This window comes from Polaribacter sp. M10, from assembly GCF_054968445.1.
On sequence record NZ_JBSSBG010000022.1, the window covers coordinates 1 to 48,874 of the forward strand.

Annotated in this window: 34 protein-coding genes; 9 read left to right on the forward strand and 25 right to left on the reverse strand. The window is 31.5% G+C overall.

Going from position 1 to position 48,874, the window contains the following annotated elements; genetic code table 11:
* Positions 1-805: 805 nt before the first annotated feature.
* From ACWYN7_RS15170 to ACWYN7_RS15220, 11 genes are all read right to left on the reverse strand, one after another.
* Complete coding sequence (locus ACWYN7_RS15170) at positions 806-1,369, reverse strand: transposase (RefSeq protein ID WP_462860817.1); 564 nt, start codon at positions 1,367-1,369, stop codon at positions 806-808.
* Positions 1,370-1,421: 52 nt separating this feature from the next.
* Positions 1,422-2,240, reverse strand: a complete 819-nt coding sequence (locus ACWYN7_RS15175; protein ID WP_462860818.1) for a purine-nucleoside phosphorylase — start codon at positions 2,238-2,240, stop codon at positions 1,422-1,424.
* 139 nt (positions 2,241-2,379) lie between these two features.
* Positions 2,380-3,024, reverse strand: coding sequence for a DM13 domain-containing protein (locus ACWYN7_RS15180; protein WP_462860819.1), 645 nt, complete (start codon positions 3,022-3,024; stop codon positions 2,380-2,382).
* A gap of 6 nt (positions 3,025-3,030) precedes the next feature.
* Positions 3,031-3,645 (reverse strand): TIGR04282 family arsenosugar biosynthesis glycosyltransferase, encoded by a 615-nt coding sequence (locus ACWYN7_RS15185; RefSeq protein WP_462860820.1) that lies wholly within the window; start codon positions 3,643-3,645, stop codon positions 3,031-3,033.
* Positions 3,646-3,751: 106 nt separating this feature from the next.
* A complete protein-coding gene (locus ACWYN7_RS15190) occupies positions 3,752-4,243 on the reverse strand; it encodes a rhodanese-like domain-containing protein (protein ID WP_462860821.1) in 492 nt (163 codons plus the stop codon).
* A gap of 178 nt (positions 4,244-4,421) precedes the next feature.
* Positions 4,422-5,390, reverse strand: a complete 969-nt coding sequence (arsM, locus tag ACWYN7_RS15195) for an arsenosugar biosynthesis arsenite methyltransferase ArsM (protein ID WP_462860822.1) — start codon at positions 5,388-5,390, stop codon at positions 4,422-4,424.
* 111 nt (positions 5,391-5,501) lie between these two features.
* Positions 5,502-6,554 (reverse strand): arsenosugar biosynthesis radical SAM (seleno)protein ArsS, encoded by a 1,053-nt coding sequence (arsS, locus tag ACWYN7_RS15200; protein WP_462860824.1) that lies wholly within the window; start codon positions 6,552-6,554, stop codon positions 5,502-5,504.
* A gap of 145 nt (positions 6,555-6,699) precedes the next feature.
* Positions 6,700-7,035 (reverse strand): arsenosugar biosynthesis-associated peroxidase-like protein, encoded by a 336-nt coding sequence (locus tag ACWYN7_RS15205; protein WP_462860825.1) that lies wholly within the window; start codon positions 7,033-7,035, stop codon positions 6,700-6,702.
* 67 nt (positions 7,036-7,102) lie between these two features.
* Complete coding sequence (locus ACWYN7_RS15210; RefSeq protein ID WP_462860826.1) at positions 7,103-7,813, reverse strand: DUF547 domain-containing protein; 711 nt, start codon at positions 7,811-7,813, stop codon at positions 7,103-7,105.
* Positions 7,814-7,875: 62 nt separating this feature from the next.
* On the reverse strand, positions 7,876-8,625 hold the full coding sequence (locus ACWYN7_RS15215; RefSeq protein ID WP_462860827.1) for a queuosine precursor transporter: 750 nt from the start codon (positions 8,623-8,625) through the stop codon (positions 7,876-7,878).
* A gap of 57 nt (positions 8,626-8,682) precedes the next feature.
* The gene (locus ACWYN7_RS15220) at positions 8,683-9,396 is read right to left on the reverse strand and encodes a pyridoxine 5'-phosphate synthase (protein WP_462860828.1); all 714 of its coding nucleotides are present in this window, start codon (positions 9,394-9,396) and stop codon (positions 8,683-8,685) included.
* Positions 9,397-9,456: 60 nt separating this feature from the next.
* Here ACWYN7_RS15220 and ACWYN7_RS15225 point away from each other — a divergent pair, with 60 nt between their 5' ends.
* The 8 genes from ACWYN7_RS15225 (at position 9,457) to murI (ending at position 17,399) form a co-directional block, all read left to right on the forward strand.
* Positions 9,457-10,116 (forward strand): CBS domain-containing protein, encoded by a 660-nt coding sequence (locus tag ACWYN7_RS15225; protein ID WP_462860829.1) that lies wholly within the window; start codon positions 9,457-9,459, stop codon positions 10,114-10,116.
* A gap of 59 nt (positions 10,117-10,175) precedes the next feature.
* On the forward strand, positions 10,176-11,075 hold the full coding sequence (locus ACWYN7_RS15230) for an NAD kinase (RefSeq protein ID WP_462860830.1): 900 nt from the start codon (positions 10,176-10,178) through the stop codon (positions 11,073-11,075).
* Between the two features lie 106 nt (positions 11,076-11,181).
* Positions 11,182-11,859, forward strand: a complete 678-nt coding sequence (gene porG / locus ACWYN7_RS15235) for a type IX secretion system protein PorG (RefSeq protein ID WP_462860831.1) — start codon at positions 11,182-11,184, stop codon at positions 11,857-11,859.
* A gap of 2 nt (positions 11,860-11,861) precedes the next feature.
* On the forward strand, positions 11,862-12,605 hold the full coding sequence (locus ACWYN7_RS15240; RefSeq protein ID WP_462860832.1) for an isoprenyl transferase: 744 nt from the start codon (positions 11,862-11,864) through the stop codon (positions 12,603-12,605).
* Entirely contained in the window at positions 12,574-15,111 is a 2,538-nt protein-coding gene (gene bamA, locus ACWYN7_RS15245) for an outer membrane protein assembly factor BamA (protein WP_462860833.1), read from the forward strand. Before ACWYN7_RS15240 ends, bamA begins: the two co-directional genes overlap by 32 nt.
* 65 nt (positions 15,112-15,176) lie before the next feature.
* On the forward strand, positions 15,177-15,986 hold the full coding sequence (locus ACWYN7_RS15250; protein WP_462860834.1) for an OmpH/Skp family outer membrane protein: 810 nt from the start codon (positions 15,177-15,179) through the stop codon (positions 15,984-15,986).
* Positions 15,987-16,024: 38 nt separating this feature from the next.
* Complete coding sequence (locus ACWYN7_RS15255) at positions 16,025-16,531, forward strand: OmpH/Skp family outer membrane protein (protein ID WP_462860835.1); 507 nt, start codon at positions 16,025-16,027, stop codon at positions 16,529-16,531.
* A gap of 70 nt (positions 16,532-16,601) precedes the next feature.
* The gene (murI, locus tag ACWYN7_RS15260) at positions 16,602-17,399 is read left to right on the forward strand and encodes a glutamate racemase (protein ID WP_462860836.1); all 798 of its coding nucleotides are present in this window, start codon (positions 16,602-16,604) and stop codon (positions 17,397-17,399) included.
* On the opposite strand, the gene ACWYN7_RS15265 is transcribed toward murI, so the two are convergent.
* The 14 genes from ACWYN7_RS15265 to ACWYN7_RS15330 all read right to left on the reverse strand — a co-directional run bounded on the left by ACWYN7_RS15265 (position 17,396) and on the right by ACWYN7_RS15330 (position 44,906).
* Complete coding sequence (locus tag ACWYN7_RS15265) at positions 17,396-18,379, reverse strand: PorP/SprF family type IX secretion system membrane protein (protein ID WP_462860837.1); 984 nt, start codon at positions 18,377-18,379, stop codon at positions 17,396-17,398. The two genes, murI and ACWYN7_RS15265, sit on opposite strands and share 4 nt — an antisense overlap.
* Before the next feature lie 254 nt (positions 18,380-18,633).
* Positions 18,634-21,423: a T9SS type A sorting domain-containing protein gene (locus ACWYN7_RS15270; protein WP_462860838.1), complete on the reverse strand. Its 2,790-nt coding sequence runs from the start codon at positions 21,421-21,423 to the stop codon at positions 18,634-18,636.
* Between the two features lie 339 nt (positions 21,424-21,762).
* Positions 21,763-22,671 (reverse strand): glycoside hydrolase family 17 protein, encoded by a 909-nt coding sequence (locus ACWYN7_RS15275; protein ID WP_462860839.1) that lies wholly within the window; start codon positions 22,669-22,671, stop codon positions 21,763-21,765.
* Between the two features lie 20 nt (positions 22,672-22,691).
* Complete coding sequence (locus tag ACWYN7_RS15280) at positions 22,692-24,122, reverse strand: MFS transporter (RefSeq protein ID WP_462860840.1); 1,431 nt, start codon at positions 24,120-24,122, stop codon at positions 22,692-22,694.
* A 23-nt stretch (positions 24,123-24,145) separates the two neighbouring features.
* Positions 24,146-25,642 (reverse strand): glycoside hydrolase family 30 protein, encoded by a 1,497-nt coding sequence (locus ACWYN7_RS15285; protein ID WP_462860841.1) that lies wholly within the window; start codon positions 25,640-25,642, stop codon positions 24,146-24,148.
* Between the two features lie 6 nt (positions 25,643-25,648).
* Complete coding sequence (locus ACWYN7_RS15290) at positions 25,649-26,938, reverse strand: glycosyl hydrolase family 17 protein (protein ID WP_462860842.1); 1,290 nt, start codon at positions 26,936-26,938, stop codon at positions 25,649-25,651.
* Positions 26,935-28,713, reverse strand: coding sequence for a glycoside hydrolase family 3 protein (locus ACWYN7_RS15295; protein ID WP_462860843.1), 1,779 nt, complete (start codon positions 28,711-28,713; stop codon positions 26,935-26,937). The genes ACWYN7_RS15290 and ACWYN7_RS15295 overlap by 4 nt, the downstream gene beginning before the upstream one ends.
* A 44-nt stretch (positions 28,714-28,757) precedes the next feature.
* Positions 28,758-32,213, reverse strand: a complete 3,456-nt coding sequence (locus ACWYN7_RS15300; protein ID WP_462860844.1) for a hypothetical protein — start codon at positions 32,211-32,213, stop codon at positions 28,758-28,760.
* A gap of 60 nt (positions 32,214-32,273) precedes the next feature.
* On the reverse strand, positions 32,274-33,554 hold the full coding sequence (locus ACWYN7_RS15305) for a glycoside hydrolase family 2 TIM barrel-domain containing protein (RefSeq protein WP_462860845.1): 1,281 nt from the start codon (positions 33,552-33,554) through the stop codon (positions 32,274-32,276).
* Between the two features lie 98 nt (positions 33,555-33,652).
* Entirely contained in the window at positions 33,653-35,323 is a 1,671-nt protein-coding gene (locus ACWYN7_RS15310; protein ID WP_462860846.1) for a family 16 glycosylhydrolase, read from the reverse strand.
* A gap of 10 nt (positions 35,324-35,333) precedes the next feature.
* Positions 35,334-37,382, reverse strand: a complete 2,049-nt coding sequence (locus tag ACWYN7_RS15315; protein ID WP_462860847.1) for a hypothetical protein — start codon at positions 37,380-37,382, stop codon at positions 35,334-35,336.
* A gap of 11 nt (positions 37,383-37,393) precedes the next feature.
* Positions 37,394-38,878, reverse strand: a complete 1,485-nt coding sequence (locus tag ACWYN7_RS15320; protein ID WP_462860848.1) for a RagB/SusD family nutrient uptake outer membrane protein — start codon at positions 38,876-38,878, stop codon at positions 37,394-37,396.
* A 10-nt stretch (positions 38,879-38,888) separates the two neighbouring features.
* Positions 38,889-41,891: a SusC/RagA family TonB-linked outer membrane protein gene (locus tag ACWYN7_RS15325; protein WP_462860849.1), complete on the reverse strand. Its 3,003-nt coding sequence runs from the start codon at positions 41,889-41,891 to the stop codon at positions 38,889-38,891.
* A 219-nt stretch (positions 41,892-42,110) separates the two neighbouring features.
* Positions 42,111-44,906, reverse strand: coding sequence for a triple tyrosine motif-containing protein (locus ACWYN7_RS15330; protein WP_462860850.1), 2,796 nt, complete (start codon positions 44,904-44,906; stop codon positions 42,111-42,113).
* 492 nt (positions 44,907-45,398) lie between these two features.
* On the opposite strand from ACWYN7_RS15330, the gene ACWYN7_RS15335 reads away from it, so the two are divergent.
* A partial coding sequence (locus ACWYN7_RS15335; RefSeq protein WP_462860851.1) for a PKD domain-containing protein occupies positions 45,399-48,874 on the forward strand: 3,476 nt, incomplete at its 3' end.

Below are 48,874 nucleotides of genomic sequence, written 5' to 3' on the forward strand. Positions count from 1 at the left end.
AACAGTTTAACTACAACTGACCCTAAGTGACTGAAAGAATTCTTTTTATTGTAATGAAATTACACCTGTTTGCTTTAGAATAAGTCTATAAAATAGTCATTCATATTTTATGTAATGCAGACCCTTCAGGTTTTCAAAACCTGAAGGGTCTTAAGATAATTCATGCTAAAAGTGATTATTTTTGAAAGTAAATTCTGCAGATTTCCAAACCTTAACAATTTAAGTAAAACTACTCCTAAGAGATTGAAAGACTTCTTTTTATTGTTAAGAAACTACGACTATTTACTTTAGAATAAGTCTTTTATTATAGTCATTCATATTTTTATATTATGCAGACCCTTCAGGTTTTCAAAACCTGAAGGGTCTTAATCTAATTGATACTATATGCAATACTTTTTGAAAAGTAGATTCTTCAGATTTCTAAACCTGAACAGTTTAACTAAAACTACTGCTAAGTGACTGAAAGAATTCTTTTTCTTGTTAAGAAACTACGCCTGTTGCTTTACAATAAGTCTTTTATAATAGTCATTCATATTTTTATATTATGCAGACCCTTCAGGTTTTGAAAACCTGAAGGGTCTTAAGATAATTCATGCTAAAAGTGATTATTTTTGGAAGTAAATTCTGCAGATTTCTAGACCTTAACAATTTAACTACAACAACTCATAAGTGACTGAAAGACTTCTTTTTATTGTAATGAAATTACACCTGTTTGCTTTACGATAAGTCTTTTAAAATAGTCAATTATATTTTATATTATGCAGACCCTTCAGGTTTTTCAAAACCTGAAGGGTCTTATATCGGTTCATTCTAAAAATAATTGTTTATTCCTTTCATTAACCAATATTTTTCTATCGAAATGAGTTTCTATAAAATTTTTAACTCCATCAAATAACGCTAGTACTTCATCTCTTTTAATATTTGTCTTTTTTTGAGATATGATTAATTTATATGATGAATGTTTATACTTACTAAAGTCATTAGAAATTTGATGATGTTCTGGGTTAAGATGGATATAAAGAATAAGAGTCTTTAAATAGTTTTCATCTGTAATTTTGATTCTTTTAAAAGGTTTTTCAAATAAGCTTCCTGTTCTTCCGTATTTTTTATTCATTGCTTTGGTATAGGCGTTAAATAAATTTGAAAAATAACGAGAAGGGTTTTCGCAATTGTGATGAATTTTTAAAAGAATATGAAAATGATTTTTAAGAAGACAAAACGCATAAATATCTGAAATTGGTAAGAGATATTTTTTAACCAAACTTAAGAAATAGCTGTAATTATCTTCATCAAAAAAAATATTATCACCATTATTACCTCTATTATAGATATGGTAATAGTAATCTGATTCTACTTTTTCAATTTTCATAAACCTTATTTACAGACCCTTCAGGTTTTGAAAACCTGAAGGGTCTAATTTATTATAAAACCTGAATAACTCCCTTAAACAAAGCTATCATTTTTGGTTCAGCTTCACCAGCAACAGCAATGATTTCTGCAATATCTACAGGTTGTAAGTTTTTCGGATCGCATTCGTCTGTTAATACCGAAATTGCTGCACATGGTACATTCAGTTGTTTGGCAACAATTACTTCTGGCACTGTACTCATACCCACAGCATCCGTTTCTAAAATTTGCAACATTCTATATTCTGCTCTAGTTTCTAATTGAGGACCTAAAACACTTGCATAGACACCATTATGCAAAACTATATTTTGTTCTTTGGCTATTGTTTTAATTTTAGTGTTGATTTTATCATCATAAGGCATTAACATATCAGCAAAAATATTACCAAAAGTATTTGCGCCTTTAAATGCTAATGGAGATTGACCTTGTAAGTTTATATGATCTTCTATCAACATTAAATCGCCTTTTTTGTAAGATAAATTAATGGCTCCTGCTGCATTAGAAATTAACAGATTTTTGATTCCTAAACCGTGCATTGTTCTAATTCCGTAAGTAACTTCCCAAGGTGTATACCCTTCGTATAAATGAAAACGACCAGCCATAACAATTACTTTTTTCCCAGACAACTCACCATAAATTAATTTACCTGAATGAAACTCTACAGTTGCCATAGGAAAATTAGGAATATCTTTATATGCAACTTCTATTTCTATAGAAATTTCATCAACTAATTTGCCTAATCCTGTGCCTAAAACAATCCCTATTTCTGGATTAGCTACCCCTTTTTGAGTTAAAAAATGGATGGTTTCTTTTAATTGATTTTGTTTGGTCATATTATATTAATTTTTCATTGCGAGTTTACAAAGCAATCTCTTTTTAAATAACAGATTGCTTCATCCGTTTCTCTTTCGCAATGACGTTTTTATTGTATTACTAATTTTTGTGTTTTCGTTTTACCATCAACATTAATCTTTACCAAATAAATTTAAAAGAAGAAACATCTATGGTATTCTTTGTGATTTTAGATTGATAAAAAACTTGTTTTCCTAAAACATTAAAAATACGAATTCCGACAGAAACAGCATCAATATTTGAAAGTTTAATCTGATTTTTTGCAGGATTAGGAAAGATAGATATGTTATCAACTTGAACCTCGTTAATGTTTAAAACTGAGCAATTAGTTGATGAAAAAGGGGTAAATGTGCCTAAATCCCAAAAATGATCGAACTCTAAGCAATAGAAAAACACTTTATCAAAGTTGGTGATATTTTTATTTTCTGGAATGGCTACAGTAAACGTTTGCCTGCCAGAAGCTTGTGTTAAACCAATTTCGAAATGGTTTAAATTTGCTATTAAAGTAGTTGCCAAAACCTCATCAGAAATTCCATTAGAATCTACCAAAAAAGCTCTAACATCTGGCCCAGGAGCTGTACTATAATTACTTCCTAGATTTAGTGTAATTGTATTATTGGTGTTTAAAATAAGAGTAACATCACCCACAATATTATAAGAATCTTGGTCTGGATTGTTACCAAAACCCGTTAATGTTTCTGCACATTGTGCATTAATTTGCAGGTAAGAAATGCTTAAAAAAGCAAAAAGTAAAAGTGTTTTCATATAAAATTAGTTAGAATTGATGAACGTTTCCATAATCTCTGGAATATCGATGATATCTTCATATACATCTATGTCGTTCTTCTCTTCTAATAATTTCACTTGTTGATGAATTAAATCTTGTAAAGTATCTTTTCGAACAGTTTCTGTTCCCCAATTTTTATTTAGAAATACTTGTGGATGCAACTTTTTCATCCCCAATAAATAATAACCACCATCTAAAGCAGGCCCAATAACAACATCATTTTTATCTAATTGACGGAATGCATTGTCGATATTTGTTGATGTTAAATCATACAAATCGCTACCAATAATAATGATTTTTTCATAGCCAGCCTCAAATCCGTTTTTAAAAGCATTGTGCATTCGAATGCCTAAATCATCACCTTTTTGTTGGTGTTTTTGATAGCTGTTATTATCCCAAATATCATTTTCTCTAATTTTCACAGAATAATAAACGGCTTTATCTGCATTTACTTTTGATGAAATATCTCTGGTTTTTTGTAATAAAAATTTATAGATTTCTAAGGCAGTTTCATCGCCAACAGTTTTTGCCAAACGTGTTTTTGCTTTCCCTAATTCTGGGTTTCTGGTAAATATTAATAGGAGGTTTTTATTCTTCATAATTTTTGTCATTTCAAAATTAGTTGTGATTTGGCAATCTTTTGACTAAAATGAGATTTCTCCATAAAGTCGAAATGACATTTGATTTATAATTTTCGACAAACAACTAATACACTTTCTTTCCTTTTTTTAGCCATTTGCTCCATTCCTTATTAAAAGTATGTATGTTTTCAGTGGGTTTACCTAAGGTATCTATTACTTTAAAATTGGTGTTTTTCCATTCAAAAATACCTCCATATAAATTATAGACGTTGGTGTAACCCGCTTTTATGAGTTTGTAAGCAACAGTTTCTGAACGGATTCCTAATGAGCAATAGACTACTATTTTTGCATTTTTATCTTTGGGTAATTTGTTTATTGTTTTTTTTAGATTAAAATTATCATAGCCCACGCAAATAGCATCTTTAAAGTGGCTAACTTGGTATTCTTTTTCTTCTCTAGCATCTAATAAAATAGCGTTGGTTTTTGGTAAAGCTAAAGTTTCCACAGACATATATGGAACGTTTCTTTTGTTCCATTTATGGAGTAGTTTGTCTAACTTTTTTTGTCCAAAAGTTGTTGAACTGATTATTAAAAAAAGGATGAGTATTTTTTTCATTTTTAAATATTTCAAAGTGTCATTTCAATCTTGTAGAGAAATCTTAAATATTAGATATTATTTTTCAACTTCACTTATTTGCTTTGCAAGCTACTTTCAATCAAAATATATTTTGATTTCAGTAATTCTTAAAATGACACTTAACCAAAAGCTAATGCCTAAAAGACTAACAAGAACATCAGCAACATCCACCACCATCATAATGATAGGTACTTTCTGAAATAAAAATATCGTCTCTACCCAAAGCAGCTAAAGCTCCTGCAGTTTTATCGCAAATGGCTAAGGGTTGATTTTTTAGTAAAACATGACCAGCATTGTCATCAAAATAATCTTCATCACCAAAATAAATAGCCGCTTTTCCTGTAAAAATACAAGGGCCGTCTGCTGGCATTGGGTCTTTTATGGCAGCAACTTCTATAGACTCTATATAAATCAATTCGTCTGTTGGATAGTTCTTAGGGTCTAAGATTCTATATGGTTTTCTTGCTCTAATTTCAATTGTTCCAAAACCAGCATCTGTAAGGGCTTTTACATAATCTGCTATTGACAAACTACCGCTTAAACACAAAGCACGCAATCGTTCGTCATTACGCAATTCATCATTCATTTCTTGCTCGCAAGTTGGGTCGCTCATTACCAATTTACCATGAGGTTTTAACACTCTGTACATTTCTGCAATGGCTTTCTTTAAATCGTCTGACTTAAAAATATTGAACAAACAATTTTGAGCAGCAACATCTATGGAATTGTCTTCAACAGGTAAATCCATAGCATCGCCTTTGCGTAAATCTACAAACTCACTTTTAAACCAATCGTTTTGTTCTTCTGCAATTGTAAAGTTTTTTCGAGAAGCCTCTAACATTTCATCAACAACATCTAGCCCGATAACGCCACCTTTATTTCTGTTAAAATAGGCAAATTGTAATAACTCCATTCCACCACCAACACCCACGTATAGCATTTTTGGATTGTTCGCTAAATCTCTTGCATGCACAGTAGAACCACAACCGTAATTCATTTCTTGCATTATTCTAGGAATCTTAAGACCTGGTAATTCCCAAATAGGATTTGTAGTACAGCACAACCCAACATCTGGTGTTAATGCTGCCTCTTTGTATACATCTTTTGTAGTTTCTAAATAACTCATTTGTTGTTTGTTTTTTTACTATCCTGCAAGGTTTCATAAACCTTTAAGGTATATTTTATTTAAAACTTGACAAGGAATCCTCATTCTTCGGAAACACCTTGCAAGAGATTGTTAGGCTACAGTTCCTTGACAGCTGCTACCTGCACCTGCTGTGCAACCATAACAATGTTGATTGATAATGATATTTCTATCCTGAAGAGTTTCTTCATTATAATCTTTAATGTGTTTTACTTTACTTGCAACTTTTAAATTTAGCATTTGGTTAAAATCGCAATCATACAACCATCCATCCCAACTTACAGAAAGGGTATTTGTACACATTACATTGGCTACAGCAGCAGGATTGTAAGCATCAACCAAAGCAAACATATAATCTTCGTAATTTTCTGATGCAATTAAATAATCTAAAAAACGACTGATAGGTAAATTTGTGATGGCAAACAAACTATTAAAATTGATATTAAAATCCGCCTTTAGCGCTTTTTTAAAATCACGTTCCAAGCCCATTTGATCTCCAGGTAAAAAGGCTCCTGAAGGATTATACACCAAATCTAATTTTAAATCAGAATTTGGCATTCCATAACCAACCGCATTTAGTTCTTGTAAGGCTTTAATTGATTTATCAAAAACTCCATCACCTCTTTGTTTGTCGGTTTTTCCACGTGTCCAATGAGGCATAGAAGAAACAACATGAACGTTGTGTTTTTTAAAGAACTCTGGTAAATCGTAGTATTTTTTATTGGCTCTGATAATGGTTAAATTAGAACGTACAATAAAATCTTTAATTCCTGCTTTTGAAGCTTCTTCTACAAACCATCTAAAATTAGGATTCATTTCTGGAGCGCCACCAGTTAAATCTAACGTATGTGCACCCGTATTTTTAATTACATCCAAACATTGCTGCATGGTTTCAATAGTCATAATTTCTTTTCTGTCTGGACCTGCATCTACATGACAATGTTCGCAAACTTGATTGCACATATAGCCCAAATTAATTTGAAGAATTTCTAATTTTTTAGGACGTAATGGAAACTGATTGGTTTCTTTTATTTTAGTGGCAAATGTGGGCAATTCTCCATCAGCAAAAATTCCGTTTGAAAGAATTTCTAATTGACGAGAAGTGTTTGCAATGTCGTTATTTCTTGCTTTTAAAGATTTCTTCATTTAATTACGAATGTAGAATTATGAATTACGAATTGAGTTTTTCAACTCATAATTCGTAATTAAAAATTTATTTAATAAGATCCTTCGTAAACTCAGGATAAGCGATTCACACAATTTTTGCAGACAGCAAAAAATGGTTCTCTGCTTACATCTCCAACTTATTCACCTTGTTCATCATTTGTACGCCATGCACCAAAGTTGCACCACTTTTTATGGCAGCACCCACGTGAATGGCTTCCATCATTTCTTCTTTGGTGATACCTCTTTGCAAACCATCTTTTGTATATGCATCTATACAATATGGGCATTGTTCTGTATGCGCTACAGCCAAAGCAATTAAAGATTTTTCGCGAGCAGAAAGTGCTCCTTCTTCAAAAACTTTTCCATAATAATCGAAAAACTTGTTACCAAGTTCTTCACTCCATTCTGTTATTTTACCGAATTTTCTTAAATCGGCTGCATCATAATATGATTTTGACATATAATATTTTTTAAAAAGGATGAAAGATACAAATTGTTTCAAAAACTTATCCGCAAAAATAGCAAGTCTACTTTTCGTTTAAAGCCCAATTGTATGTTAAATAATTAATCTTAGCATTGGCTTTAATTTCTACCTCAGAATATTGATTTAAATAATCGATTAACGATCCGTTTTTGGTAAAATCTTCTTTAAACCAATCGAAAATAGATGATATTTGAATTTTCTTTTTTGATAATTTATTTCTAGAAACATCATTTACAAAATCTTTCATTAATTGTGTTAATTCTGTTTCTACATTTTCTTCTGTAAATGCCTTATTTCCTAATTTAGGACAAGAACCCGAAGCACAATTTACACCCACATGAATTTTAGGATCGAAGATTTTTTTACGTAAAATTTGATGCTCTATAAAATCTAACGTATAGGTTTTACCCCCTACTTTAGCAAAAGGAATTTTCCAAGCAGTTTTGCCATCTTTTTTAATATCCATAATAGATTTTAAAGGATAATGCTCTAAAATTAATTTGATTGTATAGGCATTATACGCATTAATCCAAAAGGCTTTTTGCTTATTTTCTGACCAAGAATTTTTGGGTGTAGTTTTTTCTAAATAAGAAAGATAACTATCTAATTTTAATTCATCTGCTTTAAAAGATTTGTAGTCTACAATTCCATTTTCAGAAACGTGTTTTTGCAATAAATCATTAAAAATTGATGTCTGTGCTTTTGCCTGAATTATAGCAAAAAATACAAGTGATAAAATTAGTGCTTTTTTCATTTTTGTAATTTCTGATTTTTTAGACGCATACATTTATCAATAATTACAGAAATTCATCAAAATTATTCCAAACCAATTTTATCAACTTCATTATCAATATTTAACAAAACTCCATCATCAATTTCTTGATTTATTTTTAACTTAAATCGATATCGAAAAGCATAAACAACAAGGTATAAAATTGGGGTATCTAAAAACGCAATCATCATTTTAAAAATTACACCACTTATAAAAAGACCTAGAAAATTGGCCCAATCTATAATTCCGAAAGAACATAACAGCAATAACACTGTGAGTGTATCTATAATTTGTGATGAAAATGTAGAAAAATTATTACGCAACCAAAGATGTTTACCTTGGGTTAATTGTTTCCAGAAGTGATAGACTTTTATATCGATAAACTGCGCAAATAAATACGCCAACATAGATGCCAAAACTGCCAAAGGTGCTGCTCCAAAAACGTTTACAAATATTCCATCGTTTATAGGAGACCAGCTTGTTGCAGGCGCTTCTTTAGAAATATAAATGATTAACAACGAGAAAAAAGATGCAAAAATACCAGCAATAACTACATCATTCGCTTTTCTTTTGCCATAAATTTCTGATAAAATATCTGTAATTAAAAAAGTAATCGGGTAAGGTAATAAGCCCACAGAAACCTCAAATAATTTTGTATCAAAAATTTCGATATCAAAAGGATACCAATAAAAGAATTTTTGAAAAATTAAATTAGATGTTACTAATGATGCTATAAATAATGCAGCAAGAATTAGATAAATTTTATTGGCAAGTTGCTTGTCTTTCGCTGTCATTTAGCGAATTTACAAATTTTTGACAAGTAAGAGATTTATCTAATTTTAAAACTGTTTTTATTTTAAACGATGTAAATACATACTCACCACATTTTCTAAACCTAAATACAAACTTTCTGCAATTAAAGCGTGGCCAATAGAAACTTCTGCTAAATTAGGAATGTTCTCTTTAAAAAACTGAACATTGTCTAAACTTAAATCGTGCCCAGCATTTATACCCAACCCTAATTGATGCGCTAAAACAGCAGCTTCTGTATAGGGTTTTACAGCCTCTTTATTTCCTTTTTCGAACTCACTTGCAAAATGCTCTGTATACAATTCAATTCTATCTGTACCTGTTTTTGCAGCTGCTTCTATCAATTTTAAATCGGTGTCTATAAAAATAGAAGTTCGAATTCCATTTTGTTGAAATTCTGCAATCACTTCTTGTAAAAAAGCTTGATGTTTAATGGTGTCCCAACCCGCATTAGAAGTAATAGCATCTACAGCATCTGGCACTAAAGTAACCTGAGTTGGCTTTACTTCTAAAACCAAATCCATAAAAGATTTTATGGGGTTACCTTCTATATTATATTCTGTAGTAACCGTATTTTTTAAATCTCTTGCATCTTGATAACGAATATGTCTTTCATCTGGTCTTGGGTGAATTGTAATACCTTCTGCGCCAAAATTTTCGATATCTGTAGCTACTTTTAATAAATTAGGCACATTACCACCTCTAGAATTACGTAAAGTTGCTATTTTATTAATATTTACACTTAACTTTGTCATTGTCTAAAATTAGGCGTCAAAGATAATTTATTAAATCATTTTATCCTATATTCGTAAAGAATGAATATTAACGATTATATATTAAAAGAAATTAAGGCACTTAGTTTAAAAACTACTGTAAAACGCGCCAAAAAGTTATTTAAAAATTACCCAATTACGCATTTTCCGGTAATTGAGGATCGTAAATTATTGGGCTCTTTTGCAGAAGAAGACATACAAACTATAGAAAATAAAGAAGAAGAATTGGTTGCCCATTCTTACTTAATGCATTCTTTTTTTGCTGATGAAAAAGCCACAGTTTTAGAATTATTAAAAATTTTTGCAGACAACAATACTACTATAATTCCTGTTTTAAACAAAGACAAAAATTATATGGGGTATTATGATTTATGTGATGTTTTAGATGTATTTTCTACAAGTCCTTTTATGATAGAAGAAAGCGAAACCCTAATTATAGAAAAACTAGAAACTGATTTTTCTATGAGCGAAATTTCGCAAATAGTAGAAGCCAATGGAGGTAAGTTATTGGGATTATACGTATCTGAAAAACAAAATAATTTTGTACAAATAACTTTAAAAATCGTTTCTGAAGAAATTAATGAAATGATACAAACGTTTAGACGTTATGATTATAAAATAGTATCAACCCACGAAAACGACATTTATTTAGAAGATTTAAAAAACAGATCAGAATATTTACAGAAATATTTAGAAATGTAACCAAATCAGTTTTTTTTATACAATTAAGCTGATTATTTTAAAAAGTATCAAATAAAAAAATGAAAAAAGTTGCAATTTATGGTCAGTCTTACTCCATTTCAGCAGAAAAAGAGATCAAGATTTTACTAGAAGTACTTCAAGAAAATAGCATTGAATGTTTTATAGAAAAACAGTTTTACGATTTATTGATAGAAGGCCAGATTTTAGATAAAAATTATCCGACATTTTCTCATTTTAACGACTTAAACACATCTTTCGACACTTTATTTACCTTAGGTGGTGATGGCACCATCTTAAGAGCAGTAACGTATATCAGAGATTTAGGCATCCCTATTTTAGGAATAAATACAGGGAGATTAGGTTTTTTAGCCACCATCAACAAAAAATCTATAAAAGAAAGCATCAACCTTATTTTAAAAGGAGAATATACCATTTTAGAAAGAACTTTATTAGAAGTAAAAACATCGCCCAAAACAGCAGAATTAGAAGAACTAAATTTTGCTTTAAATGAGGTTACTATTGCCAGAAAAAACACGACTTCTATGATTGGTGTAAAAACCAGTTTAAACAACGAATATTTAACCAATTATTGGGCAGATGGTTTAATTATAGCAACTCCTACAGGCTCTACTGGTTACTCTTTAAGTTGCAATGGCCCAGTTATTTCGCCTAATTCTAAAAACTTAATCATTACTCCAATTGCACCCCATAATTTAAATGCAAGACCAATGGTTATTTCAGATGATACAAGCATACAATTGGCCATAGATTCTAGAGAAAAAGACTTTTTAATTTCTTTAGATTCTAGAATTACTACCATACACAAAAACACCGCAATTTTTATTAATAAAGCAGCCTTTACTGTAAAAAGTATCATCCCTAATAATCAATCATTTTTACAAACTTTACGCAGTAAATTATTGTGGGGAGAAGATACTAGAAATGAAACCAATCTTTAACCATAAGTTTACAATAAAAAGTCAAAAATATAGTTATTCAAAAAAGACTGAATATTAACTTTACAAAGCAAATTGAAATCCCTATATTTGCTCGCTATTTTTTACGATGAAAAAAAGTATATTATTAATAATTTTTGTAAGCTTTTCTAATATTTTATTAGGGCAAGTGTATGAGGCAGGAATATTTGTTGGTGGCTCTAATTTTGTTGGAGACATTGGTAGAACCAACTACATTTACCCAAACAATATTGCTGGTTCAGCATTTTTTAAATACAATTGGAATCCTAGAATAGCATTTAGAGCAACGTATAGTTATTTACCAATAACTGCAAGTGATTTAGAAGCAGACACAGATTATAAAGTTAGTAGAGGCTTAACGTTCTCAAATACCATAAACGAATTGGCAATAGGTTTAGAATATAATTTTTATGAATATGACATTTCTACACCAGGTAAAACCTGGACACCTTATATTACTTTAGATTTGGCGGTTTTTAATTATAAATATATTGTTTCGGAAACAGCGCCAGAAGAATTTCTGTACGACACTAAGAATGGAGTTACGGTTCCTTTTGGTGTGGGATTTAAATCTAAATTAATTGGCCCTTTAGCTTTTGCTGTAGAAACTAAATTTAGATATTCGTTTGCAGATGATCTAGATTTTAATACAGAAAATGTAGAAAGATTAAATTTTGGTGGCACAAGTAAAGATTGGTATATGTTTACAGGCCTATCAATTATTTATACTTTTGGTAGACCACCTTGTTACACCCCAGGATTTTAATTATGGATAAAAAACTACTCATCGATTTACATAAAACCCCAAGACATGTAGCCATTATTATGGATGGTAATGGACGTTGGGCAAAAGGTAAAGGTATGAATAGAATTTTTGGCCACAGAAATGCCTTAACTGCAGTAAGAGAATCTGTAAAAGCAGCATCGCAAGTAAATGTAGAAGCCATTACTTTGTATGCATTTTCTACAGAAAACTGGAATCGCCCAAAATTAGAAGTAGACGCTTTAATGAGTTTGTTAATAAACTCGTTAAAAAAAGAGTTGCCAGAATTTATGGAACAAGGGGTAAAAGTAAACTCTATTGGTTCTATAGAAACACTACCTGTAAAAGCTCAAAAAGTTTTAAACGATGTAATTTTTGAAACTAGAAACAACAAAGACATTGTATTAACCTTTGCTTTAAGCTATGGTGCTAGAGAAGAAATTGTTAATGCAATCAAAAACATATCTAAAAAAGTTGTTAATAAAGAACTCGATTTAGAAAAAATAGATGAAAATACTATAAATAACCATTTATATACATTTAATTTGCCCGATGTTGATTTAATGATAAGAACTAGTGGAGAACAACGCATTAGTAACTTCTTATTATGGCAGTTGGCATATGCCGAATTATATTTTACAGATGTACTTTGGCCAGATTTTAGACAAGAACATTTCTATGAAGCCATCATAGATTATCAGAATAGAGAAAGACGATTTGGAAAAACAAGCGAACAAATTACAGAATAAGATTACTATCAATTTAAGTTCTGTTGCATTAGTGCTTTTAGCACTATTTTTTAGTTTTAGTGCAAACGCACAAACAAAAAAAGATTCAATTACTAATAACCTTTCTTTTGAAAAAGGTAAAGAATACATTTTAGGTGGTATTTCTGTTACAGGTTTAAAAAAGTTTAGCGAAGAAACTGTAAAAGTATTTACAGGTTTAAGAAACGGACAAACCATAAAACTTCCTGGTGATAAACTTACCAGTGCCATTAAAAAATTATACGAAAGTAAGCAGTTTAGTAATGTAGATGTTTTTTTAGCAAAAATAGATGGTAACACAGTATACCTTCAGTTCGATGTACAAGAGTTACCGCAATTAAATGAAATTACCATTAGCGGTATTAAAAACTCTAAAGCAAAAGAATTAAAAAAAGAAGCTGAGTTAAAAAAAGGAGCTATGGTTACAGACAATTTAGTTGTAACTACCAAAAACTACTTCACAAAAAAATATACAGACAAAGGTTTCTTAAAAACCAAAGTTAATTTAGATATTAAAAAAGATACTTCAGATAATAACGTTGTTAACATGAATGTATTTATTGATAAAGGATCTAAAATTAAAATTAAATACATCTTTTTTAACGGTAACAAAGCCATTTCTAACAAAAAGCTTCGAAAAGCCATGAAAAACACCAAAGAAAAAATGATTGGTCGTTTTTGGAAAGGATCTAAATATATAGAAGAAGATTATCAAGCAGATTTAGAAAGCATTTTAGACAAATACAGCAGAATTGGTTACAGAGATGCACGTATTTTAAGCGAAGGCATTACGTGGAATGAGGATAATACCATCAACATAAACATAGACATTGAAGAAGGTAAACAATATCGATTTGCAGATATATTATTTGTAGGTAACAAAGAATATACAGACGAGCAATTACAACAAGTTTTAAGAATTGAAAAAGGTGATGTATACAATGGAGCTGTTCTTAAAGAGCGTGTAAAAGGTGATGACTCACCAACCTCTGATGATTTATCTACGCTTTATCAAGATAATGGTTTCTTATTCTCTCAAGTAAATGCAGTAGAAACAAAAGTAGAAAACGATTCGATTACTGTAGAAATTAGAATTCGTGAAGACGAAAAAGCAAGAATTAGAAAAGTAACAGTTTCTGGTAATGATAAAACCAATGACCATGTTATTTTTAGAGAATTACGTGTTAAACCAGGAGATTTATTTAGTAGAACTAACATTATTAGATCTATTAGAGAAATTGGTCAGTTAGGGTTCTTCGATCAAAATGTAACACCAGATGTAATTCCCGATTATCAAAATAAAACGACAGACATCAATTTTAATGTTGTAGAAAAAGGAGGAAGCCAAATAGAACTACAAGGTGGTTATGGTGGTGGATCTTTTATAGGTACATTAGGGTTATCGTTTAACAACTTTTCTATTAAAAACATTTTTAATAAAGAAGCTTACAAACCTTTACCTATGGGTGATGGTCAATCATTAGCATTAAGATTACAAACCAGTAGAACTTATAATACCTATAGTTTTTCTTTTACAGAACCTTGGTTAGGAGGTAGAAAACCTCAATCATTATCTTTTTCTATTTATTCATCAAATCAATATCAATATGATTTTACAACAGGTATTGTAGATAAAAGTCAAAGTTTAGGTATTGTTGGTGCATCTTTAGGTTTAGGTAAACGTTTACAATGGCCAGATGATTACTTTCAACTATCACAAACTATTAGCTACCAAAGTTTTAATTTAAAAAACTATGGTTTTAGAGTAGGTACAGATGTTTTAAGCAATGGTACTTTAAATAACCTAGCTTATAACGCAACACTTAGCAGAAATTCTGCAGGGCCAAGTTTAATTTTCCCAACTTACGGTTCTGAATTCTCTTTAGGTGTTAAGGCTACCTTACCTTACTCTTTAATTAATGGTAAAGATTATTCAGAGTTAGATCCAGCAGAAAAATACAAATGGTTAGAATATTATAAAGTTACAGCAAAAGGAAAATGGTATACTTCTTTTACAGATAAATTAGTATTAATGACCAATGCAGAATTAGGTTACTTAGGATATTACAACTCAGAATTAGGACAAAATCCGTTTGAAAGATATTTTGTTGGTGGAGATGGTATTGCACAATTTCAATTAGATGGTAGAGAAACTATTGGTTTAAGAGGTTATGAAAACAACCAATTATCTTCTGCTGAAGGTGGTACAATTTATAACAAATTTCAAATGGAATTAAGATATTCTATTACAGATTCGCCTTCTGCATCCATTTATACCTTAGGATTTTTAGAAGCGGGTAATTCTTATGACAATTTTGAGACATTTAATCCGTTTGAATTAAAACGTTCAGCAGGAGTTGGAGTTAGAATCTTTATGCCAGCATTTGGTTTATTAGGTATCGACTTTGCTCACGGATTTGATCCTTTACCAGGACAAATTGAAAAATCTGGCTGGCAAACACATTTTATTATCGGAAGACAATTCTAGGAAAACTGTACATTTGTAATGTCCAAAGTTTTTTTGGCATGGTTTTTTCTAAATACAATATACAAATGAAAAAAATATTTTTATTAGTCGTTCTTTTATTTAGTGTTACAACATTTTGGTCGCAAAGAAATCAAATTATTGCTTATATAGATATGGAATACATTCTAGAAAATGTTCCAGAATATATACAAGCACAAAATACATTAGACGCTAAAATTTCTAAATGGAGAAAAAAATTAGACACACAAGCACGCCATATAGAAGTTTTAAAATCTGATTTAGCAAATGAAAAAGCAATTTTAACCAAAGACTTAATTGAAGAAAAAGAAGAAGAAATAACAATTAAGCAAGAAGAGTTAAGAAGATTAGAAGATTTGTATTTTGGGCCTAAAGGCGATATGTTTTTAGTAAGAAAACAATTGGTAAAGCCAATTCAAGATCAAGTTTACAATGCCATACAAAGTATTGCGAAAAGAAAAAAGTATGATTTTGTTTTTGAAAAATCTACTGATTTGGTTATGCTATATTCAAATAAAAAATACGATATTAGCGACCTTGTTTTATCTACCATAGACAGAACAAGATTAGCAGACCAAAAAAAGGCAGAAAGAAAACAAAGAGCAGCACCAAGTAGCAAAGAGTTAACAGATGCACAAAAAGAGATTCTAGCAAAAAAAGAACAAGCGCAAACTGATAAAGAAGCAGCTTTAGCAAAAAAGAATGCAGAAAAAGAAGCTAAAAAATTAGAGATAGCAGAAAAAAGAAAACAATTACAAGCACAAAGAGAAGCAAAGAGAAAATTATTAAGAGAAAAAAAAGAAGCTGCTAGAAAAAAGAAAGAAGAAGAACAAAAAGAAAACGAAGAAGAAAATTAAACAAAAAAGACAAGAATAATAATTAAATTAAAACAAGAATGAAAAATTTAAAAACGTTACTATTAATTGCTGTATTTACTTTAGGATTAGGTGGTGTTGCAAATGCGCAAAAGGTGGGGCACATAGACTTTGAAAAGTTAGTTGCAGAAATGCCACAAACTAAAAAATTAAAGTCTGATATTGAAAAGTTAGGAAAAACTTATTCAGATGAGGTAGAAAGTATGGCGAAGAAGTTAGATGCCAAAATGAAAAAATATACTGCAGAACAAAATGCTCAAACTAAAGAAATTAACGAAATTAGAGCAAAAGAAGTACAAGAAGATAACCAAAGATATGAGCAGTTAAGACAAACAGCATATCAAGAAATGCAAAAGCAACAAGCAGAAGGTTTAAAACCAATTATCGAAAAAGCTCAAAAAGCAATTGAAGAAGTTGCAGCAAGCAAAGGTATTGTATACGTTTTAGATGCTTCTATGGGTAAAGGCTTACTAGTTAAAAAAGGAGAAGATCTTTATGCAGCTGTAAAAGCAAAATTAGGATTCTAATAAAGAAAGACTGTAAAACATATTAAAAACCTACTTTTTTTAAAGTAGGTTTTTTTATTTTTACCATCATATGAAATCAAATAATTTTTCTATTGGAGTTTTCGATTCTGGTATTGGAGGCACTTCTATTTGGCAAGAAATAACCTCGCTTTTACCTAAAGAAAATACTATTTATCTTTCTGATAGTAAAAATGCACCTTATGGCGATAAGAGTAAACAAGAAATTATTGATTTATCTATAAAAAACACACAATATTTACTTGATAAAAATTGCAAATTAATTGTAGTAGCCTGCAATACAGCAACCACAAATGCCATTAAGGTTCTAAGAAATAAATTTAAAATTCCGTTTATAGGTATAGAACCCGCTATAAAACCAGCCTCTTTAAAAACAAAAACCAACATCATTGGCATTTTAGCTACAAAAGGAACTCTAAATAGCGATTTGTTCGAAAAAACTTCAAGTAACATCAACAAAAAAATAATTATTAAGGAAACCATAGGAAAAGGTTTAGTTGAGTTAATAGAAGAAGGTAAAATCAATTCTTTAGAAATGAGTAAATTACTTTCTTTATACTTAAATCCGATGTTAGAAGAAAATGTAGATTGCTTAGTTTTAGGTTGTACACATTATCCTTATCTAATTCCTAAAATTAGAGAAATTATTGGTGATAAAATTGAAATTATTGATTCTGGACAAGCTGTTGCCAAACAAACTAAAGCGATTCTAGAAAAGCATCAACTTTTAAATACTGATGATATAATGGGTACACATCAATTTTACATCAACAAAAACAAAGAAGTTTTAGAATTGATCTTATCGAAAAACAACAATAAAAATATTACAGTAAAGCAACAGGATTTTTAAAATCCTCCAAAAGCTGAATTAATATTAGGACATGCAGCAGCTCTTGGCTCTTGTGTCCATAAATTGATCCCTAAAGAAATTTGATGAAATCCTGATGTGGTTAAAACAGTATCATTCATCTGATTTGTATAGGTATAAGAAAACATTAAGTTTTGATAATTGACACCTACAATTGGCGAAATAAATTGAGCATTTTCTATAGCATTGGCATCAAAACTTCTTCGATAAGAAAGCGCTGCCCAAAATTGAGTTTTAGAAAAGGTTTTGTAAGCTTTTAGGTTAAAGTCTGCAATTCGTTCTCCTGTACTTTCTCTAAACTGTAACATTACAGAAGGCTCAAAATGTACAAAAAGATCTTCGCCAAAATAATAACCTGCAGATAAAATGTAATTTCTTAAATCTAAAGGTTCTTGAATATTTAGATTGTTTTTTGCGGTTAACAATAAATTTTTAACGGTAAAATAAGATGAAAACCCTCCTAAATGATAAGCTACACCAAAATCGGCATTATAATAACTGGTACTTTCTACCACTCTAGAAATTGTTGGATCTCCTGTAAAACTAGTTTGGTCTGATTGATTTTGCACAAAACTAAAGGCCAATCCAAACGAAAGTTGATTAAAAACTTTGCCATTACTCATTGGTAAATGGTATGCATATGCGCCTTGAATTCCTTTCTGAGAGTGAAAACCGTTTTTATCATTAAATAAAACAACACCAAAACCTGCATTCGAATATTCATTAAATTTAGAATGAAAACTCATGGTTTGCAAAGCTGGTGCATTAGGTATCCCTGCCCATTGTTGTCTTGCTGTAAAACGCAATTTACTAGAATTACCAATACCTGCTGCAGATGGATGTACTAAATAAACATTATCCGAAAGATAATCTTGATAAATTGGTAAGGTTTCTTGAGAATTACTTTTTAATGAGAAAAGAAAAAGAAATAAAAAAGGGAAAACATTATTTAGCAACTTCATTAAAAGGATTATTTATTTAAAGCTACCAAATATATTCAATTTAAAAGAAATATTACTTTTAATATTATAGTTTTAACACAAATAAAAATCGAATAAAATTATATTTTAACCAGAAAATCTAATTTTTCTTCTGTATTGTAAGATAATTTAGAAAATAAGACATTCGCTACAAATATTATGTTCACCACATAAAAGGTCTAAACAAAAAAAACCGAGCACAATGCTCGGTTCTTTTTACGATACTCATTATTTTATTATTGTTTTATAAACTTAGCTGTACCAGTAGCATTATTAATATTATATCTAATTAAATAAATACCAGAAGCTAAATTAGAAACATCTATAGATTCGCTAGTTTTATTAATGTTTAAACTCATCACTTTTTTACCTAAAACATTAAATATTTGAGCGGTTTTAATATTTTCTGCTGCAGAAATAGTTAAGGTATTTACGGTTGGATTTGGATACATTTTTACACTTAATAAATCATTATCTAAAACACTTGCAGTTGCAGCATTAAATAGCATAATATCATCCATATAAAATGTAAAATCTGCAGAACCATCACCCATAATTCCGTTATCAAAAATGATCACTAACTTGTCATAAGAATTTGCTGAATTAATAGCAGCATAATCAAAAGTTAAGGTTTCCCATTCGTTTGCTACAGTAGTTGCTACTTCTTTTTCGAAAAATGTTGCTCCATTTCCTGAATCTTCTACTTTTAACAACACTTTTGCGCCTACTCTTGGCGAAAATACTTTCATTGAAAAAGTATCGTTGTTGGCAAAATCCATTGCAGCACCCATAATAATAGAACTACCACCCCAAACTTGACCTGCATGCTTTACCATTTTACCAACATTTGCAGAACTATTATTTGCATTGCTATGTGGATTTGATTCTGTACTTACTGCTCCACCATCAAAATCTCCCCAAGTTGTAGCGCTTTCAAAATCTAAAGGTAAATTAACAGTTGGTACAACTGCACCAGAAGAAGACAAAGCAATATCATCTATATAAAATGTAAAGTTGGCAGAACCATCTCCCATTGTTCCATTATCAAAAATGATGACTAACTTATCATAGGTATTAGTTTTACTAATTGCAGCATAATCAAACGTTAACGTTTCCCAAGCATTTGCTACTGTAGTTTCTACTTCTTTTTCGAAAAATGTTGCTCCATTTCCAGAATCTTCTACTTTTAATAACACTTTAGCACCTACTCTTGGTGAATATACTTTCATTGTAAAAGTGTCGTTGTTTGCAAAATCCATTGCAGCACCTAAAACAATAGAACTACCTCCCCAAGTTTGACCTGCATTTTTTACCATTTTACCAACATTAGCAGAACTATTATCTCCATTATTATGAGGATTAGTTTCTGTGGTTACTACTCCACCATCAAAATCTCCCCAAGTTGTAGCACTTTCGAAATCTAATGGTAAGTTAACAGTTGGTACTGTAACACCTGTAGTTGTTAACGTAATATCATCTATATAAAATGTAAAGTTAGCAGAAGCATCACCCATAGTTCCATTATCAAAAATGATAACTAACTTATCATAAATATTTGTTTTGCTAATTGCTGCATAATCAAAGGTTAATGTTTCCCATGCGTTTGCAACTGTAGTTTCTACTTCTTTTTCGAAAAATGTACCAGCATTTCCAGAATTTTCTACTTTTAATAAAACCTTAGCTCCTGCTCTAGGAGAATATACTTTCATGGTAAAAATATCGTTGTTTGCAAAATCCATACCTGAACTTAAAAGAAGTGAACTACCTCCCCATGTTTGCCCAACACTTTTAACCATTTTACCAACATTAGCAGAACTATTATCACCATTATTATGTGGGTTTGTTTCTGTAGTTACTGCACCACCATCAAAATCCACCCAAGTTGTTGCGCTTTCAAAATCTACAGGTAAAGCAACTGTTGGTACTACAACACCAGAAGAAGACAATGCAATATCATCTATATAGAATGTATAATTTGCAGAACCATCACCTTCAGTTCCATTATCAAAAATTAAAACTAGTTTGTCGAACACACTGGTTTTACTGATTGCTGTATAATCAAACGTTAAGGTTTCCCAAGCATTTGCTACTGTAGTTTCTACCTCTTTTTCGAAAGCAGTTCCACTATCTGCAGAATTTTCTACTTTTAATAACACTTTTGCACCTACTCTAGGCGAATAAACTTTCATTGTAAAAGTATCGTTGTTTGCAAAATCCATACCTGAAGCCATTGTAATTGAACTACCTCCCCAAGTTTGACCCGCATTTTTAACCATTTTACCAACGTTAGCAGAACTGTTATCACCATTATTATGAGGATTTGTTTCTGTTGTTACTGCACCACCATCAAAATCTACCCAAGTTGTTGCGCTTTCAAAATCTAAAGGCAAAGAAGCTGAACCAGCTACAGGTGCTGCAGGTGCATCAGTTAATTTTTCTGCGTTAAATTTAACGTTATCAATATAAATAGTGCTTCCTTCTGCTCTATCTGGCATATCTTGTGTCCAATCTACAAAAATTACCATTTGAGAAATATTTGTTAAATCTCCATTTGGGTTAATTCCAGAAAGATCGAAAGTTAACGTTTGCCACTCATCTACCACTGTATTACCTACATTTTGATCTGTAATTTGAAATGATGTACCTCCTGTATTCGTTCCCATTTTTATACCAACAGTACCCACATAGTTTTTATTAACATCCATACTTAATGTTAAATTTGATGGAACTGCCATATCTATTTTCCAAGTACCAAAAGCTGATTGTTCCCAACCATTATTAACACCAGCATAAAAAGCATTACCTGGCCCCATAACTACTTTTAAAACTTTAGAAGCTGTTGCATTAACTCCGTCTAAATCTGGATTGTCTACAATTTCTGCAGCTGCTGGTTGATTATCGAAAGTAAGCCAATTAGAAGCAATACCATCTGGTTCATCTGCTTCAAAATCGAAAAGGTATTCTTGTTGTTGAGAAAACCCTAAAGATGTAATCATAAAAATGACTAGTAAAGTAATTTTTTTCATTGTTTATAGTTTATAATTAATATGTATCAATGTTACTAATAAGATTTTAACAATTTAACAATAACACCACTACAAAAAATATACATCTACAAAATAATAACATTAAAATTGCGAATTCCTCACAAATAAAGGGTTTTACAAGAATTTATTTCTTTGGATTATTATTTGAATTTTGACTGCACTTTCTATTTGTATAGGTAATGTATAGGTAAAAAAGAGCGAATAAAATATACTGTGAATTTGCAGATGTAATAGACAAAAAAAAGCTCTATAAAATTGATTTATAGAGCCTTTAGTGTTTGAAATTATTTAAAACTAACAAACAATTATTGATCTGAATTAAAATTTTAATTTCTCATTTTTATCCCACAACCCCCAAAAGGCACCAACATCTCCTTCTGCACCTATTTTCCAAGATTCATCAAAAGAAGAGAAGTAAAACATTTCGATATCTTCTACTTCTGCCCAAACTTGCGCATTGATAAAGTATTTCATAGCATTACAAGAACCTGCAATGGCTCCTTTTAAATTACCACCTTGACTAGGCCAACCTGTTTCTGTAATAATAACTTTTTTACCTTTGGCAGCTAATTTTGCTTGGCTGTACATTTGCTGCATATATTCTAAAGAACTTTCTAAATTACACCCTTCCCAATAAGGATAACAATTTGCTAAAATAACATCGCAAGCTTCTGTTATTTTTGGTCTTTCTGAAAACTCATAATAAGCATCTACATAACCCACTTTTACATTAGGAATTGCCTTTTTTACTCTATTGATATAAGATAATAATTGAGTTTCTGTTAATTCTTTTCGATACAAAACCTCATTACCAACAGCAGCAATATCAACCAAACCTTTTTTTGCTAATTGGATTAAACCCTCAATTTCTTCTTCATTTTTATCGAAATCATCACCCAACCAAGCACCAACTAAAGTTTTTAATTTGTGTTTTTTTGCAATTTGAGGTATGTGCTCATTACCTTCTATACAAGAAAAAGAACGAATCCATTTTGTATGTGGTTTTAGAATTTTAATTCTACGTTCTACTTGCTTTTTGGTAATTACATCTCCTGGTTTCTGACCATCTTCGTACATACTAAAACAGATGCCATGCATTCCGTTTTCTAAAGTTTCTCTCCAAAGATTTTTTAAATCTTCTAAAGAATAAATACTAAAATCTACCCCTAAATTGTCTGGCGTAGGTCTATATTTTAAACTGGTTTTATACTCTTTTCTATACGACATTTGTATTTTGATTGACTAAATTATTCTGCTTTAGTGTTTTTTCTTTTTTCTAGTTCTAATCTTATTTCGCTAGCTTTTTTCTCATCAATATCATAATCTTTCATAATATACATTGCTAAAAGTGTACCTATAACCGGGAAAAAACAGAAGAAAAAATGCAAACCATTTACAGCAGAGGGCTGTTCTACTGCTGGTATATCTGGTGTAAAACCAACAATAGCAATAATAGCTCCACTTAGAGCACCAGCTATAGCAAAACCTACTTTTACCATCCACCAATAAATAGCACCAAATATTCCTTCTCTTCTTAGTCCTGTATTTAGTTCATCTATATCAATTACATCTGCTGTCATAGACATCATAATTGTAAATAAACTTCCAATTCCGAAAGAAAAGAACGGTAGTGCTATAATGTACATCCAAGGTTTGCCTGGTACAAATAAAAACCAAAGCATAATATAACCGATGATTGAAATACCTTGGGCTACTAAAAAAGCTTTTTTCTTACCCCAAATTTTAGACATTTTAGTAACTATTGGTATCACTAAAAATGTAGTTCCAAGAGCACCTAAGCATCCAAATAAAGAAACCCAAATTCCACTTTTACCAGCATCACCATTAAATAACTTGTAAACAATTACAAAAAAAGTTAAAGCAGCAACTGTATTAAATGCATTGTAAATTAAAAAAGTGGCTCCACATAATTTTCTAAATACCTTTATTTTAAAAGCTTCTTTAAAGCTATCATAAATCTTTACTAAACTATTACCAATGTTTGCTGTATTTAAGGGTTCGTAATTTTTATCTAAAGTAGATTCGCTCTTGATAAATATTGCAGGTACAATAGCACAAATTGCACAAGGTATTGCTACCCAGATAGACAATTCTCTTACTGCTACTTCTGCTGATGGAAACCATTCTGGATCGTACATAATTACCCAAAACCAAGGTGCAATAACCCAAGCCCATTGACCAATCCATTGTGAAATAGCCATAATACTAGTGCGTTCATGAAAATCATCGCTCATTTCATAACCCATAGCTACATAAGGCACACTAAAAAATGTGAGTCCTAAATAAAAAACTATAGACCATAAGAAAAAATACCAAAAATTGAACTGTAGGGAATTTTCTTTAAAAAGTTGCCACATAAAAATGTAAGCAATTCCCATAATAATACCGCCAATTAAAACATATTGTCTACGTCTTCCCCATTTAGATTTTGTATTATCAGAAATAAACCCCATAATAGGATCAGTTAAAGAATCGAATATTCTTGGAAAAAAATAAATTAAAGACCACATCCAACCAGGAAAACCTAAATCTTGGACTAAAACTACCATAAAAATACCTAAAATGGCAGGAAACATTTGGTTAGCGAACATACCAATTCCAAATGCAATTTTTTGACCCATAGCCACTTTTTTACTTCGCGTTATTGTATTTGACATCTTTATGTTGATTTTAATTCGACTTAATTTTTAACTACAATTGTTTGAATTGCCTTACCTTGTATATCTATCTGTACGCTTTTATCGTTTACAGAAAGCTGTATACTTTTTGGAGTTTCTTTTTCATTAAAAACAACTACAGCTATTGTTCCATCAAGATTTTCTGCAGCTGTAATCAGTAAATCTTTATCTGTATTTTCTAGTTCAATAACTTTGGCTTCTGGTCTAATAAATTTGCTAAAATGTGCCATTGTATAATACAAAGGCGTAAAATAAACCTCATCTGTTTCTGGATTAACAATTACAGGAGCAACACACCAATTCTTAAACCAATTTGGCCCACCTTTGGTGTCTAAAACCATATTCCAATCTACCCAACCATCAACATAATTATTTAAACAACCAATAATATCTCTGGCATATCTATTAACAGGAGCGTATTTAGGATGCAGGTATTTGTCTTTTTCAGGAGCCCAATCCCAACCCCAATCTGTAGCTTCTTTTTGCCAATACCAAGCATCATCTTGCCAAACAGGAACTTGAGAATCTACACAAGCTTCTGTTTGAATTAAATATTTATTTGGTGCTTTTTTGTGTGCGTATTGCAACTCTTCAGGAAAAATTTCATAGGTACTTGCATACCAATGAATGGCTGTACCATCAAAAAATTTAGAAGTTGCTTCGTTTTTGTATTGAGAATCTATCCATTCTTTTAAATGCTCTCTATTTTGATCGTATCCTAAAATTTTTACTTGATGACCATCTGCTTCTAATTTTGGCCCTAAATGATTTTGCACAAAATTGGTCATTTCATCAGGTGTATAATGCATACTTTCCCAATTATTGCCATTTCCTAAAGGTTCATTTTCTACAGTAAACCCCCAAATATCTATACCTTCTGCTTTGTAAGCATCTACATATTTAGAGAAAAACAATGCCCAAGTATCATAATATTTTGACAGTAATTTACCACCTACCCATTTGTTATTATCTTTCATCCAAGGAGCAGCTGTCCAAGGAGAAGCAAAAATTTTAAATCCATCTGTAGATACTTTCATGGCATCTTTTATCATCGGAATTAAATCGTCTTTATCTTCTTTAATAGAAAAATGTTCTAGATTTACATCATCAGCCACAGGCGAATAAGAATATTGAGAAATTGAAAAATCGCAAGAATTCATGTGTGTTCTTGTCAATGAATAATTTGCCCCTTCAGTAGAAAAATAAGCCTGAATTATAGTGTCTCTTTTTTCTTTACTTAAACGATTTAACAAATATGCTGAAGCTTCTGTAAAAGCACCTCCAAAACCTGTAATTGTCTGTCTTTTTTGTGCTGTTAATAGCTTTACTTTTATGGTTTCGTTCTGATTTTCATCCGAAGAAAAATTGACCAATTTTGTTAAACTATTTCCACTTGCAGAAGTTTCGTAAACCTCTACCCTTAATTGTTCTTGTTTAGGTTGACAGCTTAAAATCATAAACGATACTAGTGTATAGAAAAAATAAGATATCTTTTTCATGATTATTTATCTTTGGTATTCTGTATTTGGAACTAAAACCGATTGCATTAATTCATCTTTATTACCGTTAAACGTTTTAATAATTGGCTTGCCTGCTCTTTGTAAACCTTTAAAAACTCCCTCATCTACTAAGTCCCAAATCGGATATTTAGCTTCACCTTTTAAAGTGAATAAACCAAAATGATTTTCTGATCCTAAAGGATTTTGTGCATCTTTCCATTGCTCATCAAAAGCTTCGAAATAAAAGCAAGAAATTCCTGCTTTTTTCGTCCATTTTCTTAAATGTTTGTAATACAAACCTTGCTTATATTCGTCTGTTGCTCTAGAACCATTAACTCCATAATGACCACTAGAAACTGTTGCCCAACCAGTTTCGCCAATATGAATGGTTTTGGTAGGGTCTATACTTTTTACATAGTCTGAAACATTTTTGTATTGCATTTTTGCAAATTCTAATGCACGCAACATGGCACTATCAATTTTTTCTACGTCTGATAATTGTTGTTCATTTTCTGGTACTTTCCAAAACTGTGGATTGTAATGTGAGTTATGATATGCGTAAGTATGCATAGAAACATAATCTACTGCCTGTATTAAATCTTCTAAATCTTTTACTCTGTAAGTTGGGTCTCCACCACCCCAAGAAGCAAAATCATCTGAACTTGTAATCCATAAATCTTTATCTAATTTACCTTGCTTTTTTAGGTTTTGTAAATAGTTTACATATTTTAAAATAACACTTGGTTGCACATAATAACTTGTTGCCCAACGTACCATAGCTTCGTTACCAACTGCAATAATTTTTACGATATCTGGATATTTATTAGCCAAAGCCACAGCTCTATCTATTTCTCCTTTGTTTTGTTCGCTTTCTACATTGTGATTTGGTGCTAAATCTGTCCAAGCATTTAAACAATCTATCCAAGCTCCTAACATTACGTACATTTCGAAACTGGAATCTTCTTGTTTTAATTGATGAATGGCTTCTAAAACATTGGCAGCATGAGGCAATTTAGGTTGCACATTATAGGTTCTAATAATTCGAATTCCCATAGCATGCATCAACTTTAAATCTTCTTTTAATTGTGGTATTGTAGGTTGATTGTCTTCTCTAGATTTTTCTCTATACCCACCATAAGATATTGCTAAATAATCTGGGTTGCCTAATATGTCTTTTGCAGTCATTGTATTCTTAATTACTTGCTTTACTTCTTTTTTATCTTGATTTTTAGAATTACACCCAAAACCAATCATACAGCCAAAAAGGAGTACTATTATTTTATATTTTGATTTCATTTATTGTGTGTTTCGTAGGTTAATCCAAATCCGAAAGGAAATAAAGGTTCAATTGTTTTATCCCAAAAATTAGGACCATATTTATGTTTAAAATCTTCTTCAGATTTTGGCCAAGAATGTGGTAATTTTCCTGAAAAATTATAATCTCCAAAAAGCACTTCTGCAATGCCTTCTCCTTCAGAACCTGGCAACCAAGCTGCAACAAAAGCATCTGATTTTTGTATTTGATTGGTAACCACCAAAGGTCTACCAGACACTAAAACCACAACCGTTTTTACACCTTGTTCTTGGTAAGTTTTTATGTATTGTTGATGTGCTGCTGTAAGCGTTAAAGCTAATTGATTAGACTCATGGCCAATGTCTCCAAAAAATTCTGCGTAAGGTGTTTCTCCAACAACGATGATGGCAACATCTGCATCAAAATGATTTTTTGTAGCTAGAGAATCGTACACAACTTGGGCTTTAGTTTGATTTTTTATCCCGTCTAAAATTGTGGTTGCTCCTTTATAATTTTCTTTAATTCCTTGCCAATTGATGGTCCAACCTCCAGATTGTAAACCCGCAGAATTTGCGTGCTCACCAACCACCACAATTTTCTTAGTAGCTTTTGATATTGGCAGCACTTTGTCTTTATTCTTTAGTAACACTAAAGACTCTCTTACAGCTTGTTTTGCAATTTCTCTGTGTTCTTTTTTTCCGACAACATGTACTAAAGTTGTATCTGGAAAAGGATTTTTAAACAAACCCAATCTAAATTTTTGTCGTAAAATTCTTTTAACAGCATCGTCTATTCTTTGTATAGAAACCGATTTGTTTTCTACACCTTCTTTTAATCCTTTTTGATATCCTTGTAGATTACCATTTACAGCCATAACCATATCTACACCTGCATTTATAATATCGTTTTTACCAAACCTAGAATAGCCTTGCCAATCAGAAACTACAATCCCTTTAAATTTCATTCCGATTTTTAAAGTATCTGTAATTAATGCTTTGTGCGCATGCATAGAAACATCAGAAACTGTATTAAAAGAAGCCATAACAGCACCAACATTTTCTTTTACAGCTGTTTTGTAAGGTGGCAATAAAAAACGTTCTATTTGTTGTGCAGTTAAAGATGTATTACCACCTTCTATTCCAAAATCGGTTGCGCCATCACCAATAAAATGTTTGGCGGTTGCTAAAACCGTTTCTTCATCTTTTAAATCAGCTTGCAATCCTTTTATGGCTGCTTTTGTCAACTTTTCTGTTAAGGTTGTGCTTTCTGAAAAAGCTTCGTAAACGCGTCCCCATTTTTCGTTAAAAGGAATTGCAACACAAGGCGAAAACACCCAGTTAAAGCCTGTTGCCTGACTTTCTAAAGCCGTTATTTTTGCTATTTGTTCTATTAATTGTTCGTTTTGTGTAGCTCCTAAACCCACATTATGCGGAAAAACTGTAGCGCCATTATAGGTGTTTTGCCCATGAACAGCGTCTACAGCAATTAATAAGGGGATAGCTAATCTTGTACTTAAAGCTTTCTTTTGAAGTGCTATAAATCGGTTTTGCCACGCTAAAGCAGTTTTACCAGGATTTGAACCTTCTGTATGAATAATAGAGCCTATATAATTAGAAATTATAAGCGAATCAGCAGCTGTATCAAAATGTCTTATTTGCGACATTTGGCCTATTTTCTCTTCTAATGTCATTAACTTTAAAAGAGAATCTACCTTTTGCTCTATAATTTCTTCATCATTAATTATTACTTCTTTATTACAGGAAAAACCTAGTAACAAAGCGCAACAAATTAGATATGTATATGGCCTGATTTTCATCAAAATTATTTAACTATAGAAACTTTTATATGATTGATTTCATTAGTTCTATCGAACATTTTTGTACTTGTTTCTTTGTCTAACATCAAGCCATCAAAGCCAACTTTTTTATCATCATTAAAAACAACTTCAATTGCATTTTTATCAGATAAACTGTAAATAATTGGTACTTGACAATAGGTAAATGCCAACTGATTTTCGGCCACCTGTAATGTAGCTTTTTCGCTATTTACATTTCTATATGTAAACGTTTTTGCCTCTTTTAAAAACTCAGAAGTTTTTAATAACCTTGGATTAAAACCAACTTTACCTTCTTGCACAAACACACCCAATTCGCCAAATCTACTTAGCAAATCTTCTTTTACTTGACCTGTCATTCCTGGTTGTTGTGCTCCTTTAGTTGCTGGCGTATGAGAATAGGCATCTGTTGGAAAAGCGCCATACAATTCTGGTGATTTGTGTACACCAATACCTGCATTTATTTCGTAATAGTGATCTAATAATCTACCAATTACCTTTTCGCTTTCACCAAGTTTTACCGCCAACAAACAGTTTTCTTGAACTGCTAATAACAGCTTAGAAACCATATGCCAATAAATAGAACCTAAACCTTCGTAACCAAAGAAAGTTCCTGAACGACCTGTAAATGATTTATGATCGAAAATGGCTTCGAATATGGATAAAACTGTTTCTGAATCTTCAGAAATTAAGCTTGCGTAATTTTCAGGTAAATTTGATAAAGCAGCTTTTACACTATTTGCATTGTTGAAGTTTCCGTTAAAATGATAGTTTCCTAAAACATCTTTTTCTACAATTGTGGTATTGCCATCAGCAATTAATTGCTGTAATAATTTAGAGCTTGCCACTTGTGCTGCACCAATATTATTTTTTTGTGTAAACCTTGGCAACTCTTTATTTGGATATAAAATATAACTGTATTGATCTGGTCTAAATAATGCAGAAGCTTTTAAACCATCTAATAAAGCCAAAGCTTCTTCTGGTGATAAATACCCCGAACTTAAGGCTGCAACTTGCCCTTCTAACATTTCTGACAAGTACGAAATAGAAACCTCTTCATTATTTTTGATAGTCATTAAATTGTAAGCATGGTACATATTATCTGCACGTTTGTTTGCTCTAATACTATGCTCTAAATAACTTTTGGTAATTTCTAAAAAGTGTGCTAATGCCTTTTTTGAAATTGTGGTTTTGTTTGATGAAAATCCGATTTTATAAACAATGGTTCTATAATCGCTTGCAGGTCTTCCTAAGCCATCTAACACTGTTTTTCTTTCTTTGTCTGTAACTTTTCTAGATAAAATAGCCTCATTATTTTCTAAAGTTTCTACAATCTCTTCAAATAAAATAGCCACTTCACTAGAAATTTGAACTTCGTTTACTTCTGCATTTGCGACAATTCCTTCAAAGAAATTAATAAATCTTCTTAGGTAATTTAAGGTAACCATAGACACTCCATTACCCACTAAAGCGTTGTTGGCGTCATTCCATTCTGGTCTTTGTGTATTTAACCAAATACCCCCTTCTGGAATAAAGTTTGAGACTTTAGCCAAAACTGTAACCAAAAGTTTTTCGATTAAATTAACCTTATGAACCTTGTTGTTTTTATCTGTAATTAAAGCACCATCTGCACCAATTTCTGCTCTTTTTTTATCAATTTCTGCATTTAATTGATAATCAAAATCAATAGTATCTTTTGGGTTCTTTAAAATATCTGCGTACGATTTTATAATGTATGGTACATTTGCGTACACAAAAATGTCTTCGTTAAATAGTGATGCTAATTTAGATGGATAATGTTTTTCTATAAACTCTAAGAATTTTAGTAAGTAAATGATCTGGTGATCTCCCCAATAACCAATGTAAGACCAAGGATCGTGTTCTTCGATAACTTCCCAATCGAAACCGTCTTTGGTTACTCTATAAGGATTATATCCTTCGAAAGTAGTGGCGTTTAAAAACTTGTGAATCATACTTTCTATAAACTGAGGATATGCATGTGCTAGGGTTTCCCAGTTTTGAAAAATATCTCTCCAATTCCCTTCGTAATCTAAAATTTTAGATCCGTCAATTTCACTTTTTGTATTGATTGAAAACTTGTTCCAAGGTCTACTTGGATCTCCATGTCTTCTACTAAATTTTAATGGTAAATACTCTAAACACAAACGTTTAAAATCTTTATCAGCATCGTTTTCAGCCAAATTTTTAATAAAGGTTAGCGAAAATTTTTCGGGTAAACTTTTTAGTGACTCTTTTTTAGCCGCAAATAATGGCTTGTTAGCCTTAGATAAATAGGTGGTAAAATCGTCTTTTTCTATGGTATAATTGTCATCAAAAATACCACCTCTCATAATATTAAAAAGGGTGTTAGAAAAATGTCTTGTATTAATTAATGGATCGTTAGAAAGTTGTAAACCATCAGAAGCAGCAACTAAATTGATTAAGTTTTTTGTACCTTCTTCAATATTGTTTTGCAATAGTTCCTCTAAATTATCATTGGTTTTTATCAACTCAGAAATACGAGTAACATCTGCAACTGTTTGATTTACATTAGCAACTTGCAACCATTGTTTTTCTTGATTAGCAGCCAAAGTAACATCAGCATTAATAAGGTATGCACCTTTTTCTGCTTTTATATCTTCTTCTTGCTGAAGTTGTAACCCTCTTCTAAAATTATTTACTTGTAAAGAGGATAATAAATACTTTGGATTTTCTAAACCTAAAGACCACACTAAATTGGCTTTTAAGGCTTCACTTGGTTCTGCTTTATCTACAATAATTGCACTTAAAGCATAAATACCTAATCCAACTTCTGCCTCTAATTCGCACTTTTTATAGGCATCAACCAAATTACTTCGAATACCTTGTATGTCTGAACCTACACCATAAGGAATGATGTCTTGAAATCCGTCTAAAATAGAAATATCCAGATTTTCATCAGTATTATTGATTAAACTTGCTTTTCTTACAAATCCAAATTGGTCAGAAGAGTTCCATTGATATTTAAACGTTAGGTTTAAATCGTGGTTAATTTCTTCGAAAATCACCTTGTTTCCATATTCATTTTTGTAAACATTTCTGGTGATGTGATACAAACCAGCTTGTCTTTCAGAAAAAGGTTCCCATAACACAGTTGTATCATTTTTAGCAATTCTAAAAATTGTTTTACAACCCGTAGTTTCTGCAAGTTCTGTAATTTTATCGTCTGTGTAATATGGAAAAATTGCGTATTCTGCATTTTTTCTTCCGGCTGTTAAACCTCCATTACTAGAAATAAACATCCAGTGATTTGAGTCTGAAACAATGGTCATAAAAAAAGGACGCATTGTATGGCTATTTGATATTTTATAGTAAGATTCGTTTTCTAAAGTTACCAACTCTCCTGTAATAGCTGTATTAGAATTCGAGTTTACATTGTCTTTGTAAGAAACAGTTTTGCTCATTTTTTTCTTTATTATATTGATTTTTTCTGTTGATAACTTTTAGGCTATCAATATTTGTTTTTACTCTTTACTTAAACCAGTATGTTTTGCCTGAATATTTTTAAAATAGTTTGATATAAACTCTTTTGTTAATCCTTTTTTATAAGGATTTAGTTGATGTATTTCTTGAATTGCATAATACGCCACTCTTGGCTTTAACGCATAAAAACCGTCTTGATCTGGAGTTTCTTTTGCACAGATTCCAAACCATTCTTCGTTCATATTTTTACTACCCTCAGTAAAATCGAAATAATAACCTGCACTAGACCACGATGCATTATTGTCGTGAATTTCTAGGTTTTTAGTTTGCCCATATTTCCACCAACCATCACTAAATTGAAATGTAAATCCGCCAATTGAATTATTAGCTTCACCTAAATTTGCTGCGTTTACATAAATTTCTTTCCAATTTTCGATCATAAAATAAGCTTGCATTTTCTGATCTTCTGCATTGGTTTTTGCATTAAATGCATCTGCACCAAATTCTGTAAAAAGAATAGGTTTATTAATTTCGTTTTTTACTCTTATAAAAGCATCACCAAAAGATTTACCTCTATACATATTTGTGCCAAAAATGTCTACATCTTTGCATTCGTCTGCAAACATGTCTGCAAATAATAAATCGCCATTACAAACTGCAACAGGATGATTTTTATCAATTTCTTTCATCAATTTAGCAGCTTCATTAAAGAGTTTATACATAGGTCTTCCTCTTTTTTCGCCCATTTCTCTTTTTTGATTTTCATCATCAGGAAAGTCTTCTGTTTCTGAGCCTGCCCAAAAAAGTCCATAATTATTCTCATTCCCTAAAAGAAATAAAAGTAATCCTGGAGTATCTTTATAAGCCTTAGCCATATGAGTAACTTCTGATAATAACCCTTTTTGAGTTTCTGGGTTTCTGTAATCGGTAACCGGAATCCATTGGTTATTTACTGTGTTGCCATATCTACCAAACGAGTGATTTAACATGGTGTAAATTCCGTAGTTTTTATAGATATGCGTAATCCATTTTGGTGGGATACCTGAATACACACGGATTGTATTTACGCCCATTTTTTGCAATAAACTCATTTCTGATTCCAATGCTTTTTCTATGAATTCTTCTGATTGATTCCAGAGGCTGTATTCAAAATTTTTTCCTATTGGAAAGTAATCCCAATTGATACCATTTATAAAAAAATCTTTTCCGTTAACCATTAGTTTTACGCCATTTTTATTGCTAACTACAGCAACCTGATCTTTTTGAGCGCAAGAACTTAAGGTTAGCAAAATGCTACATAATGCTATACAAAGAGTTTTCATAAATTTTAAATTTTAACAATTTTAAAATCAAATTGAGAATAAAAAAATAAGGCCAGCCAATATAAACTGACCTTATTTAAACCAATTAAAATATAATATTATTGATAAACTTTTACGTAATCTATTTCCATTGTATCTTCTGTAAACCCAGCATCTACAGTACCACCAAGAGTACCACCCATTGCTACGTTAAGAATTAAAAAGAAATCTGAATTAAAAGGTAAATCTGCGTTATTTGTTAATTCGTAAAAAGGAACATCATCTACATAAATTTTAATTGCAGCGTCTGTCCATTCTAACGTGTATAAATGAAACTCTGAATCTGCATTTGCTATAGAAGTTGTTGTACCATAGTCTGCTTTAGATTGACTTGCTTCATCAAACCAATGACAAGTAGCTAATGTAGTACCTTTATCATCACCTGTTTGCTCCATAATATCTATTTCACCAGATTTAGGCCAACCAACATCAGGAAAATTAGAACCCAACATCCAAATTGCAGGCCAAGTACCTTGTGCTGCAGGTAATTTTGCACTAACTTCTACTCTACCATAAGTAAATTTGCGTAATCCTTGCGATTTTAATCGAGCAGAAGTATACCCTCCACTACCATCAGCTTTAGCTGTAATAATTAATGAACCGCCTTCTACTTTAACATTTTCTGCGTTGTCTGTATAGGTTTGTAATTCACCATTACCCCAGCCACCAGCACCTAAATCGTAGGTCCAGTTAGCAGTATCTGGTGCGCCATCTGTATTAAAATCGTCTTCCCAAACAAGGTTGTTATAGGTATAACTTGCACCTTTTTCAGGTTTTGTTGATGTAAATTTATGATACCAAGCAAAACCATCTCCTTCTTGAATAATTCTTACAATTAACTCATCGTTAGAAATTGAGATGATATCATAAGTACTAGAACCAACGAACCAACCCATAAAACCACCTTCAGAGATTTCGAAACTTGTGCCTCTATAAGGCTCGTTGTTATATGAACCCTCTGTTGCTGCTTTTGATGTTGATGGCCCAAAAGAAACATTTTTAACACCAAACATAGAAGTAGCTACAGACTCGTCATAACATTGATCTCCAGCAACACCTAACACATCTGCATAAGCACCAGGGATAAAAGCTGGTCCAACAGTTTGTTCAAAAGTAATTCCGTTTGCAGTTCTTGTAAAGACAAACTCGTTGTCGTACATACAGCTTTTTTCTTCATCCCAAGCTTTAATTCCATTCCACCAAGCCTCATATGCAAATTCTCCATTTCCATAATCATCAGTAACCGGCCCTAAACCAACGTGTACATCTTTGTCTGCTTGCCAATACCATTTTTTGCTATCGCCAATATTTGCACCACTTAAAAAGTTTTCTGCTTCTTCATCTGTAAAAGAACTAAAAACCTCTACTTCTATGGTTTCTGTTGATGATAAACCACCTGTACCATTTGCTTTTACAACAACTGTATATGTATTTACACCAACTTTAGAAAACCTTTTTGTTAACTGACCTGATGGAGATTTTTCTGCAACTCCATCAAAATAAAACACGTACGATGATGCATTATCTGCAACAGCTGTAAAGTTTACAGAACCACTACCATCTCCATATTCTAAATCTGGATTACTCGTATCTTGACCAACAATTTCTGCGGTAATTACAATATTTGTTGGTGTTACAATTTCACCGAATTTATAGTTATCTTCTTGACAGCCAAAAAGGACCATCAACATAGAAAATAGAACTATATATATTTTTTTAAGTTTTTTCATATTTTATATTTTAAAATTGTGATATATCATCTAGGTAAATGGTGTAATTAGCAGAACCATCGCCCTCTGTACCATTATCCATAATTAAAACTAAGTTTGTAAAATCTATTGCTGTACTTATTCCAGAAAAATCGAATGTTAACTCTTCCCAAGCATTAGCTGTGGTTGTAGTTGCCGTAATTTCTGCAGATGCAATTGTATTTGGCCAAGGTGTAGCATCTTCAAATTTTAATAATAAATTTAAACCTGCTCTTGGCGACCAAACCTTAACTTTTACACTTGTTCCGTTTGCAAAAGTAAATGGAGAAGGCACTGTAATTTTAGAACCTGCCCAAGGCTGTCCTGCATTTTTTACCAATTCTGCAACCATTGCAGAAGTATTGCCATTAGTATCTGGATTAGCTACTACAGAAATTGCACCACCATCAAAAGAACTTAGTTCAAAATCTGGTTCAAAATCTAACATAGGTGAAGAAGAAATATCATCTACATAAATGGTATAATTAGCAGAACCATCGCCTTCTGTACCATTATCCATAATTAAAACTAGATTATTAAAATCTACAGAAGTACTTATTCCAGAAAAATCGAATGTTAATTCTTCCCAAGCGTTTGCACCTGTTGTTGTTGCTGTAATTTCTGCGGATGCAACTGTATTTGGCCAAGGTGTAGCATCTTCAAATTTTAATAATAAATTTAAACCTGCTCTTGGCGACCATACTTTTGCGGTTACTGTTGTATTAGAAACATCGAATGTAGTAGGAATTGTAATTTTAGATCCTGCCCAAGGCTGACCCGCATTTTTTACCAATTCTAAAACTGAAGATGATGTATTACCATTTGTATCTGGATTTGCTGCTACAGAAGCACCACCACCATCAAAAGAACTTAATTCATAATCCGTTTCAAAAGTTATTGGTGTTACTCCAGAAACTGGCGTAGCACTTTGTTTATAGAAATAAAAGTTATCTATATAAACCACTCCTTCTGTATCTACTGCATCAATTAAAATCTGAGTAATTTTATTCTTGTTCGCAAGATTTCCACCATCAAAACCGGTCATATCTAAATCTATACTTTGCCAAGAACCACCAACTGTTGCTCCTAAAGATTCTACATCTTCTCCACCATCTACAGTGTTTACAATTTTAACAATTAGCTCGTTCTCTACCCCATCTGGCACCCAATAATCAATATGTAATTTTTCCATAGCTGAAACATCTATACCAGCATCATAATTGGTTACCATACCTAAAAAGTCTAGGTTTGTTAACAACCACACATTATTACCATTAATTGTTGTTGCTTCGAAATTTGTTAAAGACCAATCTGTTGGTAATTCGTTTAAAGTAACATTTGTATAAGCATCACTAAAAATTGAAACTACATCTGCAGCAGCCCTACTTGGAGGTGTAATTGCGGCATTTGTTGGTGCTAAAATTTCTGTTACTTCGAAATCTGTTGTAAATTCTGCTGTTTCTGCTGCAGCACCTTTGGCAACAACTTTTACAGCATAAGTACCTGCAGTTGCGTATTGATATGCAATAGCCTCGCCTATATTTGCAGTTGCTACTGGCTGATCTACACCAGTTTCTCCAGAATAAAACTCGAACGTAGTTGCAAATTCTGCTGTTGCTGTAACATTAACTTGCTTAGATTTAGAGCTATCATTTTCTAAAGTTACCTCTAAATTTTGTGGTGCTTGGAATGATACTACCAATTCTTGCGTTGCTGTTGTAGCATCGCCATTAATATTGTTTGCAACTATTGTAACTTGATATGTACCTTCTAAATAGGTGTGTTGCACATAATCACCAGCTTCTATGCTTACAGGATCTGTAGTGTCATCTCCAAACGTAATATCGAAAGAGACAGCCCCATCTGCAGTTGGTGTAATGGTTACCAAACCAGAATTATCTTGAGTTACACTATACACTGCAGCCACATTAGTTGGTGCTGCAATATTATTTAAGAAGTCTAAACTTCTATCATCTTCTGTACATGCATTAATTATTAATAACATAATTAATGCTTTGTATATTGTTTTCAGTTTTTTCATACTTCTAAAAATTAATAATTATCATTTTGCGACCAATTTCCTTGAGAAAACTGTATTTCTTCTATAGGAATAGGGAATACCTCATTTTTACCTGCAGTAAAACCTGGTATTTGTGCACCTCTTCCTGTTCTAACTAAATCGAAAAAGTGATGTCCTTCACCTACTAATTCTACTCTTCTTTCTTTATAAATTGCAGCAGTTAAGTTAGTACCAGTTGTAGTAATGTTATTATCTGAATTACCAAAAGCTCTTTCTCTTACCATATTTAGGTAAGTTTTTGCTGTTGCATCATCTGGAGCAGATTTTCTATTATGTGCTTCTGCAGCCATTAATAAAACATCTGCATAACGAATAGCTCTGTAATTGTTCGGATTTGTTAAGTTTAAATCTCCTGCAGCCTCATCGCTTCTTTTTCTTGGCAAGTATTTTCTGTTAAAATATCCTGTATGTTCATAACCTGTTGTATAAGAAGCACCAGTTGAAGCAGCCCAAGCCTCGATATCTAAAATAGCAACATCTTTACGATTATCGCCAGCTTCGAACTCGTCTACTACTTCTTGAGTTGGCACATTAAAGCTAAAGCCAGAAGTAAATAAATCTCCATCATAGCCTCTTACACCTTGAAAACCTACAGCTACATTACCTTCACTACACTGTAAACAATCGAAACCTGCACCTTCTATATCTGTGTATTGTACTTCAAAAACTGAACCTGATCCGTTTTCACCAGCAAATTCAAAAATTTGATTGTAATCAGACTCTAAAACGTAAGTTCCGCTTTGAATTAAGTTATCTAAAACTGCAGCAGATTCTTCGAATTTATCTTGAAATAAATACACTTTACCTAATAAAGCTTGTGCAGAACCTTTTGTAGCTCTACCTGTTTGAGGTGCTGTATACGTTAAGTTTGCAACTGCATATTGTAAATCTTCTTCTATTAAAGCATAAACTTCAGCTTTTGGAGATCTTGGAATTGTTTTTTCATCACCCAAAACAAAACGGCCTTCTGGTTTTATTGGAATATCGCCAAACCATTTTACCAACTCAAAATTGTAATAAGCTCTTAAAAAACGTGCTTCTGCAATGATAGCTTCTTTGCCTGTAAAATCTGTTTTATCTTGAAATTCTATAATATATGCTGCTCTATTTACACCACCAAACATCCAGCTCCAAAGATTTTGAAGTTGTGCATTAACAGGTGTATGCGTCATATCATCAATTTGTTGATAACCAGGAACGTCTGTTGCGCTCTCTCCACCACAAAGTGTGTTGTTAGATGCAATTTCGCCCATTAATACATTGATAAATGTATACTGTAAAGGATCGTAAGCAGCTACTAATGCATTGTAGTAATCTGTTTCTGAATTAAAAAAAGATTCAGAATCTTCTGCGTAAATTTTAGAATTGTCTAAGTACTCATCTGCACATGCGCTTAAAATGAATAAGCTGGCTATAAAGATGATTCCTAATTTTATTTTATTGTTGTAATTTCTCATCTTTTATTTTTTAAAATGTAACATTTAAACCTAATAAGAACTGTCTTGCTGATGGGTAATTCCCTGAATCAATACCAGCACCTATTGCACCACCATTTATAGATGGATCGAAACCTGTATACTCTGTTATTGTGAATAAATTATTAATAGAAGTATATAATCTAACTTTAGATAAACCCACTTTTTCTAATAACTCCGGAGCAAAATTGTATCCTAATTGGATGTTTTGCAAACGTAAAAAAGAAGCATCTTCTACAAAGAAATCTGAGAACAACTTATTGTTCGTTGCATCGTTTGTAAGTCTTGGTACAGAATTGCTTGTTCCAGGGCCTGTCCATCTATCTAAATAGTAAGCAGGTTTGTTAACATTTGGTAAAAAACGTTCGAAATTTCTAACCATATCTTTACCAAGTTCTGCATATAAATAGGTAGTAAAATCCCAATTTTTATAGGTTGCTGAGATGTTAAAGCCCATATAAAAATCGGCTTGTGGGTTACCAATATTTACTCTATCATCAAAATCTACAACTCCATCATTATTGGTGTCTTTATACCTGATATCTCCTGGAGATGTACTAGAAGCACCTAAACCAGATTGAGAAGGATGAGCATCTACTTCTGCCTGAGTTTGAAAAATACCATCTGTTACTAATCCGTAGAAATAACCAATTGGTTGCCCAACTTCCATTCTTGATGGTGCTAAATTACCAATAGCAAATCCTCCACCCTCTACAAAAGCATCGTCTAAAACGTCAGTTACATTGTTTTTTACATAGGTAACATTATAGCCAAAATTTAAAGTAAGATCATCTGATGAAATTGCTTTATAATTAATAGCCAATTCTGCTCCTGTATTTTTAGAAGTACCTGCATTAACAGTTGGGTTTGCACCACCTGCTGCACCTGAACCCAATAAACCAGAAACTGGAAAGTTTTGAATTAATAAATCTTTTCTTGTTTCTACGAAATAATCTGCAACAAAAGATAATTTATCATCAAATAAATTAATATCTAAACCAATGTCTAATTTTTCTGCTGTTTCCCAAGTTGCTAGCGGATTTGGCAAGCCTCCTTGCGCTGTACCATCTACCAAAGAACCATCAAAAACATAAGTTCCTTCTCCATTTAATAAAGATCTGTATAAGTTATCACCCACTAAATTACCTAGTGTACCATAACTTGCTCTTAGTTTTAAGAAAGAGATTGTTTTGCTGTCTTTTAAGAAATTTTCATCAGACATTTTCCAACCTGTTGTAACAGACCAGAAATTATCTACTCTTTGATCTTCTGCAAAGACAGATGCTCCATCTCGTCTAATTAAACCAGAGAATAAGTATTTACCTTTATAATCGTATTGAACTCTACCAAAGTATGATGTTAATCTAACATCGCTATTACCGGTGTTGATACTTCTTTGTTCGCTTTGAGAATTGGTTAAGCTGATGTCTGCAAAATCGTAAGAATTATTAGGAACATCGAAACCTGTTGCATAAATACCATCAAACAAATCGTTTTGTACACTTGTACCTAAAGTAAAGCTTGTGTTGTGTTTTTCATCAAAAGATTTTGTGTAGGTTGCAAAAGTTTCCCAAAGCACTCTTGTAGATGTTGCTTTAAACTGATACACTGAACTTTGTGTTTTGTTGTATACTTTACTAGAACCATAATTTTGAATTGGCGTAAAAGATCTTTGCTTTTCGTTAAAGATTTTATAACCAACTCTAGAAACCACATCTAAACCTTCTATAGGCTTGTATTGTAACTTAAAGTTCCCTTCAATTCCATTTCCATTATTTTCGCCATAAGTATTGCTTAATAATGACAAAGGATTTACTACCTCTATACCTAAAAAGTTATTGGTATCATCTTGATCTACTCCAAAAGTAGGCGCATAATTTAATCCGTTAAACAATAAAGAACCATCAAAGCCTTGAGAAGCACTTGTATAATAGTTTGCTATTAAAGAGAAATTCAGTTTTTTACTAATATCTACACCTAAGTTTAATTTGATATTATTTCTAACAAAGTTTGATTTTTCTTTAGCAATAATACCATCTTGTTCTGTACGTGAAGCACTTACAAAATACTTTACATTTTCTCCACCACCAGACAAGCTGATGTTATGATTCATTAAAATAGCGTTGTTAAACAATTGGTCTTGCCAATCTGTACCAGTACCTAATTGACTTACATTAGTAAAAGGTAATGATTGCCCACTTGCTGCATAAGCTTCGTTTAACACCAAAGCATATTCTGTTGCATTTAAATAATCTAGCCTTTTTGTAGTTTGCTGAATTGCTGCATAAGAATCGTACTTAACAGTAGCTTTTTTGTTTTTACTACCAATTTTAGTAGTTACTAAAACCACACCATTTGCACCTTTTATACCATAAATAGCTGCTTGTGCATCTTTAAGTACAGTAATAGACTCAATATCATTTGGGTTAATACTATTTAAATCACCCTCATAACCATCTACAATAGTTAAAGGCTGGTTGTTTGTATTAGAACTTACCCCCCTAATTAATATATTAACTTTTGCTCCTGGAGCACCAGAAGAAAGGTTAACTGCTACACCAGAAGTTGTACCTTGTAATGCTGTTGTAGCATCTATAGGTTTTAAAACCTCTAAAGTTTCTTCTCCAACAATAGAAACAGAACCAGTAACGTCCTTTCTCTTTTGTTTACCATAACCAACCACTACAATTTCATCTAAAGCTTCTGCTGACTCTTCTAATGAAACATTAATTTCTTGTTGATTTACGGTTACCTCTTTTTGGGCAAAACCCAAGTAACTAAAGATTAAAACAGCACCTTCATTTACATTCGATAAACTATATTGCCCATCAAAATCAGTTTCAGTACCAATAGTTGTTCCTTTAATTATTATACTAACTCCCGGTAATAGATCACCAGATTTAGCATCTTTTACAACACCCTTTACATTAATAGTTTGTGCGTTTACACAAAATACCACCAGTAGAAGGAGTAACAATATGACTTTTTTTCTCATCAATTAATATATTTATAGTTTGTTATAAAATTAAAGTTAAATTTTAGTTAATTCATAAAATTAACCACAACAAAAAACATACATCATAAAAAACCTAGGTAAATAATGCATAAACCCCAATATAGGCAAGGATTCTCTATGGTAAAAAATTACCCTAAATAGAAACAAAATTACCAATGTTGTGGTATTGTTGCGGTAAAAATGAAGTGTGTTTGGGTATTATATTTCTAAAATGTAGTTTGTTAAGTTAGAATCGTGAGGCAATTCCATCTTTTTTCTTAATCTGTATCGCTTTACCTCTACACTTCTAGGCGAAATATTTAACAATGGCGCAATTTCTTTAGATGATAAATTAAGCCTTAAGTAAGCACAAAGCCTTAAATCATTTGGAGTTAAGCTAGGGTGCTTTTGTTTTACTTTTTTTAGAAACTTTTTATCTGCGTTGTTAAATGCTTCTTGAAACATTTTCCAATCGTCTGTATTATTTAAATTTTTATTGATGATATTAACAACCTTTGTAATACTTTTTTCACCTCCATTTATCAATTCTGTCTTAATGGTATTTAAAAACTCGTTCTTTTTTATGATATTCATGGTAGAAGTAGCCAACTCTCTGTTTTTACTTTCTATATCACTTCTCAATTTATCATTATTTAATTTAATGATTTCTTTAGAGCTTTCTAATTCCTTTAATTCAGATTCTTTTCTGTTTTTTTCAATTAACTCTTCTCTTTGCTTTCTGTAATATCTTTTAGAAAAAACATGCACTAGATAAAAACCAGACAAACATATCAATACATATAATGCCACAAAAACATTAGAAACATACCAAGGTTTGGCTATTTTAAAACTAAAGCTACTTACATTACCACTAACTTCTTCTCCTACAATGGCTCTAACTTTAAAAGTATAATCGCCAAAAGAAATGTTTTCGAAAGTAATGGAATTAGAAAAAGAAGGCTTACTCCAAGTTTTATTAAAGCCCTCTAATTGGTATTGGTATTTAATATTTAGCGTCTTATTATAAAGAGGAACACTGTAAAAAAACTCTAAATTATTATTTATAAATTCAAATTCTTTATGCTTAAATAAACTTACACCTTGCTTAGGTTCATCTGTTTTAAAAAAATTAATCTTATTAATAGAAACATTGAAATTGGTGGGTTTATTAATTTTGGCTAAATCGACAACAATATAACCATTAGAAGTACCTATTAAATACCGATCATTTTCTAATTGAAGAATGTTTTCATAGCCAGAAGCTGCCTTAGGAATAGATTGAGAAATAAAAATCTTATTTATAGCTGGTTTATTACTGAATTTACCTGGTGATAGATATTTGATATTATCTTTAGAAAAAAACCACAATTTATCATCATTATGCACTAATTTACTCGAAACATACGCGCCATCTGACATTAATTTACTGTAAATGGTATCTAAAGTAAAAGCGTCTGCCTTTTTGTTATACTTATAAATTCCTTTTTTATTGGCGTATAAAATATCACCTTTATAATTTACAATACTAGAATGATTGCCTTTCTCTACAGTAGTTTCTACTTCTAATTCTAAAACTTTTAAGAAGTTGTTGTCTAAAACTATTTTAAAAATCCCTTTGTACTCATGGTTTACAAGCAATTTGTTTTTATTTACCAAAACAATGCTTTTACTAGAATTGTCAAAACCTTCTATTTTATTACTCAATTTCCAAGAACCCAAATTTTTCTTTAAAACGTACAAACCATTGTAACAACCTTGAATTATCGTATTTTCATCAATTTTTACAAACTCCCAAGTACCAGAAATATTAAATATATTTTTGGCTTTTTTATTTTGAATTACAAATGTTCCTGAATCATGACCACAAAACAATTTACCATCAACTTCTTTTAAACTCCAAACCTGACCTTGCGTGTTTTTTATAAATTTGAAAGGTTCATTTGAATTCACATTTCTATAAAACAAACCTTGATTTGTACCGAGATAAATCTTGTCATCAAAAATTATTGAAGCATAAATAGTACCTAAAAAATCGTTTTTCTCGTTGTAAATTTTTATGGGCGATGTATTATTTACACAATTAATTCCTTTATCTAAACCCAACCAAATATTGTGATCATTATCTTCGAAAACCGATAATACTGTATTATTTAGCAACCCAACACTTTGATTAATTTGATAATTAATTTCGCCAAAAGTATTTATATTGATAATTCCATCAGAAATTGTACCTATTACAAAACTGTTATCGTGTAATTTTTTTGCACTATAAATCTTCTTTCCTTTAAAAATAAAATCCGAAGGAATTTTCCATTTTTCTACAACGTTATCATTTAAAAAATAAAAACCATTTTCTTGCGTTAACAACAACAACTTGTTCTCTCTTTTAAAGATGTCTACAATAAAATTTTCTTTAATTAATTTATGGTCTGAAACCAATTTAGGCAATCCGTTTTCAATTTTATAGAGTCCCTTGCCACTCTCATGAAAATAAATAACATCATCTACTTTAGATAAACTATTTACCCTATTTTCTGTATTGATAATTTTAACTGCTTTGCTTGTTAAGTTATACAAATAAATTCTTTGTAAAGACATAAACACCATCCATCCATCTAATTCAACTATGCTCCAAATTTGTTCATCATCTAGCATTTTTACATTTTCAGCATCAACAATAGATTTGTATTCTAAAACACCCCAATCATTTTTCTCCCAAAACCCAAACCCCATATAAAAACCCGTAAAAATTTGGTTTTTGTAGGCTTTTACAGATCTCATTATGGTTTCGTTAGGCGTATCATACAACTGCCAAGTTGCGCCATTAAACTCTAACAAACCTTTGTTATTTGCCACATAAATAAAATTGTTTTCTGCCTGAGAAATAGACCAATTTTGGTTTTCAGCTCCATAATCTTCAGTTTTAAAAGAATTTATTGGCGGTAATTCTTGCGAAAAAACACTACCAACAAAAAACAAACTCGTAAAAAGTATTAGCACTTTAGATGTAAACATAACAACAATATTATAATTTTGTTTGGGTACTAAATTAGGAATAAATCATTAAAATAAGCAAAAAACACGAAGTATCGTATAAGTTGTATAGTTAATTTATAAACATTAAAAACAACAACAAAACCAAAACAACGTAAATAAACGCTATACCTCTTAAAAAACAAGTAACGATTAAACCAAAAAATGGAGACGCAAAACTATTTTATACCTATTGTAAAGAAATCAACTTTCATCTAAAAAGGTAAGCCTAGGGTAAATTTTATTGTCTGATAGTAAAAATAACATGTAGTAATTATAAATATAACTACAGTTATCAAAACAAGTAGATATGATTATATTTCTTTTGATAGCTAAAAATTTAAATATAAATTTTAATTTAAAATATAAAAAAAGCCTTTAATTAGTTATATTTGAATCGAAGAAAAAGAATATTAACTAAAAATTGCTATGTAGCTCAGATTTATTTTTGATGCTATTTGCCATCAAAATAGAGTGAATCACAAACTACTATTATTAACTTTTAAAAATAAGATATTTATAATAGGTATCTTTTTAATTAGTTGTTGTCTACTAATTAACGCATCTACAGAAAGTATTAATTTTCTATATTTTAATAATCTATTTGAACCAAATGCTACTATTTCTGTAGCGGATAAAGATATTTGTATTAATGAAACTACAACCATAACATTCACTGGTTCGGGTGGAACAGCTCCATATAAATTTACCTATGAAATAGACAATCTTTCACAAGAAACTATTACTTCTTCTGGAAGTACTAATGAAGCAAGTATAACTTTTAATAGATCTAATTCAGAAAATTATACAATTAAACTAATCAAGGTTGAAGATGCTTCAGGTGAAGCTAAAGATATTACAGGTCAAGAAATTATTGTAACTGTACATGCACTACCAACAGTAGATTTTTCTTTTGATAACAATAACAACGATGCTTGTGCTGGAGATACTGTACAATTTACCTTTACTGAATCTGGAAATGGAGAATTCACCTACTTATGGGATTTTGGAGATGGCACCACCTCTACTCAGAAAAACCCAGGTCACCAATTTAATACTGCCTTAGGTTGTGGTCAGCGTGATTTTGATGTTCAATTAACCGTAACAGATAAATTTGGTTGTAGTGCAACTGCTACAAATAGGGTTAGAGTGAAAGAAAAGCCGGATCTAAGATTTAGAGATGCAGTAACGAATAGAAGTATTTTTAGCAATTGTGATAATACATCTTCTTCTGATAGTTATGAAGTAACTGTCGAAGATATTTCGAATACAAGTTGCATCAGTAGTTACAATGTAGATTGGGGAGATGGGAATAGTGACACAAACGTTACTTTTCCTGCAAATTACACATACACAGAAATTGGGGACTATACAATGAAAATCACAGGTATAGGACTAAATGGTTGTAAAAATGAAGTATCCTATAGAGTTATCAATGACAGTAACCCAGCAGCAGGTCTAGAAAATCCAGGTGCTACAAAAAACATATGTACAAATGATGGTAAATCTAGTATAACTTTTGGTATTAGTGGTTTTGAATCTAACTCTAAAGAAACCACATACGAAATTGATTTTGGTGATGGAACACCTACAAAAACGATAAGCCAAGAACAACTTCTAAACGATCCTGTCTTTACAGAACAACAACTTACTCATGAATATCAAAAAAGTAGTTGTACACAACCTAATGGTGAATTTATTGTTACCCTTTATACTAAAAATGCTTGTGACACTACTACAAATACCACAGATAGTATTGTTATTTTAGGAGAATCTACAGTGGAGTTTGATTCAGTTGATAATAGCTGCCTTAACAATACTGTCTTTTTTGAAAATAAATCTATTATTGGTGATGGTATCGAATGTTTCACAAATGCAGATATCACTTGGATTATTGATAAAAAGAACGACCCTGATTTTAACACAGTTCAAAAAAAGTTTTTTTCTATCAATAGTGCTGAAGATTTTTCATATCAGTTTACAGAATCAGGAAAATATATGGTTAAACTTTCTATAGATACACAATGTGGATTAGTAGAATCTGAAAAAGAAATCTGTATAGAACCAGAAATAACACCAACTTTTTCTGTAAACAACGAAGAAGGTTGTATTCCTTTAGCTGTTAAAGCTAACAACACCACTGACCAATCTGAATTATGTAGCACAGCTTCTTATAATTGGTCTATTGCTTATGCTGAAGATAATTGTGGAAATGTATCTGATTGGGAATTTACAAACGGAACTGATGCAGCTTCTGAAAACCCTGAATTTTTATTCAATAAACCTGGAAAATATACCATTACACAACGTGTAACCACAGGTTGTGGAACTGAAACTAATACAAAGATTATAGATGTAAAAAAGCCCCCTAAAGTAAGTATTAGTCCTATTCAAAATTTTTGTGGTATAGCAACCATAAATCCTGTGGCAACTGTAGAGAATTGTACATCAGACACTTCAGGTATTTCGTACAACTGGACGTTTACAGGAGGTAACCCTTCAACTGCTAATACCCTAGATCCTGGAAATATTGTTTATGATACTCCAGGTATTCATGAAGTAAAGTTAGAGGTTACTAATGAGTGTGGCATTTCTAACACAACAACGCAAACTTTTGAAATTTTTGAAAAACCAGAAATTACAAATACGGATACAACACAAGAAATTTGTTCTGGTCAAAATACTAAAGAAATAGTATTAAACACAAATAATCCAAGTACAACTTATACTTGGACAGCTGTTTCAAGTGGAAATATTACTGGTTTTACAACTAATGGCACTTCCAATACAATACCGCCACAAACATTAGTAAACTCTGGAAATACCTCAGAATCTTTAATTTATACTGTAGTTCCTAAATTAGGAAATTGTGAAGGTGATGCAATCGACTTTATAATCACTGTGAATCCTTCTCCAATTATAACAACACAACCTACACCTTCTGAAGTCTGTTTAAATGGAGCTGCAACAACTCTAGAAGTAACTTATACTAATGGAACTGGAGCACCTACCTATCAATGGTTTTCTAATACTGTTGATGACAAAACTAATGGAACTGCCATTACTGATGCTACTTCTAATACTTATAATCCACCTACAAATACTGTAGGTTCTAACTATTATTATGCTGTAATTTCTTTTACCTCTGGTGGCTGTTCTGAAATTATCTCTAATACTGCCAAAGTGGATGTTAATCCTCAACTAACTATTGATAATGCATCCGCTCTACAAACACTTTGTGTTGATGGAACAGCTGATGAATTTGAAGTAACTTACACTGGTGGAACTGGAGTTCCTTCCTATCAATGGTATAGTAACGCTACAAATTCTGTAGAAGGTGGAACTCCTATTAACGAAGCAACTCAAAGTACATATACTCCTGCTACTTTTACGACTGTTGGTGATTTTTTCTTTTACGTTGAAGTCTCTTTAGATGGCAATGGGTGTTCTTCTGATAAAAGTGATGTCTACCAAGTAAAAGTAATTGCTGACCCAAGTATTGACACACAACCAATTGCTAGTCAAGAACTTTGTAAAAGCGCTATTCCTGCTGATTTAACAGTTGAAGTATCTGGAGGAACAAGCTCTACTAAAACCTATCAATGGTTTTCAAATAATAGTAATTCAAATACAGGAGGAAAAGCTATTACAGGAGCAAATTCTCAAACATATACACCTTCAACAGATACAGTTGGCACTTTTTATTATTATGTAGTGGTTTCTCAACCTGAATCTAGTTGTGAAGTTACCAGTCAAGTTTCTACTTTAATAATTAACGAAGCTCCAATTTTCACAACTCAACCTTTGTCTTCTGAAGTTTGTCTCAATGGTAATGCAACTACTTTAGAAGTTACTTATACAAATGGCACAGGTACTCCTTCTTATCAATGGTTTTCAAATGCGAATAATTCCACTACAGGTGGATCTGAAATAGATGGGGCTACTAATCC

Bases quoted from the DNA above. Each gene is read 5' to 3' on its own strand.
- ACWYN7_RS15170 (WP_462860817.1), bottom strand. From the start codon at position 1,369: ATGAAAATTGAAAAAGTAGAATCAGATTACTATTACCATATCTATAAT.
- ACWYN7_RS15175 (WP_462860818.1), bottom strand. From the start codon at position 2,240: ATGACCAAACAAAATCAATTAAAAGAAACCATCCATTTTTTAACTCAA.
- ACWYN7_RS15180 (WP_462860819.1), bottom strand. From the start codon at position 3,024: ATGAAAACACTTTTACTTTTTGCTTTTTTAAGCATTTCTTACCTGCAA.
- ACWYN7_RS15185 (WP_462860820.1), bottom strand. From the start codon at position 3,645: ATGAAGAATAAAAACCTCCTATTAATATTTACCAGAAACCCAGAATTA.
- ACWYN7_RS15190 (WP_462860821.1), bottom strand. From the start codon at position 4,243: ATGAAAAAAATACTCATCCTTTTTTTAATAATCAGTTCAACAACTTTT.
- arsM (WP_462860822.1), bottom strand. From the start codon at position 5,390: ATGAGTTATTTAGAAACTACAAAAGATGTATACAAAGAGGCAGCATTA.
- arsS (WP_462860824.1), bottom strand. From the start codon at position 6,554: ATGAAGAAATCTTTAAAAGCAAGAAATAACGACATTGCAAACACTTCT.
- ACWYN7_RS15205 (WP_462860825.1), bottom strand. From the start codon at position 7,035: ATGTCAAAATCATATTATGATGCAGCCGATTTAAGAAAATTCGGTAAA.
- ACWYN7_RS15210 (WP_462860826.1), bottom strand. From the start codon at position 7,813: ATGAAAAAAGCACTAATTTTATCACTTGTATTTTTTGCTATAATTCAG.
- ACWYN7_RS15215 (WP_462860827.1), bottom strand. From the start codon at position 8,625: ATGACAGCGAAAGACAAGCAACTTGCCAATAAAATTTATCTAATTCTT.
- ACWYN7_RS15220 (WP_462860828.1), bottom strand. From the start codon at position 9,396: ATGACAAAGTTAAGTGTAAATATTAATAAAATAGCAACTTTACGTAAT.
- ACWYN7_RS15225 (WP_462860829.1), top strand. From the start codon at position 9,457: ATGAATATTAACGATTATATATTAAAAGAAATTAAGGCACTTAGTTTA.
- ACWYN7_RS15230 (WP_462860830.1), top strand. From the start codon at position 10,176: ATGAAAAAAGTTGCAATTTATGGTCAGTCTTACTCCATTTCAGCAGAA.
- porG (WP_462860831.1), top strand. From the start codon at position 11,182: ATGAAAAAAAGTATATTATTAATAATTTTTGTAAGCTTTTCTAATATT.
- ACWYN7_RS15240 (WP_462860832.1), top strand. From the start codon at position 11,862: ATGGATAAAAAACTACTCATCGATTTACATAAAACCCCAAGACATGTA.
- ACWYN7_RS15250 (WP_462860834.1), top strand. From the start codon at position 15,177: ATGAAAAAAATATTTTTATTAGTCGTTCTTTTATTTAGTGTTACAACA.
- ACWYN7_RS15255 (WP_462860835.1), top strand. From the start codon at position 16,025: ATGAAAAATTTAAAAACGTTACTATTAATTGCTGTATTTACTTTAGGA.
- murI (WP_462860836.1), top strand. From the start codon at position 16,602: ATGAAATCAAATAATTTTTCTATTGGAGTTTTCGATTCTGGTATTGGA.
- ACWYN7_RS15265 (WP_462860837.1), bottom strand. From the start codon at position 18,379: ATGAAGTTGCTAAATAATGTTTTCCCTTTTTTATTTCTTTTTCTTTTC.
- ACWYN7_RS15270 (WP_462860838.1), bottom strand. From the start codon at position 21,423: ATGAAAAAAATTACTTTACTAGTCATTTTTATGATTACATCTTTAGGG.
- ACWYN7_RS15275 (WP_462860839.1), bottom strand. From the start codon at position 22,671: ATGTCGTATAGAAAAGAGTATAAAACCAGTTTAAAATATAGACCTACG.
- ACWYN7_RS15280 (WP_462860840.1), bottom strand. From the start codon at position 24,122: ATGTCAAATACAATAACGCGAAGTAAAAAAGTGGCTATGGGTCAAAAA.
- ACWYN7_RS15285 (WP_462860841.1), bottom strand. From the start codon at position 25,642: ATGAAAAAGATATCTTATTTTTTCTATACACTAGTATCGTTTATGATT.
- ACWYN7_RS15290 (WP_462860842.1), bottom strand. From the start codon at position 26,938: ATGAAATCAAAATATAAAATAATAGTACTCCTTTTTGGCTGTATGATT.
- ACWYN7_RS15300 (WP_462860844.1), bottom strand. From the start codon at position 32,213: ATGAGCAAAACTGTTTCTTACAAAGACAATGTAAACTCGAATTCTAAT.
- ACWYN7_RS15305 (WP_462860845.1), bottom strand. From the start codon at position 33,554: ATGAAAACTCTTTGTATAGCATTATGTAGCATTTTGCTAACCTTAAGT.
- ACWYN7_RS15310 (WP_462860846.1), bottom strand. From the start codon at position 35,323: ATGAAAAAACTTAAAAAAATATATATAGTTCTATTTTCTATGTTGATG.
- ACWYN7_RS15315 (WP_462860847.1), bottom strand. From the start codon at position 37,382: ATGAAAAAACTGAAAACAATATACAAAGCATTAATTATGTTATTAATA.
- ACWYN7_RS15320 (WP_462860848.1), bottom strand. From the start codon at position 38,878: ATGAGAAATTACAACAATAAAATAAAATTAGGAATCATCTTTATAGCC.
- ACWYN7_RS15325 (WP_462860849.1), bottom strand. From the start codon at position 41,891: ATGAGAAAAAAAGTCATATTGTTACTCCTTCTACTGGTGGTATTTTGT.
- ACWYN7_RS15330 (WP_462860850.1), bottom strand. From the start codon at position 44,906: ATGTTTACATCTAAAGTGCTAATACTTTTTACGAGTTTGTTTTTTGTT.